56 protein-coding genes and 2 tRNA genes (1 of these 58 running past the window's edge) are annotated in these 56429 nt (G+C 66.3%); 26 read left to right on the top strand and 32 right to left on the bottom strand.

The genetic code is table 11. The annotated features are described in order from the left end of the window. Positions 1 to 165: 165 nt before the first annotated feature. Both ASF98_RS07115 and ASF98_RS07120 read right to left on the bottom strand, forming a co-directional pair. Positions 166 to 852: a response regulator transcription factor gene (locus tag ASF98_RS07115; RefSeq protein ID WP_326949470.1), complete on the bottom strand. Its 687-nt coding sequence runs from the start codon at positions 850 to 852 to the stop codon at positions 166 to 168. Beyond that, positions 849 to 2339 (bottom strand): ATP-binding protein, encoded by a 1491-nt coding sequence (locus ASF98_RS07120; protein WP_055799515.1) that lies wholly within the window; start codon positions 2337 to 2339, stop codon positions 849 to 851. The genes ASF98_RS07115 and ASF98_RS07120 overlap by 4 nt, the downstream gene beginning before the upstream one ends. Positions 2340 to 2463: 124 nt before the next feature. Here ASF98_RS07120 and ASF98_RS07125 point away from each other — a divergent pair, with 124 nt between their 5' ends. From ASF98_RS07125 to ASF98_RS07145, 5 genes are all read left to right on the top strand, one after another. Beyond that, positions 2464 to 4137: a PspC domain-containing protein gene (locus ASF98_RS07125; RefSeq protein WP_055799518.1), complete on the top strand. Its 1674-nt coding sequence runs from the start codon at positions 2464 to 2466 to the stop codon at positions 4135 to 4137. A gap of 1 nt (position 4138) precedes the next feature. Beyond that, positions 4139 to 4426: a hypothetical protein gene (locus tag ASF98_RS07130; protein WP_055799521.1), complete on the top strand. Its 288-nt coding sequence runs from the start codon at positions 4139 to 4141 to the stop codon at positions 4424 to 4426. Positions 4427 to 4429: 3 nt separating this feature from the next. Next, on the top strand, positions 4430 to 4681 hold the full coding sequence (locus ASF98_RS07135) for a PspC domain-containing protein (protein ID WP_028269603.1): 252 nt from the start codon (positions 4430 to 4432) through the stop codon (positions 4679 to 4681). A gap of 177 nt (positions 4682 to 4858) precedes the next feature. After that, complete coding sequence (locus ASF98_RS07140; RefSeq protein WP_055799524.1) at positions 4859 to 5884, top strand: 6-phosphofructokinase; 1026 nt, start codon at positions 4859 to 4861, stop codon at positions 5882 to 5884. Positions 5885 to 5997: 113 nt separating this feature from the next. After that, positions 5998 to 6756: a GNAT family N-acetyltransferase gene (locus ASF98_RS07145; RefSeq protein ID WP_055799527.1), complete on the top strand. Its 759-nt coding sequence runs from the start codon at positions 5998 to 6000 to the stop codon at positions 6754 to 6756. A 6-nt stretch (positions 6757 to 6762) separates the two neighbouring features. On the opposite strand, the gene ASF98_RS07150 is transcribed toward ASF98_RS07145, so the two are convergent. From ASF98_RS07150 to ASF98_RS07180, 7 genes are all read right to left on the bottom strand, one after another. Continuing rightward, complete coding sequence (locus tag ASF98_RS07150; protein WP_055799528.1) at positions 6763 to 8313, bottom strand: DHA2 family efflux MFS transporter permease subunit; 1551 nt, start codon at positions 8311 to 8313, stop codon at positions 6763 to 6765. 34 nt (positions 8314 to 8347) lie between these two features. After that, on the bottom strand, positions 8348 to 8911 hold the full coding sequence (locus ASF98_RS07155) for a PadR family transcriptional regulator (protein WP_055799531.1): 564 nt from the start codon (positions 8909 to 8911) through the stop codon (positions 8348 to 8350). 154 nt (positions 8912 to 9065) lie between these two features. Continuing rightward, positions 9066 to 9491 (bottom strand): ankyrin repeat domain-containing protein, encoded by a 426-nt coding sequence (locus tag ASF98_RS07160; RefSeq protein ID WP_082506750.1) that lies wholly within the window; start codon positions 9489 to 9491, stop codon positions 9066 to 9068. Next, complete coding sequence (gene ygfZ, locus ASF98_RS07165) at positions 9488 to 10573, bottom strand: CAF17-like 4Fe-4S cluster assembly/insertion protein YgfZ (protein WP_055799534.1); 1086 nt, start codon at positions 10571 to 10573, stop codon at positions 9488 to 9490. The genes ASF98_RS07160 and ygfZ overlap by 4 nt, the downstream gene beginning before the upstream one ends. Positions 10574 to 10595: 22 nt before the next feature. After that, entirely contained in the window at positions 10596 to 11345 is a 750-nt protein-coding gene (locus tag ASF98_RS07170) for a flavodoxin family protein (protein ID WP_235505671.1), read from the bottom strand. A gap of 78 nt (positions 11346 to 11423) precedes the next feature. After that, a complete protein-coding gene (locus ASF98_RS07175; protein ID WP_055799537.1) occupies positions 11424 to 12038 on the bottom strand; it encodes an FABP family protein in 615 nt (204 codons plus the stop codon). 169 nt (positions 12039 to 12207) lie between these two features. Next, positions 12208 to 12942, bottom strand: coding sequence for a hypothetical protein (locus ASF98_RS07180; RefSeq protein WP_055799540.1), 735 nt, complete (start codon positions 12940 to 12942; stop codon positions 12208 to 12210). 274 nt (positions 12943 to 13216) lie between these two features. Here ASF98_RS07180 and ASF98_RS07185 point away from each other — a divergent pair, with 274 nt between their 5' ends. The 13 genes from ASF98_RS07185 to asd all read left to right on the top strand — a co-directional run bounded on the left by ASF98_RS07185 (position 13217) and on the right by asd (position 26082). Continuing rightward, positions 13217 to 13915, top strand: a complete 699-nt coding sequence (locus ASF98_RS07185) for a winged helix-turn-helix transcriptional regulator (protein WP_028269612.1) — start codon at positions 13217 to 13219, stop codon at positions 13913 to 13915. Positions 13916 to 14144: 229 nt separating this feature from the next. Next, a complete protein-coding gene (gene mshD / locus ASF98_RS07190; protein WP_055799543.1) occupies positions 14145 to 15116 on the top strand; it encodes a mycothiol synthase in 972 nt (323 codons plus the stop codon). A gap of 104 nt (positions 15117 to 15220) precedes the next feature. After that, complete coding sequence (locus ASF98_RS07195; protein ID WP_055799546.1) at positions 15221 to 17470, top strand: RNA degradosome polyphosphate kinase; 2250 nt, start codon at positions 15221 to 15223, stop codon at positions 17468 to 17470. Between the two features lie 97 nt (positions 17471 to 17567). Then, a complete protein-coding gene (locus tag ASF98_RS07200) occupies positions 17568 to 18485 on the top strand; it encodes an NUDIX hydrolase (protein ID WP_235505697.1) in 918 nt (305 codons plus the stop codon). Between the two features lie 118 nt (positions 18486 to 18603). Further along, positions 18604 to 20259, top strand: a complete 1656-nt coding sequence (locus tag ASF98_RS07205) for a hypothetical protein (RefSeq protein ID WP_082506751.1) — start codon at positions 18604 to 18606, stop codon at positions 20257 to 20259. Next, positions 20256 to 20654, top strand: a complete 399-nt coding sequence (locus tag ASF98_RS07210) for a GntR family transcriptional regulator (protein WP_055799551.1) — start codon at positions 20256 to 20258, stop codon at positions 20652 to 20654. The genes ASF98_RS07205 and ASF98_RS07210 overlap by 4 nt, the downstream gene beginning before the upstream one ends. After that, the gene (locus ASF98_RS07215) at positions 20651 to 21454 is read left to right on the top strand and encodes a thymidylate synthase (protein WP_028269617.1); all 804 of its coding nucleotides are present in this window, start codon (positions 20651 to 20653) and stop codon (positions 21452 to 21454) included. Before ASF98_RS07210 ends, ASF98_RS07215 begins: the two co-directional genes overlap by 4 nt. After that, positions 21451 to 22035, top strand: a complete 585-nt coding sequence (locus tag ASF98_RS07220; RefSeq protein ID WP_055799554.1) for a dihydrofolate reductase — start codon at positions 21451 to 21453, stop codon at positions 22033 to 22035. Before ASF98_RS07215 ends, ASF98_RS07220 begins: the two co-directional genes overlap by 4 nt. A 4-nt stretch (positions 22036 to 22039) precedes the next feature. Further along, positions 22040 to 22258 carry an NF038396 family protein gene (locus ASF98_RS07225; RefSeq protein ID WP_028269619.1) on the top strand — a complete coding sequence of 73 codons (219 nt, stop codon included), beginning with the start codon at positions 22040 to 22042 and terminating at the stop codon, positions 22256 to 22258. Between the two features lie 128 nt (positions 22259 to 22386). Then, positions 22387 to 23364: a hypothetical protein gene (locus ASF98_RS07230; protein ID WP_082506752.1), complete on the top strand. Its 978-nt coding sequence runs from the start codon at positions 22387 to 22389 to the stop codon at positions 23362 to 23364. 27 nt (positions 23365 to 23391) lie between these two features. Next, entirely contained in the window at positions 23392 to 24048 is a 657-nt protein-coding gene (locus tag ASF98_RS07235; protein ID WP_055799559.1) for a hypothetical protein, read from the top strand. Beyond that, a complete protein-coding gene (locus tag ASF98_RS07240) occupies positions 24038 to 24526 on the top strand; it encodes a hypothetical protein (RefSeq protein ID WP_055799562.1) in 489 nt (162 codons plus the stop codon). The genes ASF98_RS07235 and ASF98_RS07240 overlap by 11 nt, the downstream gene beginning before the upstream one ends. A 413-nt stretch (positions 24527 to 24939) precedes the next feature. Continuing rightward, positions 24940 to 26082: an aspartate-semialdehyde dehydrogenase gene (gene asd, locus ASF98_RS07245; protein WP_055799565.1), complete on the top strand. Its 1143-nt coding sequence runs from the start codon at positions 24940 to 24942 to the stop codon at positions 26080 to 26082. Here asd and ASF98_RS07250 read toward each other — a convergent pair. Then, positions 26079 to 27194: a winged helix DNA-binding domain-containing protein gene (locus ASF98_RS07250; protein WP_055799567.1), complete on the bottom strand. Its 1116-nt coding sequence runs from the start codon at positions 27192 to 27194 to the stop codon at positions 26079 to 26081. The genes asd and ASF98_RS07250 overlap by 4 nt on opposite strands. A 103-nt stretch (positions 27195 to 27297) precedes the next feature. Between ASF98_RS07250 and ASF98_RS07255 the strand changes: the two genes are divergently transcribed. After that, positions 27298 to 27789, top strand: a complete 492-nt coding sequence (locus tag ASF98_RS07255) for a hypothetical protein (protein ID WP_055799570.1) — start codon at positions 27298 to 27300, stop codon at positions 27787 to 27789. Positions 27790 to 27800: 11 nt separating this feature from the next. On the opposite strand, the gene ASF98_RS07260 is transcribed toward ASF98_RS07255, so the two are convergent. From ASF98_RS07260 to ASF98_RS07275, 4 genes are read right to left on the bottom strand one after another with little or no spacing between them, the layout of a single operon-like run. Further along, positions 27801 to 28868 (bottom strand): UDP-N-acetylmuramate dehydrogenase, encoded by a 1068-nt coding sequence (locus ASF98_RS07260; RefSeq protein WP_055799573.1) that lies wholly within the window; start codon positions 28866 to 28868, stop codon positions 27801 to 27803. Positions 28869 to 28905: 37 nt separating this feature from the next. Beyond that, on the bottom strand, positions 28906 to 30186 hold the full coding sequence (locus ASF98_RS07265; RefSeq protein ID WP_200939322.1) for an MFS transporter: 1281 nt from the start codon (positions 30184 to 30186) through the stop codon (positions 28906 to 28908). 27 nt (positions 30187 to 30213) lie between these two features. Further along, positions 30214 to 30666: a MaoC family dehydratase gene (locus tag ASF98_RS07270; protein WP_082506753.1), complete on the bottom strand. Its 453-nt coding sequence runs from the start codon at positions 30664 to 30666 to the stop codon at positions 30214 to 30216. Between the two features lie 2 nt (positions 30667 to 30668). Continuing rightward, entirely contained in the window at positions 30669 to 31148 is a 480-nt protein-coding gene (locus tag ASF98_RS07275) for an FAS1-like dehydratase domain-containing protein (RefSeq protein WP_055799579.1), read from the bottom strand. Between the two features lie 163 nt (positions 31149 to 31311). Between ASF98_RS07275 and ASF98_RS07280 the strand changes: the two genes are divergently transcribed. Together ASF98_RS07280 and ASF98_RS07285 are read left to right on the top strand one after the other, a co-directional pair. Further along, complete coding sequence (locus tag ASF98_RS07280) at positions 31312 to 31710, top strand: ArsR/SmtB family transcription factor (protein ID WP_055799582.1); 399 nt, start codon at positions 31312 to 31314, stop codon at positions 31708 to 31710. After that, positions 31707 to 33371, top strand: coding sequence for a SulP family inorganic anion transporter (locus ASF98_RS07285; RefSeq protein WP_442854031.1), 1665 nt, complete (start codon positions 31707 to 31709; stop codon positions 33369 to 33371). Before ASF98_RS07280 ends, ASF98_RS07285 begins: the two co-directional genes overlap by 4 nt. Here ASF98_RS07285 and ASF98_RS07290 read toward each other — a convergent pair. The 3 genes from ASF98_RS07290 to ASF98_RS07300 form a co-directional block, all read right to left on the bottom strand. Continuing rightward, positions 33361 to 33585: a DUF3188 domain-containing protein gene (locus ASF98_RS07290; RefSeq protein ID WP_055799585.1), complete on the bottom strand. Its 225-nt coding sequence runs from the start codon at positions 33583 to 33585 to the stop codon at positions 33361 to 33363. The genes ASF98_RS07285 and ASF98_RS07290 overlap by 11 nt on opposite strands. A 35-nt stretch (positions 33586 to 33620) precedes the next feature. Next, positions 33621 to 34514, bottom strand: a complete 894-nt coding sequence (locus tag ASF98_RS07295) for a DUF2797 domain-containing protein (RefSeq protein ID WP_235505673.1) — start codon at positions 34512 to 34514, stop codon at positions 33621 to 33623. Between the two features lie 74 nt (positions 34515 to 34588). Continuing rightward, positions 34589 to 35458, bottom strand: a complete 870-nt coding sequence (locus ASF98_RS07300) for an HpcH/HpaI aldolase/citrate lyase family protein (protein ID WP_055799588.1) — start codon at positions 35456 to 35458, stop codon at positions 34589 to 34591. 312 nt (positions 35459 to 35770) lie between these two features. Between ASF98_RS07300 and ASF98_RS07305 the strand changes: the two genes are divergently transcribed. From ASF98_RS07305 to ASF98_RS07320, 4 genes are read left to right on the top strand one after another with little or no spacing between them, the layout of a single operon-like run. Next, positions 35771 to 36796 carry an ABC transporter substrate-binding protein gene (locus ASF98_RS07305; protein ID WP_055799591.1) on the top strand — a complete coding sequence of 342 codons (1026 nt, stop codon included), beginning with the start codon at positions 35771 to 35773 and terminating at the stop codon, positions 36794 to 36796. A 47-nt stretch (positions 36797 to 36843) separates the two neighbouring features. Beyond that, entirely contained in the window at positions 36844 to 37722 is an 879-nt protein-coding gene (locus ASF98_RS07310) for an ABC transporter ATP-binding protein (RefSeq protein WP_055799594.1), read from the top strand. Further along, positions 37722 to 38618, top strand: a complete 897-nt coding sequence (locus tag ASF98_RS07315; protein ID WP_055799597.1) for an ABC transporter permease — start codon at positions 37722 to 37724, stop codon at positions 38616 to 38618. The genes ASF98_RS07310 and ASF98_RS07315 overlap by 1 nt, the downstream gene beginning before the upstream one ends. 51 nt (positions 38619 to 38669) lie before the next feature. Next, positions 38670 to 39590 (top strand): TauD/TfdA dioxygenase family protein, encoded by a 921-nt coding sequence (locus ASF98_RS07320; protein WP_055799600.1) that lies wholly within the window; start codon positions 38670 to 38672, stop codon positions 39588 to 39590. 88 nt (positions 39591 to 39678) lie between these two features. Here ASF98_RS07320 and ASF98_RS07325 read toward each other — a convergent pair whose 3' ends face one another. The 5 genes from ASF98_RS07325 to ASF98_RS07345 form a co-directional block, all read right to left on the bottom strand. Next, positions 39679 to 40665, bottom strand: a complete 987-nt coding sequence (locus ASF98_RS07325; protein ID WP_055799603.1) for an aldo/keto reductase — start codon at positions 40663 to 40665, stop codon at positions 39679 to 39681. A gap of 126 nt (positions 40666 to 40791) precedes the next feature. Further along, complete coding sequence (locus tag ASF98_RS07330; protein ID WP_055799606.1) at positions 40792 to 42498, bottom strand: glycoside hydrolase family 13 protein; 1707 nt, start codon at positions 42496 to 42498, stop codon at positions 40792 to 40794. 105 nt (positions 42499 to 42603) lie between these two features. Further along, positions 42604 to 43503, bottom strand: coding sequence for a carbohydrate ABC transporter permease (locus tag ASF98_RS07335; protein WP_055799609.1), 900 nt, complete (start codon positions 43501 to 43503; stop codon positions 42604 to 42606). Next, the gene (locus ASF98_RS07340) at positions 43503 to 44447 is read right to left on the bottom strand and encodes a carbohydrate ABC transporter permease (protein ID WP_055799612.1); all 945 of its coding nucleotides are present in this window, start codon (positions 44445 to 44447) and stop codon (positions 43503 to 43505) included. Before ASF98_RS07340 ends, ASF98_RS07335 begins: the two co-directional genes overlap by 1 nt. Positions 44448 to 44472: 25 nt before the next feature. Continuing rightward, positions 44473 to 45774, bottom strand: coding sequence for an ABC transporter substrate-binding protein (locus ASF98_RS07345; RefSeq protein ID WP_055799614.1), 1302 nt, complete (start codon positions 45772 to 45774; stop codon positions 44473 to 44475). Between the two features lie 225 nt (positions 45775 to 45999). Between ASF98_RS07345 and ASF98_RS07350 the strand changes: the two genes are divergently transcribed. Then, positions 46000 to 47202, top strand: coding sequence for an ROK family protein (locus tag ASF98_RS07350; RefSeq protein ID WP_055799617.1), 1203 nt, complete (start codon positions 46000 to 46002; stop codon positions 47200 to 47202). Positions 47203 to 47308: 106 nt separating this feature from the next. On the opposite strand, the gene ASF98_RS07355 is transcribed toward ASF98_RS07350, so the two are convergent. The 10 genes from ASF98_RS07355 to ASF98_RS07400 form a co-directional block, all read right to left on the bottom strand. Further along, complete coding sequence (locus ASF98_RS07355; RefSeq protein ID WP_055799619.1) at positions 47309 to 48880, bottom strand: Na+/H+ antiporter; 1572 nt, start codon at positions 48878 to 48880, stop codon at positions 47309 to 47311. Positions 48881 to 48984: 104 nt separating this feature from the next. Continuing rightward, positions 48985 to 49644, bottom strand: a complete 660-nt coding sequence (locus tag ASF98_RS07360; RefSeq protein ID WP_055799621.1) for an SDR family oxidoreductase — start codon at positions 49642 to 49644, stop codon at positions 48985 to 48987. 9 nt (positions 49645 to 49653) lie between these two features. Further along, on the bottom strand, positions 49654 to 50595 hold the full coding sequence (locus ASF98_RS07365) for a hypothetical protein (RefSeq protein ID WP_055799624.1): 942 nt from the start codon (positions 50593 to 50595) through the stop codon (positions 49654 to 49656). 1 nt (position 50596) lies between these two features. Further along, the gene (locus ASF98_RS07370; protein ID WP_055799627.1) at positions 50597 to 51106 is read right to left on the bottom strand and encodes an RNA polymerase sigma factor; all 510 of its coding nucleotides are present in this window, start codon (positions 51104 to 51106) and stop codon (positions 50597 to 50599) included. A 120-nt stretch (positions 51107 to 51226) separates the two neighbouring features. Continuing rightward, positions 51227 to 52057, bottom strand: a complete 831-nt coding sequence (gene yidC / locus ASF98_RS07375) for a membrane protein insertase YidC (protein ID WP_082506754.1) — start codon at positions 52055 to 52057, stop codon at positions 51227 to 51229. Between the two features lie 145 nt (positions 52058 to 52202). Further along, a tRNA-Met gene (locus ASF98_RS07380) sits at positions 52203 to 52276 on the bottom strand. Between the two features lie 62 nt (positions 52277 to 52338). Further along, positions 52339 to 52410 (bottom strand) — tRNA-Thr (locus ASF98_RS07385). A gap of 256 nt (positions 52411 to 52666) precedes the next feature. Further along, on the bottom strand, positions 52667 to 54787 hold the full coding sequence (locus ASF98_RS07390) for a DEAD/DEAH box helicase (protein ID WP_055799629.1): 2121 nt from the start codon (positions 54785 to 54787) through the stop codon (positions 52667 to 52669). Positions 54788 to 55188: 401 nt separating this feature from the next. After that, positions 55189 to 55842 carry an MOSC domain-containing protein gene (locus tag ASF98_RS07395; protein WP_055799631.1) on the bottom strand — a complete coding sequence of 218 codons (654 nt, stop codon included), beginning with the start codon at positions 55840 to 55842 and terminating at the stop codon, positions 55189 to 55191. 68 nt (positions 55843 to 55910) lie between these two features. Continuing rightward, positions 55911 to 56429, bottom strand: the 3' portion of a protein-coding gene (locus tag ASF98_RS07400; protein WP_055799635.1) for a response regulator. 156 nt of this gene lie beyond the right edge of the window; 519 of the gene's 675 nt are visible here — the last part of the coding sequence; its start codon lies off the right edge, out of view — the gene reads right to left on this strand; its stop codon occupies positions 55911 to 55913.

Consider the following 56429-nt stretch of genomic DNA (forward strand, 5'->3'; position numbering starts at 1 on the left):
TCTACAAAGCTCAAGGGTCTGAGTCCGGTGCAATACCGTGCCCAGACCCGTGCGGCCTAGAATCCCATTTAGCCAGTCCAACTATCGGGGACCACTTCATTCTTCAGGAAAGTGAGAGAGCGTTTGTAGTTAAGCGGCAGGAAGTGAGAGAGCGTCCGGGGTGGGTTAGAGGAGGCGGCGTTCAGCCGCCCACTTGGTCAGTTCGTGGCGGCTGGACAACTGCAGTTTCCGCAGCACGGCGGAGACGTGGGTCTCCACTGTCTTGATGGAGATGAAGAGCTCCTTGGCCACTTCCTTGTAGCTGTAGCCCCGCGCGATGAGCCGCATGACCTCCAGTTCGCGGGCGGAGAGGCGGTCGAGTTCGTCGTCTGCGATATCCGCCGGGGCCGTGCCGAACGCGTCGAGCACGAACCCCGCCAGCCGTGGCGAAAAGACGGCGTCCCCGCCGGCGACACGGAGGACGGCGTCGGTGATTTCCGTGCCGGAGATGCTTTTGGTCACATAGCCCCGGGCTCCGGCCCGGATGACCGAAACGACATCTTCCGCGGCGTCCGAGACACTCAGGGCCAGGAACCGGGTGCTGCCGAGCAGTGCGGCCGATCCGGCAATCACTTCGCGCCCGCCGCCGCCCAGCCCACCCGGCAGGTGGACATCCAGCAACACCACTTCGGGCCTGGCCTGCGCGATCACGGCGATGGCCTGCTCGACTGTTCCGGCCTCCCCCACCACGGTGACCCGGGTGTCCAGGTCCGCTTTGAGCCCGGACCGAAAAATGGCGTGGTCGTCCACGATGACCACGCGGATAGCTGGAACACCTCCTGCATGCGCGCCTGCTGTGTCGATGTTGCTCACGACTTTCCCTCTCCGTTGTCCGCGGCGTCGGAAGGAAGCCTGAGCCGCACTTCCGTGCCGTCCGCGCTGCTGCTGATGACGGCGGTCCCGCCGTGGCGGTTCATCCGTCCGACAATCGATTCCCTGACCCCCATGCGGTCGGCCGGAACCGACTGCGGGTCAAAACCGGGTCCGCGGTCCTTCACATAAACTTCCGCGCCGCCGTCGGCCACCTCGAGATAGACCGATACGGTGCCGCCGCCGTGGCGGGACGCGTTCACCATGGCCTCCCGGCTGGCCTGCACGAGGGCTTCGTGCCGGGCGGTCATGGCGGTGTCTCCCACACTGACCACGTCCACGGCATGACCCAGGGAGTCCTCAACTTCCGCCGCAGCTGCCTTGATACGCTCGGAGAGCTGCCCTGCATCCTTGTCGGGGTCGCGGTAGAGCCAGCCCCGCAGCTCCCGCTCCTGGGCGCGTGCCAGACGAACGACGTCGTTCTCGTTGCCTGCCCGGCGCTGGATCAGCGCGAGCGTCTGCAGCACGGAATCGTGCAGGTGGGCGGCAATCTCCGCACGCTCCGTGGCCCGGACGCGGCCGGAGCGCTCCGCTTCCAGGTCCCGCCAGAATTTCAGTCCCCACGGGAGCAGCACCAGGGCCACGCCGCCAAGTACGGCCACAGAAGCAAGGAGCGCCAGCCAGGTCTGCTCCCAGGAGCCGGAGCCGGACACCATCACCAGCACACCGGCCACCACCAGGGCGAGACCGGCGGCGAGCCTGGCCCAGCCGCCGGCCTGGTCCGCCTTGGTCTTGTCGAGGAGGCCGGCCCGGCGGGTTTCATCCAGCTGCATCCAGGCGATCGCCGCCCCGCCAAGGATCGCTGCGGCCGGGATCAGCGTCCCCAGCGGAACGTCGACGCCCAGCATGCGTGCGGTCAAGATTCCGCCTGCCAGCAGGAGCCCGGCACCCAGCAATATTTCCTTGCCGTACGGCATGCTCCGGACGCGGAACCACGGGGCGCCCGCACCCGGTCCGCCGGAGGTCCCGCCGTCGGGGCCGCTGTCGGTACCGCCGGAAACCGAGGCACCCGGGCCACCCGTGGTGGCGCCGGTGGCCGCTGAAATGAAACCGCCCGCAACGCCGGGCGGCACGCCCGGAAACGGAGCGTCGGTGTAGGCGGCTGCGCCAGGGAAGGTGGCCGCGGCGGGTACTGTCCCGGACATGAAGTCCGGCGGCACCGGCAGCGGCCCCGGGGCGCTGACGGCCGGGGCAATGGGCGAGGCCGGACGGCGTGCGTTCCGCTTGGCGTTCTCGTCCGCAGTAGGAACCATGATCCAGAGCCACGCGTAGAAGGCCAGCCCTGCTCCGCCTGCGAGCGCGGCCACCACCATGCCGATCCGGACCATCCGCACCGGCCAGCCCAGGTGGGCGGCCAGGCCCGCGCAGACTCCTGCGATCACGCGGTCGCTGCTGCGGACCAGCGGGGGGCGGGTCATGGCGGTTGTCATGTGTCAATCCAAACATGGATCAGGGTTCCGCACGCCCGATTCCGCAAGGAACCGGGGGTCACTCAGGGGCGGCTCAGGGTGTTCCCCAATAGAGCGCGGCGGCCGCGGACGGCAGGATCGAAGTATGAACTCGCACAATGCATACCCCGATGAAGATCCGCTGCCGTCCGGCCGTCCCGAGTCCGGGTCCGGTTCCGGTTCCGGCTCCACCGCCTCAACGGAAGGCACTTCCGACGACGGCGCCGGCTCAGTCCCTGCCTCAGCCGGGCACGCATCCGGCACAGGCTCCGGCTCTGATTCCGGCTCAACGCCCGGCACAGGCTCCGGCTCTGATTCCGGCTCCATGCCCGGAGCTGAATTCCCCGGCGGCCCACCGCCGCTCTATCCGAACGCACAGCTCCCCGGCGCTGAATTCCCCGGCGGCCCGACCCCCGGCACACACTCGGCGGATACCCGGTACGCCTACCCGCAGTCCCAGCCCCAGAACTTCTTCAACTGGGTCCGGAGCCACGGCATTCAGCGCGGACAGGACCGCTGGATCGGCGGCGTCGCCAGCGGCATCGCGCACCGGCTGGGCGTCGACCCGCTGATCGTGCGCGGCGTCTTCATCGTCCTGTCGATTTTCGCCGGCATCGGCGTGCTGCTTTACGGCATCGCTTGGGCACTGCTGCCGGAGCCCGACGGCCGCATCCATGTGCAGGAAGCCGGCGCCGGACGCTGGACCACCGGCATGACCGGAGCCCTCATCACCACGGTGATCGGTTTTCCCAGCCTGGGAAGCGGCTTCTGGGGCTGGGAGCGGAACGGGTTCGGCGGCTTCTTCTGGACGGTCTTCTGGATAGCAGGCGCCGTCTACCTCATCTACTACCTCTCGCAGCGCGACAAAGCCTCGAACGGAGCACCCCCCATGAACACCAGCACAGATGCGGGCTCCGCTGCCGGCGGAACCTTCGCAGCGACGTCGCCGGCTGGAACCTCGTCCCCGGCCTCCGGCGCCTCCTATGAGCCCGGCTCCTACACCGGCGCGCCATACTCCGGCGGCTCCTACTCCGGCGCTCCGTACACCAGCGGCCCGTACGACGGCGGCGCTCCCGGCTCGGGCGGCTACGGCCCCACCCCGCCTTACGGCGGAGGCTACGGCGGACCGTCCACGCCCGCTCCCAAGGCTCCCAACGTTGGCCCCGGCGCCCCCGCCGTCGCGGTGACGGCAGGCATGGCCCTGCTGGTGGGCGGCGGAATCAAGGCACTTGAAGCCCTCAACGTCATAAATCTGGGTGACGCCACGAACGCAGTGGTGTGGGCCAGCGGCGCCGCCGTCCTGGGCCTTGGCATCCTGATCGCCGGCCTCAGGGGCAGGACCTCCGGAATCCTCGGGTTCTTTGCGGTGGTGGCGCTCATCATCGGCGGCATCTTCAATGTGGTGCCCAACGGCGACCGTTTCCGCTTCCAGGACGCCAACTGGAACCCGGCCAGCATCGAACAGGCACGGGAAGGGTTCAACATCACGGGAGGCAGCGGAACCGCTGACCTGACGCGGCTGAACCTCACGCCGCCGCTGGGCACCGACGTCGTGATTCCCATGGACGTCACGGCCAGCAACCTGACCGTCGTCATTCCGGACACGGTTCCCGTGGAGATCCGGGCGGACATGACCCTGGGCAACCTCAACGAGGGTTCACAGAACCACGGCGGCATGACGTCGCAGCAAAGCAACTACAACACCGACAAGCCCGGGGCCGCGCTCATCCTCAAGATCGACGGCACCATGAGCAACATCACCATCCAGGAAGGAAACTGACATGAGCAGTTACGAACCTGCCCCGGACACAGCCTCCCCTGCGGAAGCGTCACGAGGCACCGGAGCGCGGCACGGCGGACCATCGCCGGCACGGGTGGGCACCATGGTCTGGGGCCTCATCGTCCTCGCGCTGGCTGCCTTGATCATCATCGGCCAGCTCGGGATCGTGGCCCTGAACGGAACCTACGTACTCATCGGCCTGATGATCGGTGCCGGCGCCGCCCTGGTGGTGGGCGGGCTCCTCTCAGCCCGCGGACGTGACAAAGAAACCACAACAGGGAAGTCTTGAAGCATGGATAAGTTCTTCAGCATCGTCAGGGGCTTCGGCCTGAAGCGCGGACCGCAGCGGTGGCTGGGCGGAGTGTGCGGAGGGATCGCCGCGAAGCTCAACGTGGACGTTGCCTTCGTCCGGATCGCGTTCCTGCTCCTCAGCCTCCTGCCCGGTCCGGCGTTCGTGTTCTACCTCGCAGCGTGGCTCATCCTCCCGGACCAGCGAAACGCCATCATCCTCCAGTCCTTCCTGGACAAGCGATCGATCAACTGATCTGACCCAGCGGTCAAAGGACCCCCGTTCCCTCCGGATCGGGGGTCCTTTTGTTCGCCATGCAGCAAGGGCCTTTGTAACCAGTTTGTGTCGTAACCCACACTCACCACTAGAATCTAGGTGAGCTCAGCGTGGCGCTCTGCCTGTACACCCTCTCACCAGGATTTGAGCCGAGACATGAAAATTGGAATTCTCACCAGCGGTGGCGACTGCCCCGGACTGAACGCCGTGATCCGTGGCGCCGTCCTCAAGGGAATCGCCATCCACGGCCACGAATTCGTGGGATTCCTCGACGGCTGGCGCGGCGTCGTCGAAGGCGACATCATCCCCATCCCCCGCACCATGGTCCGCGGCATCGCCAAGCAGGGCGGCACCATCCTCGGCACGTCACGGACCAACCCGTTCGAAAACGGCGGCGGACCCGAGGTCATCAAGGGCCACATGGACCGGCTCGGCATCGACGCCATCATCGCCATCGGCGGCGAAGGGACACTGGCCGCAGCCAAGCGGCTGACCGATGCCGGCCTGAAGATCGTGGGTGTTCCCAAGACCGTGGACAACGACCTCGACGCCACGGACTACACGTTCGGCTTCGACACCGCCGTCCAGATTGCCACCGAGGCCATCGACCGCCTCCGCACCACGGGTGAATCGCACCACCGCTGCATGATCGCCGAGGTCATGGGCCGCCACGTGGGCTGGATCGCCCTGCACGCCGGCATGGCCTCTGGCGCCCACGCGATCCTCATTCCGGAGCAGAAAGCCTCCATGGACCAGATCACCGAGTGGGTGCAGGAGGCCCACGCCCGCGGCCGCGCGCCGCTGGTGGTGGTGGCCGAAGGCTTCGTCCCGGAAGGCCAGGAAGCTCCGCACTCCGAGCGCGGACTGGATACCTTCGGCCGCCCCCGCCTGGGCGGCATCGCCGAGATGCTGGCACCCGAGCTCGAAGCCCGGACCGGCATCGAAACCCGCGCCACCGTCCTGGGCCACATCCAGCGCGGCGGCGTCCCCTCCGCGTTCGACCGGGTCCTGGCCACGCGCCTGGGCATGGCCGCCATCGACTCCGTGGTGGACCACCGCTGGGGCACCATGGTGTCGCTGAACGGCACAGACATTGTCCATGTCGGCTTCGACGCAGCCCTGGGCAACCTCAAGCGCGTCCCGCAGGACCGATACGACGAAGCCGCCGTCCTCTTCGGATAGGCCGGGTTTAGGCCGGCTTCGCAAAGGCAGAGCAGGCGCGCCACGTTGGGGCCCCTCCGGCACGGGGCCCCAACTGTCCGTCCGCGCTTCCCTTCGCTGGGTAGGGTTGAGGCATGAATCTCGACCCCGGCTCCGCAGACATCATCCAGCTGGCCTGGGCCCGCCACTTGGGCCTTGACGACGGAGCCTTTGCCGCGGTGCGGAAGCTCGACGCCGATGCGGTCGTTTCCGGGGCCGTCCAGCTTGCCGCGGACACACGGATCACCCGGGCGGACGAGTCACGGAAATCAGTGGATTTTGTGCGTTTGTTCGGCGCCTCGGCCCTCGTGGGACCCCAGTGGGCGCTCGACGCCGCGGCGGGCATTCCCGATGAGGAACTCGCCCAGCACGTGACGCTCCTGACCATCACCCGGCAGCACGGCGGCCACGGCAAGGGCGCGGCCGCCCTCTTTTTCGCCGATGACCTCCCCCTGCGCCAGCCGGCCGAAGAGCTGACCGTCTCGCACGGGAATCCCGAGGCCATTGAGCTGGAAGGCCTCTGCCCGCCCGACGACGTCAACGAGGTGGGGCTATCCGATCTCGAACACCGGTTTACCATCCTGCGTGATGACAACGGCCGCAAGGTTCCTGTGGCCTGCGGCGCCTACTCCGAGTGGGAAGGGATCCTGGCCCAAATGGGCGTTCTCGTGGACCCTGACTGGCGGCGCCGTGGACTGGGTTCGCTGGCGGCGTCCATCGCTGCCCACGAGGCACTCGCGGCGGGACTCACCCTGCAGTGGCGTTCGGACGTCAGCAACAAGGGCGCCCTGGCGATCGCCCGCAGCCTCGGATTCTCGACCGGCGGCATCCACACCAGCGTCCTGCTGGGCTGACCAGGGTCAGCGCGACGTGGTGTCCGCGGCTCCGGCCCCGTTCGCGGCTCCAGCCCCTGCTCCGGCGTCGCTGGAGGCAGGCACGCTGACGGCGCCCCAGCCCTGAACCGGCTTGGGCTTGGCGAAAAACAGCGCGACGGCTGCGCCCAGCAGGATCACGGCCGCCGGCAGCATGATGGACTGGCCCATCGCCGTCGAGAACCCCTCGTGCAGCGCCTCCGGCAGTGAGCCGCCGAAGGCCATGGGGCTGGCCGCGCCGGAAGCGCCCTGCGCCGCCGGAAGCTCCGCCGCGAGCCTCGACTGGATGAGGACGGCAATGGCGGCGCTACCCAGGACCGCGCCGATCTGGCGCGTGGTGTTGTAGACGCCCGAGCCGGCGCCGGCCTGGCGCGGCGGCAGGTTGCGGGTGGCCGTGGAACTCAGCGGCGCCCAGATGCCAGCGTTCGCGAACCCCAGCACGGCACTGGGCAGGAGGAACAGCCAGATCGGCGTATCCGGGTGCATCAGGGCAGAGTTCCAGAACAGCGCCACCGACATCAGGACCAGTCCGGCCGCGGTGATGTACTTCGGGTTGACCCGGTCAATGATCTTGCCCACAACCGGCGCAAGGCCGCCCGAAATGAGCGCCATCGGGACCATCATCAGGGCAGACTGCGTGGGCGTCAGTCCGCGGACGATCTGGTAGTAAAAGATTAGCGGCAGGGTGAACGAGGTGACGGCGAAGCCCACCGTGGTGATCCCAATGTTCGCGAGGGAAAAGTTGCGGTCCTTGAACAGCGAGAGCGGAAGGAGCGGCTCGCCTTTGTTGAACCGCTGCCACAACACGAACCCTGCCAGGACGACAATTCCGGCGATGATCAGGCTCCACACCGTGATGGGGCCGGTGATCGTTCCCCAGTTGTACGTCTCGCCTTCCTGGATGCCGAAGACGAGCAGGAAGAGCCCGACGGCGCTGAGCAGCACGCCGGGGATGTCGAACCTATGCGGGTGCGTGGTCAGCGAAGGGACGAAGCGCAGCGCCAGGATGAAGCCGGCGATACCGACGGGCACATTGATGAAGAAGATCCATTCCCAGCCGAGCCCGTCCACCAGGACACCACCGAGGATCGGGCCCACCAGGGTGGCCACACCGGCGGTGGCACCCCAGATGCCCATGGCCGCGCCACGCCTGTCCGGCGGGAAGATCCGGGTGATCACCGCCATGGTCTGGGGCGTCATGATGGCGGCGCCGAAGCCCTGGAGCACGCGGGCCAGGATGAGGGTCTGGACATCTCCGGACAGCCCGCACCAGAGGGACGCGAGGGTGAACACCACCAGGCCGGTGAGGTACAGCTTTTTCGGTCCGAACCGGTCACCCAGCCGGCCGGTGATCAGCAGGGGAACAGCGTAGGCCAGCAGGTAGGCACTGGTCACCCAGATGACGGAATTGATGTCCGCGTTGAGGCCTTCCATGATCCGCGGGTTGGCCACCGAGACGATGGTGGTGTCGATCAGGATCATAAAGAAGCCGATCACCAGGGACCATAGGGCCGGCCACGGCCTAGCTACGTTTTCCATGTAAATCCTTCAGGTGTGGTTGTGGTGTGTTCCGCTACCACGGGAGTTCCCCGGAGCGGAGCTGGTCCTGCAGGCTGCGTATCCAGCCCATTTCGGACCTCAGCATGGTCTGTTGGTACTGCAGGTCGATCCAGTACTTGCGTGCGACGTCCTTTTTCAGGACGGCCGCCTCGCCGTTCTGCAGGAACTCCAGCTGGTCCTGCAGCAGCGCCAGCCGGCGGTCCAGAAGCTCCAGTACGACGGCGGCAGGCAGGTTGTAGGCCTCGGCGACGGCCAGCGGGAACGACGGGTATTCGTTGACAGGTTCGGCGAGCATGTCCTGCAGGCGCTCCGTCAGGGCCTCCCGGCCTGCGGGCGTGATCCGGTACGTGGTCCGTTCCGGCCGGTTGCCCTCGCGGTCCGTTCCGGCTGTTTCCACGAGCCCGCGCTCCTCCAGCCGGCCGACGGCGTGATAGAGCGTTCCGGGGCGCACCTTGACCAGCCGGTCTTCGTGCCTGGCCATCAGGAGCTGGTACATCTCGTACGGATGCATCGGCTCTTCGACCAGCAGCGAGAGTGCAGAGATTCCGAGCGGCGTCAGCGGGGCGGATCGGGGCATGGTTCCGTTCCCTCCCCTGTCGTCGACGGCGCGTGTTGTCCACGGCAAAGCGAATATTCCGCTCCAACTATTCCACATGGAATATCCGGGCGCAAGAAAGCCCGCGGGTGCAAGGACCCGCGGGCTTTCAGTTGCTGCGTCGCCTTAGTGCGGCTCAGCCCAGCAGGGCCTGGATATCGGACCGGGCAAACATCTCGGCTGCTGCACGCGCTGAAGGAGTCCCTGCGTCCGGATCAGCGCCCGCCCCAAGGAGCGCCTCGGCCACGTCCGCGTAGCCCTTGAAGGCAGCGCCGGCGAGCGGCGTCTGGCCGCGGTCATTGACGGCATTGGCATCCGCCCCGTGCTGCAGGAGCAGCTGCACCGCCGGGGCGTGCCCGTGGTACGCCGCAAGCATCAGCAGGGAGTCGCCGGCCGAATTGGTCAAGTTGGCCGGGGCCCCGGCGTCGAGATAGCTGCCCAGCAGTGCCGCGTCGCCCTGCCGTGCCGCGTCAAAAAGCGCGTGGGCAAGGGCCAGGGTTTCGTCGTCGGGCCCGGCGGCGCCGTTGTTTCCCGGGTTGTCAGACATCGGTGTGTCAGTCATCGGTGTGTTCCTTTCAGGAATCCGGTCTGGCGGCCCACCACCTGGCCGGCGTCGGGAGCCACGATGACTTCCTGCGCAGCCGTGTAGGGTTCGTCGCCGTCTACGACCGTCAGTATTTCATCCGGAGAGACGGAACGCTTTATGACTGCAAGTGCGATCGGACCCATTTCGTAGTGCTGCACCACGGAGGTCACCGTTCCCACCTTCCGCTCACCCAGGCGCACTTCGCTGCCCACCGCGGGGAGGGTGTGCTGCGAGCCGTCCAGTTGGAGGAAGACGAGGCGCCGCGGCGGGTGGCCGAGGTTGTGCACGCGGGCGACCGTCTCCTGGCCCTTGTAGCACCCTTTCGCCAGGTGCACCGCGGTGCGCAGGAGGTCCAGCTCATGCGGGATGGTCTTGTCGTCGGTTTCCGCGCCAAGACGGGGGCGCCAGGCGGCGATGCGCAGCGCTTCCGAGGCCCAGACGCCGGCCAGCGGCCGGTCACCCACGGTGGCCTCGAGATCCGCGGCGGGTACCAGGTATTCGAACCATGGCCGTTCCATGCCCGGATGGGATTCTTCTCCGACAACCGAATAGGCGTAGCCGCCCGCGCCCACGTGCGGCCAGGGGTCCGCCCACACCAACAGATCCGGCCATTCCTCAACACGCCGGGTGGTTCCAATGACCGCCCAGTCGTCGGAAACATCGGCAATCTCGACCCGCAGCATGAACTTCATCCGGTTCAGCCAATCGGCCAGCGGCGCCGCTTCGGCGGCCTCCACAATGAGCCAGGTGGTCCCGCCGTCGTCAATCACCCGCGCGTCGAACTCAATACGCCCCTGGACGCTGAGCAGCAGCAGTTCGCTTGACTCCCCCGGCGCAAGGTTGGTGACCTGCTGGGAAGACAGGGTGTTGAGCCAGCTCAGGCGGTCCGGACCGGAGACGGTGACCACGCCACGGTGGGAAAGGTCGACGACGGCGGTGCCGGCAGCCAGCGCACGCTGCTCCCGCAGCGGCTCACCGTAGTGGGATGCGACGCCGGTGTCCGCTCCGCCGGCTTCAACGGCGCCAGGGCGCGACAACAGGGGGCTCTTGGTAGTCATATGTAGTAGAAGTCCTTAGGGGCTAGCGGTATTCCGGATTCTCGAAGTCGAAACGTGTCCCGGCCTTCCATTCTTCCGGCAGGTTGCCGTAGGGCGGGATCCCGCCGGCGTCCTTAAGCGTCCTCGCCAGGTGCAGCAGGTTCCACGTCATGAACGTGGTGTTGCGGTTGGTGAAGTCGCTCTGGGGACCACCCGACCCCTCATCCAGGTAACTGGGACCGGGCCCCACGGGGCCGATCCAGCCGGCGTCGGCCTGCGGCGGGATGGTGAACCCGATGTGCTGCAGGCTGTAGAGGACGTTCATGGCACAGTGCTTGATGCCGTCCTCGTTGCCGGTGATGAGGCAGCCTCCGACCTTGGGGTAGAAGGCCCATTGGCCTCTTTCGTTCAGTTGTCCGGAGTGCGCGTACAGGCGTTCGATCAGCTTTTTCGTCTGGGACGAGTTGTCACCCAGCCAGATGGGGCCGGCAACCACCACGATGTCCGCTTCCCTGACCGCCGGGTACAGCTCCGGCCATTCGTCGGTTGCCCAGCCGTGCTCGCGCATGTCCGGATACACCCCGCTGGCAATGTCGTGGTCGACGGTCCGGATCACTCGGGTGGCAACGCCCTGCTTCTCCATGATGAGGCGGCTGACCTCGATCAGGCCGCCCGTGTTGCTGGTCTCCGGAGATTTCTTGAGGGTGCCGTTGAAGAAGACGGCTTTCAGATCGCCGTAGTTTGTTTTGTTGCGCTGATCGGGCTTAGCCGGGTCCGGCTGCTGGCTGTTCACGGTCTTGCTCCCTGCACTCGTTGCGGACAACAAAAATCAGTGAGACCTGCCGGCCGGGCGGCCAGGGGCCGGCCAGTCTTAAGACGCCTTGCTGAGGATGGCCGAAGCGTGGGCTTCCAGTCCGCCGCCCGCTGTGGAGCTCTTCCCGCTGGCTACGTCCCAGCGCCAGAGGAGCTTCCCTTCCACGAGGCCGAAAATCCTCGTGGCGGCCGTGTACTCCTTAGAGTGGCTTCCGCGCATCACCATGTCGGTGCTGAGGTGTATCTGGGGGCCCTTGATCTGGCCGTAGTACAGCTCGGAGATTCCGCCGGGGTGCGAAATGGAAACGGAAATGTCGAATCCGCCGTCGCTGTTGCGCAGCGCCTCGACTTCGTCGGCGCTCTTGAGCACGGGAACAATGTCGGCCGGGATCAGCCCCGGTCCGCCGTCTTCCTCGCGCTGCTTCCGCTCCAGCGCCCAGAACCCGGTCTCCACCGTCAGCGGCCGGAGCCTGGTGCCTTCATCGTCGGTCAGCCAGCTCTCGGCGCGGTACTGGAGGTACGGCAGTCCGTTGTGCGTAAACGATACGCGCTGGAAGAAGTGCTCGGAATCCTCCTCGCCGGCCCCCAGGCGTCCACTGCCTTCCCACTCACCAATGAGCCAGGACAACGGGACGAGCTCGGGCGTGAGGTCTGTAGGAATTTCAATCGGCACAGTAATTACCTCCGCAGACAACTAGCTCTGAACTGGTATTACTTCTGGCCCTTGAAGAGGCGGTAGACCACGAAACCAGCGAACCATGCCATGGAAAGGCTGGCAATACCGAGCAGGACAAGGAAGAAGATCTCAAATGCAAGTACGGACATGATGCCATCCTAACGCGTTAGTAGATGAGTAGTTTGTCTATGAAGTAGGCCAGCGAACCCACCGCCGCGACGGGCGCGAGGCCCATGCCAAGGGCGGCTGGAAAGTTAATCCGGTCCCCGCGGAGTATAACCAGTCTGCGCAGGCTGACGAGAACCGCACCCACCGCAACGCCCGCCACGGCGGCCGGTATTACGGCAATGTTGGAGAAGACCAGGCCTGCCAGCGGAGCCGAGAGACCTGCCAGCACAATGCCCAGCGGCGCCACGATCCGGTCCGGCCAGCGGATGAGGCCGGCAAGGAGAGCAAAGGCGGCACTGACGCCGGCCACCAGCAACATTTCCTTGACGCCGTTGAACCTTGACGCCGCAATCCAGCCCGCGCCAAGACAGGACAGGAGCACGCCGGCGCTCGAACCCAGCGTCGACTCCAGCCGCTGCGCCTGCCCCGTGCCCCGCAGGAGCTGCATGAGGAAAACGGCCATCACGCCGGCGGCGATAAAGGCCGGCGTCCAGTCGAGGAATCCCGGAGCCGGGACATAGGTGGCAGCTACGGCCGAACCGACTCCGGGGAGCCCGATGATTGCCGCGAGGGTCTTCTTGGCGGGAATGTCCAGGAAGTGGGGCCAGCCGATGCCGACAGCCAGGGCAACGAGGATTGCCACACCGAGCAGCACTTCAGGTGAGGCGTAGGCACCGCCGATGAAGACAGCAAGCCCGGCCAGCCCTATGGTTCCGATGGTCCACGGCTTCACTATTTACCCGCGCTCACTCTCTGCTGACGTCGTCGCTGCCTCCAATCCTGCCTTATGTGACCTGCTTATGTCGCAAAACGCTGACTGAAACCAGCCGGATCAGTGTCTGTTTAGGGGCGATTGGGTATACTCAAAGCTCAGCTACGCTTCCTTCGGAGGATGCGGGCCCGGCGGGAATTTCCGGCTGGCCAGTACCGACGCGGGCAGCCAGTACCGGCCGGTGAAAGCCCGGTTCAGACGCCCAATGATGCGCGGACAGCCCCTTGGAGGAACAATGTCGCACATCCTGCTACTGACGAACAGCACCGGGTCATCGGTGGACATTCTGCCTGCCTTGGAACTCCTGAACCACCGTGTTCATATCCTTCCGGCCGAGCCCACCGCCCTGCTGGAAACCGACCCCTGCGATGTTGTCCTGCTGGACGCACGCAAGGACCTGGTCGGAGCTCGCTCCCTTACCCAGTTGCTCAAGGCCACCGGCCTCAGCGCACCCCTGATGCTGATCCTCACCGAAGGCGGCATGGCGGCCGTCTCCTCGGCCTGGGCCGTGGATGACATCATTCTGGACTCCGCGGGCCCGGCCGAAGTCGAAGCCCGGATCCGCCTCTCGGTGGCCCGCGCCGTGCCCGAGCAGGAAGACACCCCCACCGAAATCCGGGCCGCCGGCGTCGTCATCGACGAAGCAAGCTACACGGCCAGGGTCAACGGTGCACCCTTGAACCTGACCTTCAAGGAGTTCGAACTCCTGAAGTACCTGGCGCAGCACCCCGGCCGGGTGTTCACGCGCCAGCAGCTGCTCACCGAAGTTTGGGGCTATGACTACTACGGCGGCACCCGCACCGTGGACGTCCACGTCAGGCGGCTGCGCGCCAAGCTGGGCGCCGACCACGAGAACCTGATCAGCACCGTCCGCAACGTGGGTTACCGCCTGACCCTGGTGCGGCAGCCCGAAGAGGAACTGACAGAGGCCTAGCCAACACAAAGAAGCCCCGGACCACTGGTCCGGGGCTTCTTTGTTTGGCTTCTCAGCCTTCAGTGGAGGACATACGGGTCGAACGTATCGAGGCCACCCCAGTGGTGGATCCCCCTCAAATCCCGCTTCAGGAAGCCGGATCAGGTAATGACTATACGTGCCTGATCCTGCCTCATCAAATCGGCGCCAATGCCTCCGCCTTCCGGGCGGGCCGTATAGCCTGTACACCATGAGTCCTGCGCATCCCGAGAACTGGCCCGTGCTCGTCGTCAAAGGCGGAGTGGACAACGATCTGCTCAGGGATTTTGCCGCCCTCGCCGCAGCAGCCGAAGAGTCGGACGGGAACCCTCCCCTGTCCGAACAGACCTTCGTGACGCTGCGCTCCGGTGAGTCCGGCAGCCACTCGCTCCTGAGCCTGGCGCTCTATGCACCGGATGAGGACTCGGATCCTGCCACTGCCCAGGACCTGGCGGGATTCGCCGTGGTGGTGGAGGAACCGGACGGCACCGGCGTGCTGGAGGTGGCAGTCCACCCCAGCTACCGGAACCAGGGGGTTGCGGACCGGCTGGTGGCCACCCTGAAGGCATCGCGCGGCTTTGACGGCCTCACGGCTTGGTCCCACGGGAACCATGAAGCCGCCGCAGACCTTGCGGCCAAATACGGTTACGCCCCCATCCGCGAACTGTGGAAGATGCGGCTCACCACCGCTGCCGCGGAACTGCCCGACGCCGCACTCCCGGACAACGTGACCCTGCGGGCCTTCGTTCCCGGCCAGGACGAAGAGGCCTGGCTGGCAGCCAACAAGGCCGCCTTTGCGCACCACCCGGAGCAGGGCAACATGACGCGGCAGGACCTGGAGGCCAGGATGGCCGAGGACTGGTTCGATCCCGCGGGTTTCCTCCTGGCCGTCGACCCGTCGGACCGGATCCTCGGCTTCCACTGGACCAAGGTGCACCCTCGCCACGGCGCCCATCCGGCGATCGGTGAAGTCTATGTAGTGGGGGTGGCCCCCGAAGCCCAGGGCATGGGACTGGGCAAGGCCCTCACTCTGGCCGGCATCAAATACCTGCACGAGAAGGGCCTCCACGCGGTCATGCTGTACACCGATGCGGACAATGCACCTGCTGTTTCGCTGTACCGCCGGCTCGGCTTCACCCGCTGGGATGCCGACGTGATGTATGGACCCAAAAACGCCGGTTAATCCGATTGGCTGACGCATGCATCACGGTCCAGGAAATCTACGTATCCCCCGAATCGAATGCTTGTAAGGTTGAAGGTAAACCGCGCCAGCTAAAAGGAGTGACCATGCAACCGGAACCTGCCGGAATCGCCACGTCTGAGGCCAAGGTGCTGCCGGTGCGCGCCCGCTTCGGATCCTCGGAGGTGCCGGCTTCCCGCGCCACGCAGGACCGGATCGACATTCCCGAGTTCGCGCCCAACCCCGAGCCCGCGGGCGACATCAGCCCCGACCGGTTCCTGGACCGGGAACTCAGCTGGCTGGCCTTCAACGCCCGGGTGCTCGAACTTGCCGAGGATCCCGATCTCCACCTGCTGGAACGGGTCAGCTTCCTCTCCATCTTCGCCTCCAACCTGGACGAGTTCTTCATGGTCCGTGTGGCCGGACTGAAGCGCCGGATCGCCACCGGCCTGGCCGTCCCGTCGCCGGCGGGCCTGAGCCCCATGCAGGTGCTGGACCAGATCGGTGACGCCGCCCACCGCCTCGCGCAGCGCCATGCACGGGTCTATGCGGAACAGATCCGGCCGGCACTGGCTTATGAGCACATCCACCTCATGCACTGGGATGAGCTCGACGACCAGGCCAAGGACCAGCTCAGCGCGATGTTCGCGGAGAAGGTCTTCCCGATCCTGACCCCGCTGGCCGTGGACCCGGCCCACCCCTTCCCCTACATCTCGGGGCTGTCCCTGAACCTGGCCGTGGTGGTCCGCAATCCGGTCAGCGACAAGGAGCTCTTCGCCCGCGTCAAGGTTCCGGACCAGCTGCCGCGCCTCATTTCCATCGACGGCCCGCGCGCCGGTTCGGTGCCCGGTCGGGTGGCCCGGTTCATCGCCCTCGAAGAAGTCATCGCCGTCCACCTCGACCAGCTGTTCGCCGGCATGGAGGTCCTGGAACACCACACCTTCCGCGTCACCCGCAACGAGGACGTTGAGGTCGAAGAGGACGACGCCGAGAACCTGCTGCAGGCGCTCGAAAAGGAACTGCTGCGGCGCCGGTTCGGTCCGCCCGTGCGCCTCGAAGTCACCAACGACATCAACCCGAACATCCGGGCCCTCCTGATCCGCGAACTGGGCGTGGAGGAGTCCGAGGTCTACTCCGTGCCCGCACCGTTGGACCTGCGGGGCCTGTCCGTCATCGCCGGGATCGACCGCGCAGACCTGCACTACCCGAAGCACGTGCCCCACACCTCGCGGTACCTGAACGAATCCGAAACATCCAAAGCGGCAAACGTGTTCGCCGCCATGCGCCGCCGGGACATCCTCCTGCACCACCCGTACGATTCCTTCTCCACGTCCGTCCAGGCCTTCCTGGAACAGGCCGCGGCGGACCCGAAGGTACAGGCCATCAAGCAGACCCTGTACCGCACGTCAGGTGACTCCCCCATCGTCGATGCCCTCATCGACGCGGCAGAGGCAGGCAAGCAGGTCCTGGCCCTGGTGGAAATCAAGGCCAGGTTCGATGAACAGGCCAACATCTCCTGGGCGCGGAAACTGGAACAGGCCGGCGTGCACGTGGTGTACGGCATTGTGGGCCTGAAGACCCACTGCAAGCTTTCCCTCGTGGTTCGCCAGGAAGTGGACGGCCTGCGGCGCTACTGCCACATCGGCACCGGCAACTACCATCCGCGCACTGCCCGTTACTACGAGGACCTCGGTCTGCTGACGGCCAACGAGCAGGTGGGCGAGGACCTCTCCAAGCTCTTCAACCAGCTCTCCGGCTACGCTCCGAAGTCCACGTTCAAGCGGCTCCTGGTGGCGCCCCGTTCTGTGCGTTCCGGCCTCATCGACCGCATCGAGAAGGAAATCCGCAACGCCAAGGCAGGCATTTCAGCCAGGGTGCAGATCAAGGTCAACTCCATGGTGGACGAGGCCATCATCGATTCGCTCTACCGTGCATCGCAGGCGGGCGTGAACGTTGACGTGATCGTCCGCGGCATCTGTTCGCTGCGCCCCGGCATCCCCGGGCTCAGCGAAAACATCACGGTGCGCTCGGTGCTGGGACGGTTCCTGGAGCACTCCCGGGTCTTCGCCTTTGCCAACGGCGGCGAACCTGTGGTGTACATCGGGTCGGCAGACATGATGCACCGTAACCTTGACCGGCGTGTGGAGGCACTCGTCCAGCTGACCAGCGGCGACGACACGTCCTATGTGCTGGACATGCTCCGCCGCTACATGGACCCGGGAACGTCCAGCTGGCATCTGGATAGTGAGGGCGAATGGACCAGGCACCACCTCGGCGAGGACGGCAAGCTCCTGGAAGACGTGCAGTCCTGGCTCCTCGCTTCACGTTCCCGCCAGCGCCAGACGATAAGGCGGTAGGACCCTGGCCTCGAAGAGTGACGCCAAAAGCGAAGTCAGCAATGACACGGCCAACGACACGCTTACTCCGGACCAGACGGACCATCCCGGGGAACCGATTGCCGTCACCGCGGCGGGCGCGCTTCCATGGCGCGTCAACAAAGACGTGCTCGAGGTCCTGCTGATTCACCGGCCCCGCTATGACGATTGGTCGTGGCCGAAAGGCAAGATCGACCCCGGTGAGACCATACCGGAGTGCGCGGTCCGCGAGATCGAAGAGGAGATCGGGATTACGGCCACTCTGGGCATACCCCTTCCTCCCATCCACTACCACGTGTCCGCCGGCCTGAAGGTAGTCCATTACTGGGCCGTGGACGTGGACGGTGCCACCCTTCGTCCGGATGGCAAGGAAGTGGACAGCGTGATGTGGTGTTCACCGGAAAAGGCTGCGACCCTGCTGAGCAATCCCGGTGACATTGCGCCGCTCGAGCACCTGGTGGCGGCCCACGCCCGCAAGGAACTGGACACGTGGCCGCTGCTTGTGGTCCGCCATGCCAAGGCCAAACCCCGTTCGTCCTGGACCAAGGCGGAAGGGGACCGTCCGCTCGCGGCCACCGGACTGCGGCAGGCACAGGCTGTCCGGCGGCTGCTCCACGTGTGGAAGCCCCTTCGGGTGCACTCGAGCCCGTGGCAGCGCTGCGTCGCCACCATTGCCCCCTACGCCAAGTCCGCGGATGCCAAAGTGAAACTGCACGACGCCTTGACGGAACACCGCCATGCCAGGAGCCCGAAGAAGACCGCGGCCGTGGTAGAAGCACTCTTCGACAAGCAGCGCGCCATCGCCCTGTGCACCCACCGGCCCGCACTGCCCACCGTCATGTCGCAGTTGGGTGAGCACATGAACGGCCGGCTGCGCGCGATGCTGCCGACCGCCGACCCCTACCTGGCGCCCGGCGAGATCATCGTGTGCCATGTGGCCCGCGGCAACAGCAACAAGATTGTGGCAGTGGAACAGTTCAGGCCCTTCGACGACTGACTCGACGACGGACAGGACGGACGGCGCTGCGGCCGCCGGTCACCCCGGCCAGGACCAGTCTTGACCCGGACATTTTTGTATCAAATACTTAGTACATTGATGCAAATCTGGGGGGATTATGCCGGTCCAATTCGAACTGCCGCCGATGCTGCTGCTGGGACCGCTGGTCGCCGCCGTCGTTCTTTACATCATCCTCAGGTGGGTGGTGTGGGAGCCCCGAATGGGCGCCTCCCCTGAGACTGTCTCCCAGCACGCGCTCTGGGTGGGCGTCATTGGCTGGATGACGAGTTCGCTGCAGGGCGCCATGAACATCGGCATCATTCCGGCGAACTCCGTCACCAGTCCGCTTATCAGCCCGCCCCTGACTGCCCCGGAGACGATCCTCCCCGCCCTTGCCTGGCCGGTCCTGGGCACCCTCGGGGTCCATGCGCTGGGCCAGCTCAGCTACCCGCGCCCCAGGGGTCCCCGCCGGAAGGCAAGCCTCCAGGTCCGGCACCTGCGGGACTTCCTTCCGCTGCCGCTCGCCTGGACCACCCTGGCCATCTTCACGGCTGCGGCCGCCTACATCGCCTGGGCTGCCACGCTGCCGGCGTTCGATGCGATGCCCTACGGGACTGTGGCTGAGGACCCGCAGGGCTACCGGACAGTGGGCGGCGACGGCCGTATCCCGGGCATCACACTGGCGGCCTGGCTAGGCGGAGCCCTGGCCGTGCTGGCCGCAGGAACGTGGCTCGTGCTGCTGCTGATCGCCCGCCGCCGGCAGCTTGAGCAGCTGACAGAGCACGACAATTCACTGCTGCGGACCATCGCCATGAACAGGCTCCTGCGGACCGTCGCCACGGTGGCGTCCGGGCTCGCCGTCATCGCCGGAAACTACGTTGCCCGGCCGAACCCTGCCGCCGGCAGCACGTCCTGGACGAATTTCGCAGGCCTGGCGGGCGTCGCCGTGTTGCTGGCCATGCTGGTGTGGGCGCCACCGAAACTGGTGGGAACTGAAGCGGCCGCCGCGGCCTTGCGGAACGCGAAGCACGAGCATTTCCGGTCCGCTCCGCACCCGGCAAGCAAGCTGGTTGTCTCCATCGGCGCCGCCCTGGGCGTTGCCGCCGCGTTGCCCCTGCTCGTAGGGGTTTTCCTGGTCCCGGCCATCGTCGCTGCCGGCCCGTGGGGTCCCGCGGCCTTCGTGGCAGTGGTGGCGGGGCTGGTGCTGGTGGTTCTTGCCACCGGAGAGCTGTTGCTTGAGCGGAATTACGCGAGCCCGGCTGAACCGCGGACCTGGCCGCGGCAGCCGGTGGGTCCGGTGCTGCTCACTACGCTCATCCTCGCGGTGCTCGCCTTCGTGGCATCGCTGGTGGTCGCGGCGGCCGGGAGCTCCCTCCTCGGCAGGGACACCGGTTGGTCCGTGCCGGCATTATTCGGCCTTGCGGGGGTCCTTCTCACGGTCCCGGCATTCCTCGTGACCCGCCGGCGGCACGGCATCCCGGATGCTCCCGCCGGACTCGACGCCGCCTTGAGGGCCATCACCGTGAACCGGATCGTGCGCACGGTGTCGGCCATGTTCATGGCGCAGGCGGCCATGGCGCTGCTGGTGAACAGCCACGCGTGGGCGGCTGTTTTCGGAGTTGCCCCGATGCCGTCCGTTCCGTGGTTTCCAGCCACGCTCGCGGGCACCGTCCTTGCATTCGCGGCGATCGCCACGGCCCTCGTGCCGGTCAGGCCCCGGAGCGGGTCCGGTTCCGGTCCGGTTCCCCGGCCGCGGAAGGACCGCGTCACATGACGGCCGGCATTGCTGTTGATCTCCGTTCGGCGGTGCCGCCGTATGAGCAGATCCGCCTGCAGGTCACCTCCTTGATTGCCGTGGGCTCCCTGGCCGCCGGCACACGTTTGCCCACCGTCCGCAGCCTGGCGGCGGACCTCGGCATCGCGGCGGGAACGGTGGCGCGGGCCTACAAGGAACTCGAGCAGGCCGGCCTGATCGAAACGCGGCGGCGGAACGGCACCGTCGTCGTCGGGATGCCGGACGCCGGTCTTCCCCCGGACGGTGCCGTTACCGCGGACCTGATTGCCGCCGTCGACCGCTACATCGCTGAAGGCCGCACCGCGGGCCTCGATGACGGCGCGCTCGAAGGCATTCTTCGTGTGAGACTCGGCCTCAGTAGACTGGAACAGTGAGCATCCCAACGCCCTATGAAGACCTCCTGCGTGACGTCCTTGCCAACGGCACGCACAAATCTGACCGCACCGGCACCGGCACCCTCAGCGTGTTCGGCCGGCAGATGCGCTTTGACCTGAGCCAAAGCTTCCCGCTGGTCACCACCAAGCGCGTGCATTTCAAGTCCGTGGCCGTGGAACTGCTGTGGTTCCTCCGTGGTGAAACCAACGTGAAGTGGATGCAGGACCAGGGCGTCACCATCTGGAACGAATGGGCAGATGCCGACGGCGAACTGGGCCCCGTCTACGGTGTCCAGTGGCGCAGCTGGCCGACCCCCGACGGCGGCCACATCGACCAGATCGCCGAGCTGGTGGAGAACCTCAAGTCCAACCCGGACTCGCGCCGGCACATTGTTTCCGCCTGGAATGTGGCCGAACTCCAGGACATGGCGCTACCGCCGTGCCACGCCTTCTTCCAGTTCTACGTTGCGGACGGCAAGCTGTCCTGCCAGCTGTACCAGCGCTCCGCGGACACGTTCCTGGGCGTCCCGTTCAACATCGCCTCCTATGCGCTGCTGACCTGCATGCTGGCCCAGCAGGTGGGGCTGGAACCGGGTGAGTTCGTCTGGACCGGCGGCGACGTTCACATCTACGACAACCACATGGACCAGGTGCTCAAGCAGCTGAAGCGGGAACCGTACGAATATCCGCAGCTGAAGATCCTCCGCAAGCCGGACTCTATTTTCGACTACACGCTGGACGACTTCGAAGTGGTCGGATACCAGCACCACCCTACGATTAAGGCGCCGATTGCAGTATGAGCACCGACAACGCCATGGATCCCCTGGCCTTCACTGAAAAAATCGCCGACGCCGCCACCGGAGTGGGGCTCGTCTGGGCCCAGACCACGGCCGGCGTCATCGGCAAGGACGGCGACATGCCGTGGCACCTGCCCGAGGACATGAAGCACTTTACCCGGCTCACCAACGGGCACCCGGTGATCATGGGCCGCAAGACCTGGCTCTCATTCCCGGACAAGTACCGTCCGCTGCCCGGGCGCACGAACATTGTGGTGACGCGGCAGGAAGGCTGGGGTGACACGCCTGAGGCACAAGGCGCCCTCGCGGTGAAGTCGCTGGACGACGCGCTGCTGGAATCCCAGTTCGCCCCCGGCCACGAAACCGTGTGGGTCCTCGGCGGCGGGGAAATCTTTGCGCAGACCCTGGACATCGCCGATGTCGCGGTAGTGACGTTCATCGATTCCGAGACCGACGGCGACACCTATGCGCCGGAGCTCGGTTACGAATGGAAGCTGACCGCGAGTGAGCCCGCCACCGGCTGGCTCACGTCCGCTACCGGTACCCGGTACCGGTTCACCATGTGGCGTCGGACCGAGGCCTAGGAAGATGCTGAAGAAACCGGAAACACTCTTTGTCCTGGGCTACATGCTGCTTCCGCTGCTGGCCCTTCTCTCCGCGATCGTGGGGCTCACCATGATCCTGGGCGGCAACAAGATCGCCGGGGCCATTGTGCTGGTGGTGGTCACGCAGGCGTTCGCTTTCGGCGCCTTCTACGCCCTGCGCCTCCGCAAGGCCGCTGTGCTGGAACAGCACGACGCCGAGTAGCGGCCCTGGCGGCGGGTTGCCTTCAGCATGGGGAGAGCAGCCCATCGCGGGCGCTGCCGTTTAGCTACTAGAGTCATGCGAGCAGCTTGACGATTATCCGCTGCTCAGAACCTTTGGGGGGGTGCCTTGTGGCAGGAAACTTGTGGGGCGCGGACGTTGCCCAGCTGCGGACTCTGGCGCAGCAGTTCGGCAAAACATCCGACAGCCTGCTTCAGCAGTCAACACAGCTGAGCAACCAGATCAACAACAACCCCGCGTGGAAGGGTCAGGACGCGGTCACGTTCCGCGCCGACTGGAACAGCAGCCACCGTGCCCTCATTCAGAGAACAGCGTTGGCCCTCAAGCAGGAGTCGAAGAAGCTGCTGACCCAGGCCGAGCAGCAGGAGAAGGCCAGCTCTGGCGGCGGCGACTCCGCTGGTACTTCGGGCCCCACCGGCGGAAGCACTCCATGGGGCCCGGATTGGCTGGCGGACTCCAACTCGCCGTTCAGGGAGGGCTGGGACAACTACAACGGCGTGCTGGGCCTTAAGACTGTCCCGTTCGGGATCCGCGATATGACGCAGTTCGCGGGCCGCTACGGCGACGAAGTCGCTGAAGCCTGGCGCGCCGGAGACCGCGCTGGCGCCCTGGCCACGATAAAAACCAAAGAACTGTGGGAGACTGCCGCACGGCAGGACACACTGCGTGGTTTCTTCTCCGGCACCCCTGACCTCCTTAGCGGAAAGTTCGGAGACCTCGCGCAGACGGCCCGCGGGGCGGATGCTGCAGAACTTTCAAAACTCGGAAAGTTCGGGCTTAACTCCGCCGGTCATCTGCTGGGTGTCGCGGGGGTAGGTCTCGACGGACTCGACACGGCAAATGCCATCCGCGAGGGCGAAACCGGCGATGCGCTTCGATCCGGCGTGAAGACCGCACTCGGTATAGCTTCATTCGCGCCTCCGCCCGTTGGTGTGACCTGCATGGTAATCAGCGGAGCCTGGGCTGCTGTGGAGTTGATTCCGGGAGCCAGCGACGCCATCGACGCCACATTCGACGGGATCGGCAACTGGGCCGAAGACACGACCAAGAACATCGGCGATGGCGTCAAAGACTTTTTCGGCTGGTGAACGGCCGCGATGAGAGGGAATGCAACTATGACCGAAGTACAGGCAGTTGAGGACATGTCACTGGGATTCGGCATTGCAGACATGGCCTACCTTCTGCAACTCCAGAACACCCAGGCATCGATCACCAGCGCGGCAATGCTTCGCCTCAGTGATGAAGCCAAAGAGGCAGGACTCGCACGTGCCGGCCTGTCATCCCTCATTGCGCGCGGACTCGCCAAGGTGGCGCCTGACTCTGCCGTGAGCTTCGATCCGCGCATCGATGTTGTTGCCTACACCGTCGCGAATGCCGTGCGGTGGACTCAACTGGATCTCCTGCAGTCAGCCGAAGTGGGAGATACTGTCCTTCAGATCGAGTCCGACAAAACAAGGCTCCTGCTTCAACCGAGGACCATGTTGACATGGTTCGCCGTGCCTCAGGATCCCGTTGTGTCACCGGAAGCGGCTGGATCGTATGTGATCGCCCAGCACCTCCTGGAACACCCGGACGGCGGTGTGCGCATCCGTACCACCGGGCCTGCAGGGTCGGCAGAACTTCTCGTGCGCCGGGACGAGGACCACTGGGTTTACGCCCCGTTGGACGGTGACGTAGTCGGCACGCAGGCAATTGCCGCCGATGAGGCTGGCTTGACCGGCGCCCTCCGCGAACTGCGGGCCACCACCGGAAATGCTGCCCATGGAGAATAAAACAGCCACCAGGCGAAGAATCGATCGCGCGTACTACTTTGCCCAAGACACAGAACGCAGAATATTCGCTTACACACGTGCGGAATGGGGCCTTGGTGGTGCCCAGCCTTTCGGCAACTACACAGCACGCAACGTCGTCACTATGGGCCTGGTGGTTGCTGGCCTGACCATCCCAGCACTCGCAGCTCCCCTGTTCCTGATCATGGGGATCATCGGGCTGAACATTGGCGCAATACTGCTTTCCCTGGTGTGCACGCTATTGTTCACGGGCGGTTGGTTACTCAGCGTCCAGTCCCTGCGAGGAGAGCTCCTTGCGCGCAGGCTTCGTCGTGAACGGGGGCTGCCTAAGCCCTATGTGATTGTCACCGATGATCAGGCCAGGCAGTGGTTCACGGCCTATCCGGGCAATGTCTCCGTCACGAGGGACAATTTCCCGGAGAGTACATACCCCTTTCCGGGCGAAGAACACGAAGGCTGAATACACGGCACCCTTGGCTAGGAATTCTCTGTGAAACCTGATCGACCTGTTTTCCGGCGACCTGCCGGCACCCCATAGGACCAAACCGATTCAATGTGCGCCAGTACGAGGAGCAGCATGGTCCCGGAGGTGTTCCGGAAGGCTACGCGATGGCTGCCATAACACCGTTGCAGAGCCCGCGACTGATCATCGCGGTTGGCGTCTTTCTTGTGTTTATGTCGGGAACCATGACGTATGGGGGCGCCTCCCCAGGCAGAACGGGAAACAATCGAATTGCCCACCAGGCGCAACTCTGCGAGGGACTGAGTCCGCCTGACCGCTTCGGGGAGGGCCTGCGTGGTTCCGCATTGCCGTCCGCCGGACCGTGACGTAACCGACTGCGCCGTGCCGGTTCCGAAGTCTAAACTGGTCGAATGACTACAGCAGCTACCCCCTCCGTCGGCCTGGTCGGATGGCGCGGCATGGTCGGCTCCGTCCTGATGCAGCGCATGCAGGACGAAGGCGACTTCGCCAACATCAACCCGGTGTTCTTCTCCACCTCCAACGCCGGAGGTGCCGCCCCGACTCTCGCCGGCTCTGCCGCGGGCGCGGCCGGCAAGCTCGAGGACGCGTTCGACGTCGACACGCTGGCTAAGCTGCCGATTATCGTCACCGCCCAAGGCGGCGACTACACCAAGCAGGTCCACGGCGAGCTGCGCAGCCGCGGCTGGGACGGCCTCTGGATCGACGCCGCCTCCACCCTTCGCATGAACGACGACTCGATCATCGTGCTGGACCCCATCAACCGCGACGTCATCGACAAGGGCCTCGCCAACGGCACCAAGGACTTCATCGGCGGCAACTGCACCGTGTCCTGCATGCTGATGGGGCTCGGCGGCCTGTTCAAGAACGGCCTCGTCGAGTGGGGCACCTCCATGACCTACCAGGCTGCCTCCGGCGGCGGCGCCCGCCACATGCGCGAACTGCTCAGCCAGTTCGGCACGCTCAACGCCGAGGTCAGCTCGGAACTGGATGACCCGGCGTCGGCCATCCTGGAAATCGACCGCAAGGTCCTGGCGCACCAGCGCACCGACATCGACGCGACACAGTTCGGCGTCCCGCTGGCCGGCTCCCTGATCCCCTGGATCGACGCGGACCTGGGCAACGGCCAGTCCAAGGAAGAGTGGAAGGCGGGCGTCGAGACCAACAAGATCCTCGGTACCGCCGGCGAGAACCACATCATGATGGACGGCCTGTGCATCCGGATCGGCGCCATGCGTTCGCACTCCCAGGCCCTCACCCTCAAACTCCGCGAAGACCTCTCCGTGGCCGAGATCGAGAAGCTCCTGGCCGAGGACAACGAGTGGGCCAAGGTCATTCCGAACACCAAGGAAGACTCTATGGCGGGCCTCACCCCCGTGGCCGCTTCCGGCACCCTGGACATTCCCGTGGGCCGCATCCGCAAGCTCGAAATGGGCCCGGAATACATCAGCGCCTTCACCGTGGGCGACCAGCTCCTGTGGGGCGCCGCCGAGCCGCTGCGCCGCATGCTCAACATCGCCACCGGTACGCTCTAGCCGAGGAACTTCACGTACCTTGCGGCCTGCAGCTCAAATGACTTTTGGGCCGCGGGCCGCAGTCCGTTAACCGTGTCGAACGGTTCAGGCACGACGGCGGCCGTCCGGCCGGATCCTTTCCGCGCCCACGTACCGATCACTTCCCCGCCGGCCACAATGGTCTTCTTGAACATCCCGTTGCCGCCGGGGACCACCTTTTGGGCGTGTTCGGGCGGCAGGACCAGTGACCGGTCCGTGTAGCCCAGCAGGAACTCGTCGAACCCGGGCAGCGCCAGCACGGAGCGCTGGCCTGGAACGCCGTCGTCGAGCAGCGCCGCGGTGGCGGGCGCCATCCAGTAGCTGGCTCCCTCGAACTCCAGCTCGACGAGCTGGTCCTTCACGGCCGCCAGCGCGCTGCGGACCTCCGTCACCGGGGTGCTGGACCACCAGGCGAAGTCGCGCTCCGTGGCCGGGCCGTGGCTGAGCATGTACCGCAACGCCAGCTCAGCGATACCCTCGGCGCGGTCCAGTTCCCGGGATTTCGCAATCCACTCGTCGAACGCCTTGATGAGCTGTTGGTTCCCCGCGAGCGGTCCCTGGACGAGCCAGGCCCGCTGGCACAGGACCCCCAGCAGGTGGATGCCGCGCTGGCCAACCGTGGACTGTCCCGCTGCTTCAAAAGCCGCGAAGAGCTCCTGGCGGGTGGCCGCTCCGCCGCCCGAGACGAGTTCCAGCGCCGCCTCCCGGGCAACGTCCACGTCGCGGGCAGCAATCTCCAGCTCGCGGTGTCGCCCGCCCATTCCGCGCAGCAGGCGGTCGGCCGTGATGTCCAGGATCCACCGCAGGTCCTCGGGGGCCAGCAGGTGGAGTGTCCCGCGCATGGGCCACGAGCGGACAACCAGCCCTTCGTCCAGCGCAGACCGTACAGCGTCAACGCCGGCGTTGGGGACCCTCAGCCCCACGGCCCACAGGGCCGCCTGCAGGTCCTGGGCCTGCATGGCCGTCATCCACCGCACGGCCTCCGGCGGCGAGTCGAACCCCGGCGGCAGCAGTCCCTGCGCGGCCAGGCGCAGCCGTCCGATGACGTGCCGGGTGACCCTTGTCCTGACCTTGGTCCGTTCGCCAACTCCCATAGCCCCATCGTAGGTCGCGTGCGGGGCGATGCGGGTCTGGGGTCACTGGCAGTACACCGCAGGCTCCCAGCCGTTTTACAGCCGGGGTCCCTACGCTGGGTGGATGACCATCGGAGAGCTCTGGCCGCACCTGCGGCCCCTGTGCCGGGCCCTTGCCCTGCTGGGCTGGGTCACCAGTGCCGCCGGAATGGGCGCAGGGCTCTCCATCGCCGTTGCCGGCGGAACAAGCCTCTCCCCCACCGTGCAGGCCCTGCAGTTCTTTTCGGCCGTGAGCATGGGAGTTGCCGTCCTTAGCTTTATCGCGGCCGCCCTGCTCCAGCCCCGGCACCGCGGCTGGCGCGCCGTTGACCACGAGGGCGGCGGTGGCGCCCCTGAGCCGGGCAGCGAGATGCCGCCGACTGTCAGGAGTTTCCTGCTGGCTGCCTTCGCCCTGCTGGCGGGCGCTGTGGTGTTCGCCTGCGCCGGGCTGGTCCTCCGCAACGGCCCCAGTGCGCAGTCCGTGGCGTTTTGCCAGGTGTTCCTGCTGGGTGCAGCGGCATCGGGGTTCACGTTCATGCTGTTCAGCAAGGTAGTTCCGCGCCATAGCGGGAACTGAGCGGGTGGTCCCTAAAGGTCGATCCCGATCAGCAGCGGTTCCGGGTGCAGTTCGATGCCAAAACGTTCGACGACGCCGGCCCTCACCTCACGTGCCACGGCCACCATGTCGGCCGCGCTCGCACCACCCCGGTTGGTGATGGCCAGGGTGTGCTTGGTGGACAGCGAGGCCCGCCCGCCGGAGACGCTCCCGGCTTCCAGCCCGTATCCCTTCCCGAACCCGGCATGGTCAATCAGCCACGCGGCTGACAGCTTCACCAGCCCGTCAGCTCCGGCCGGATACCGGGGAGCGTCCGCGGGGAGCGAATCGGCCGCTTCCGCGGGGACGATCGGATTGGTGAAGAACGATCCCGTGGAAAAGGTGTCGCGGTCCGCCGTATCCAGGACCATGCCCTTGGACGCCCTGAGCCGCAGGACCTCCCGGCGCACGTCATTGGAGTACGCCCTCTTTCCAGGCTCAACGCCAAGGGACCTCGCAAGCTCCGCATACCTGATGGGGGCGCTCATCCGTCCCAGCGGCAGCTGGAACTCGACCGTGAGCACCACGTAGCGCGGGGAACCCTGGACCGTGGTCTGCTTCAGGACCGAATCCCGGTACCCGAACTTCAGCTCCGAATTCGTGAACGTACGGACGGCGTTCCGTTCCCGGTCCCAGGTCCGGACGGCGGCAATGGTCTGGGATACGTCCGAGCCGTAGGCGCCCACGTTCTGCACGGGTGTGGCACCGGTGGACCCGGGGATGCCGGAAAGTGCTTCGATTCCGGACCATGCGTGGCGCACGGCATGCTCCACGAGGGCGTCCCAGTTATGTCCGGCCTGGACCACGACGGCGACGCCGCCGCAGGAATCCTCGGCGGTGACGGTGAAGCCCCCAGAGGCGATCCGGAGCACCGTGCCGGGGTACCCGTCGTCGGAAATGAGCAGGTTGGACCCGCCCGCGATGATCAGCAACTGCCCACCGGCGGCGTCTGCGGTGCGGACGGCGTCGATAATTTCCGGCTCCGTGCGCGCTTCGATGTAGTTGCCGGCGGGACCGCCGACGGCGGCAGTGGTCAGGTCGGAAAGCAAAGTCTGGGTCACCTGTCCAGCCTATCGGTCATTCGGAAGGGACCGGGATTCAGGAAAGTTTCTTGGCCACCGGCGAAAGCAGGAAACTGACCACAAGCATCACCATCACGGCAAGCAGGGAGTGGAGGATGCCCACGTGTTCGGCCAGCAGCCCCAGGAGGGGAGGCCCGCACAGGAACGCGCCGTAGCCGATGGTGGACACTACGGAGACGCGGGCAGCGGCTTTGACCGGATCATCGGCGGCCGCGGACATGCCGACGGGGAAACCGAGGGAAGCTCCGAGGCCCCAGACAGCCAGCGCCACGAAGGCCAGCCACGGCACGGGGGCGAACACGAACAGCCCCAGTCCGGCGACTGCCAGTGCTGCGCACCAGCGCATCACGGGAACCCTGCCAAAACGGTCCAGGACCAGGGTGCCGGCAAAACGGCCGATGGTCATGAAGGTGACGAACAGCCCGTAGCCTGCTGCTCCGGCAGCGTCCGTCTGCCCGTGGCCGTCCGCCAGGGCCAGCGCCACCCAGTCGCCGGCCGCCCCTTCGGCAAGTGCGAGCCCGAGGACCAGCACGCCCAGCAGCAGCGTGCGCTTGTCGCGCCAGGCCTGGGCGATCAGGCGTTTGTTGTCCAGCGGCTGCTCCGGGACGGCGTCCGTCTGCCGGACGATCGGAATGGGCCCGGTGGACGGGTCCTCGAACGTGTCTGTCCCGGAGGCCTTGAACGGGCGTTCGCCTTGGACCGGAGTGATGTCCGCGCGGAACCAGGAAGCGGCGGTTGCCACCGAGCCGGCAACCAGGAGGCCGCCGGCGGCCAGGTGCCAGAACACGGGAATGCCAGCGCCCGCGGCCCAGGCGCCGAGCCCGGCCCCGGCCACCGTTCCGAGGCTGAAGGACCCGTGCAGCCGGGGCATGATGTGCCGGCGGACGGCGCGTTCCACCGCGGCGCCTTCGACATTGGACGCTGTATTCCAGCTGGCGGTGCCCAGCCCGATGACCGCCAGGCCCGCGGCAACCGCCACCGGGCTGGCGAGCACGGACGTGCCGAATCCGGCCAGCAGCAGCCCGACGCCCACCATGATGCTGCCGATCCGGATGGTCCGCTTGGAGCCCAGCCGAAGGACGATGAGCCCCGAAGCCGAGACGGAGAGAAAAGAGCCGGCGGTCATGCAGAGCAGGAGCAGTCCGACGGTCCCCGGTGTCAGGTCCAGTCCGTCCCTGATGGCCGGGAGCCGGGACACCCAGGTGGAAAACGCGATTCCGCTGGCCCCGTAGGCCACCACCACGGCGTTCCGCCAGTGGGTGATCTCGGCAGACGGGACGAAGACGTCCTTGCTCACGGCAGCATCCTCGTCAGGCACACCGTGTCACGCAAGCCTGACGACAGCCTGGGCCTTCACAAGGACCTTCTGTCCGGCGTAGACCACGGTGAGGTCCACGCGGACGGTGCCCGCATCGGCGTCAAGCGCGCCAATGGCGCCACTGACCTCGATGACGGCCCCCGGTTCGTCTGTGCCGGTGGTGTCCGAGACCAGGACCGGCTTGGTGAAGCGGGTCTGGTAATCAACGACGGCGGCGGGGTCGCCCGCCCAGTCGGTCACCAGCTGGACTGCGGCCCCCATGGTGAACATGCCGTGGGCAATAACGCCGGGCAGCCCCACACCGGTAGCGAAGGCTTCGTTCCAGTGGATCGGGTTGAAGTCGCCGGATGCGCCGGCATACTTCACCAGGTCCTGGCGGGTGACGGTGATGCTGCGGCCGCCGATCTCCTGGCCGACGGCGAGATCCGAGAGAACGGGGGCGATGGATGTTGTGCTCATGGTTACTGTCCCTCTCCGCGGACCAGGATGGACGAGGTGGTGGTGGAGACGGCCTCCCGGGAAACGCCCGAGCCTACTGTGCCGTCGCCGGTGAGAACGAAGATTTCTGAACGAGTGGTGATCATCGCACCGCCGCCCATGGCGCGGACACCGTCCACGTGCAGCTCTGCAACGAGCCTGTCGCCGGCAACAATCGGGCGGTGGTGGACAAAGCGCTGGTCTGCGTGGACCACTCGGGAGAAGTCAATGCCGGACTCCGGATCCTCGATCAGCTGGGCGTCCGCGCGCTGGGCAATGATGATGGCGAAGGTGGGCGGCGCCACGAGGTCGCTGTGGCCAAGGGCTTTGGCTGCTTCCAGGTCGAAGTGCGCGGGATGGGTGGCCTTGACCGCCCTGGCGAACTCGCGGATCTTCTCGCGGCCGACGTCGTACACCTCTGCGGCAGGGTAGCTACGGCCCTGCAGATCCGGATTGATAGTCATGGCCTCAAGCCTATCGCTCCCCCGCCGCAGGACGGCGGCCGGTTACGAGGAGAGGGCAGGCTGCCGCCCGCCCCAGGTCGCGGTATGATGAATTCATCATTTCATCAATTCGCGCGAAGGCCTCCCCACCGGCTGCCGCAAAACCAGTCGACAGCGGGTCCCCATGATTTCCCCGGCACAGGCACCTTTGTATGAAATCAAGGCCAACCTCTTCAAGGCCCTGGCCCATCCGGCGCGCATCAGGATCCTTGAGCTGCTTTCAGCCGCCCCGGACACCGCAGCCCCGGTCAGCTTCCTCCTGGCCGAAACGGGGCTGGAGGCCTCACACCTTTCCCAGCATCTGGCAACGCTGCGCCGGCACAGGGTGGTGACCTCGGTCCGCTCCGCGAATGCAGTGACTTACCGCCTGGCCCACCCCAAGATCGCAGAACTCCTGGCCATTGCCCGCACGTTCCTGCTGGACACCCTCGCGGACACCAATGAGCAGCTCCGCCTGGCGCAGGAGCTGCCTGGCGGGCATCTGGCCGGCCCTGGCGCTCAACTGTCCGGTCCGTCCTCGTGAGTGGGCTGCGCACACTGCGGGCGTTCCTGCCGTCCCGCCGCGACTACGACGGGCTGCGGTCCTCGTGGAAGTCGGACCTCACCGCCGGCATCACGGTCGGGATTGTGGCACTCCCCCTCGCGCTGGCCTTCGGCGTCAGCTCGGGCGTGGGTGCAGAAGCCGGGCTGATCACGGCAGTGGTGGCCGGACTGGTGGCCGCCGTCATGGGCGGGTCCAATGTCCAGGTGTCCGGCCCCACTGGCGCCATGGTGGTGGTCCTCGCCCCCGTGGTAGCCAGCCACGGTGCCGGCAGCATTCCGATTGTGTCGCTGCTGGCGGGGCTGATGGTTTGCGCGCTGGGCATCAGCGGACTGGGCCGCGCCGTCGCCTTCATCCCCTGGCCGGTGGTGGAAGGCTTCACTCTCGGCATTGCCGCCATCATCTTCCTCCAGCAGGTGCCCCTGGCCACCGGAACAGCGGGCATCCCGGGCCACAACACCCTCGTTGCGGCAGTCGAAGCCGCCTCGGGGGCGGCGTTCCCCACCGTCATCCAGACCCTCGCCGTGGTGGCGGGTGTGGGCGCCGTGATGTTCCTGCTCCCTAAGCTGAACAAAGCCCTGCCCGCGAGCCTGATCGCGGTTCTGCTGGCCACCGTGGCCGCGGAAATGCTTGGGCTGGACATCCCCCGAATCGGCGAGCTGCCGCATTCCCTGTCCGCGCCGTCCATGCCTTCCCTGGACGCGTCGACGCTGGGCGGGCTGCTGATGCCCGCGGTCTCCATCGCGGCGCTCGCCGCCATCGAGTCCCTGCTCTCCGCGCGGGTGGCGGCCGGAATGGTTGGGCCTGACGGGAGGCCCTCGGGGGTTTACCGCCCCGACCGTGAGCTCACGGGACAGGGACTGGCGTCCGTCGCGGCGGGGTTCTTTGGTGGAATGCCGGCCACGGGTGCCATCGCCCGGACCGCAGTCAACGTCCGGTCCGGCGCGAAGACCCGGCTCGCCGCGATTGTTCACGCGCTCGTTCTGCTGGCCATTATCTACCTGGCGGCCGGTCTGGTGGGGAAGATCCCGCTCGCGGTACTCGCCGGCATCCTGATGGTCACCGCCACGAGGATGGTCTCGACGCATACGGTGACAGCGATCATGCGTTCCACCCGGGCGGACGCCTTCGTGTTTGTCCTGACGGCCCTGATCACTGTTGCGTTCGACCTGATCGTGGCCATCGAGATCGGGCTCATCGCTGCGGCCGTCTTTACGCTGCGGAAATTCGCCTCGCTCAGCAGGGTGAAGCGCGAGGAGGTTCCGGGACCGCATGTGGAGGGCGACAAGCACATCGCAATCTTCAGGCTGGACGGCGCCATGTTTTTCGGGGCGGCGGAACGGATCCTGCAGGAAATAAGCGAGGTCAAGGACATCCAGGTGGCCATCATCCGTCTGTCGCAGGTTCGGATGCTGGATGCCACGGGAGCGCACGCGCTGGTGGAGGTCATCTCAGCCCTGGAACTGCGCGGGATCACCGTTCTGCTGAAGGGCGTCCAGCCGGAGCACCTGGAACTGGTGACGAACGTGGGCGTGATCCGGTCCCTCCGGCACCACAAGCACCTGTTCACTTCGCTGCCGGCCGCCGTGGAGCACGCCCGGAGCCATGTCCTGCGGAACGCGGCCGCTACCGCTACCGCTTGAGGTTCTTCCGGATCTGCTGGCCGCGCACCACGATCCCCACAACGTGCAGGACCAGGCCGACGCCGATCACCGGCAAGGAGGCCACGGCGAGGCCCTGGTTGCCGGACGTGTTGCCCACCAGGTTGAGGACAATGCCAACGGCGATCAGGCCCATGGCACTGAAGACGAGCACTTTGTAGGCGGTGGACGCGGTGGCCCAGAATTCAGTCAGCACCGTCCCATTCTAGGTGCCGGGCCTACGTGCCAGCTTCAGAACAAAGACTCCTGCACCGCCGGCACCTCCGAGGAATGGTGGTCGCCGAGCTCCACGGTCCGCGCCTTCAACCGGCCGAGGTTCACCACGAACTCCAGGTCGGCGCCATCCAAGGCCGCCACCGCGATGCTGCCGCTCACTGCGGCAATGCGGAATCCATGTGCTCCGGCGTCCAGGTCATGCGGGTAGGCGTGCCGTGGCGCCGGCGTGCACGCGGCGTCGGCCAGTCCCGGCCGGGCCCACCGCTCGTCCACAGTTTCGAAACCTTCGACGCCGGCACGCAGCAGCAGTGCGCGGGCCTCGCCGGCCAGCCGCCGGTTCAGTGCATCCAGTTCGACGGCGCGTGCCGGGGCCACCAGCGCAGCGGCCTTGGCCGCCGAACGGACCTGCTGCGGCAGGCCGGCGTCGCGGGTCAGCATGTCTTCAAGAATCCGGACCACCCTGCCGTCGTCCGCGCGGGCCACATACCGGGCCACTACCGCCCCCTGCTCGGCTAGCCGGTTCCACTTCCGCAGGTTCGAGGCAGTGCCCACCTTGCTGGCGCCGTTGGCGAACGTTGCCACATACAACCAGTGCTGCTGCATTAGGTAGGCGCGAAGCCCCTGGGGTACACCGCCGCCGCGGTGGAAGTCGTGGATGAGCCGGAAATCGTCCACCACGAAGCAGCGCTCGCACTGACTGCCTTTGACGGCCGGCGCCTTGGCCGGGCAGAGAACGTGGTCCCGGCGGGCCGGGCCGTGCACCTTATGGTGCCCAAGGCAGGACTTGCCACCGGCGGCGACGCGGAATCCCAGCCGGCTGCCGGCGTCGAGCTCCAGCTCCCGGAAACCGCCGGAAGGATCCTGCAGCCGCAGGACCGGGCGTCTGTGAAAAACCCGGCGGGGCACCATCCCAAAAGACCCCGTGCACCAGATAGCAGGTATCGGTCACGGGGTCTCCTTTGGCTGGCTGGCTGCCGGGGGCGCTAGAGCGCCGGCTGCACCCCAAAGGCTACCGCGAGCTTCATGATCTTCTCGGCGCGGCCCAGGCGGGGCAGGTCGGAACCGTCGCGGATGACGCGGCCGTTGGCCTCGAAGTCGGCCATGAAGTCCGTGGCCCAGGCGACATCCGACGGCGTCGGGCTGATGACTTCGTTGATGACGTGGGTCTGGTCAATGGCCAGGCAGAGCTTGCCGGTCATGCCCATCATCACCGTGATGCCCGTCTGCTCGCGCAGGATCGGGTGGTTGGTACCGACGGTGGGGCCGTCGATGGGGCCCGGGAGGTTGCCCACCCGGCTGGCAACAACCAGTTTGGCCCGCGGGTAGGCCATGGCCTCGGGGGTGGCCGCCATGCCGGTGTCGCGGCGGAAATCGCCGGAACCGAAGGCCAGCCGGAAGGCGCCCTGGGCCTTGGCGATGTTGTTGGCTTCCTCGATGCCGACGGCGGACTCCACCAGCGGAATCACGGGGGTTTTGCCGTCCATGCGGTGGAAGCTCTCGGTGACCTGGTCCGCGGACTCGGTCTTGGCCAGCATGATGCCGAGCAGGCCCGGGGTGCCGCGCAGCCCGGCGAGGTCCGCAGCCCAGAACGGGCTGGTGGCGTCGTTGATGCGCACCCAGGCCCGGCCGCCGGCGGTGAGCCAGTTGATGACGTGCTCGCGGGCGGTGTCCTTCTGCGAGGGGTCCACCGCGTCTTCGATGTCCAGGATGATCGAGTCCGCGCGCGACATGGCCGACACGTCAAAAAGCTCGGGCTTCATTGCGTTCACCAAAAGCCACGAACGGGCAATTTCGGCGGGGATGTTTCGTTCGGGCCGTGCGGTGTCGACGGCAGCGGAGGTAGAGGTGGTCATACTCCTACCGTATCCGCCCGGCATGCCCTAACGCGAAGTAACAGCTGTCCGCCCTGGAACAATACCGCGAACAATACGACCAAAATCCGGCACGTCCGGCGCGTCAAAGTCCTTCACGGGCCGTTACGGGGCGAAACCGGGCGTCTTGTGACCCGGCGTTGCGTCCTGTTTCCGCTCGTTTCCGCGGGTTTCCCGGCGTGACAGCAACGCTTTTTTTGGCCGGAAAGGTGCGCTTACATCGTTCCAGCGGCAGGCAAACAAGCACCGCTGATTCACTCCAAACCTCCCCCAATGCTGACAAAGGATCCCCGAATGAAACGACACCTGACCATCATGAGTGCCGCGGCCGCCGTCGTCATCGCGATGACGGTGTCGGGCTGCGGGGGCAGCGCAGAAGCCGGTGCCGGCGGCGCCGCCGCCGGTGCCACCGAGGTGAAGGAGCTCCGCTACCAGGGCTGGGCCAACACGGTGACGCTCCCCGAGCTGGCCCAGGACCTCGGCTACTTCGGCGACGTCAAGCTCAACTGGGTGGGCAACACCATCAGCGGCCCGCAGGATATCCAGTCGGCAGCCACCGGGCAGACGGATTTCGGCGGTGCTTTCGCCGGGGCCGTGGTCAAGCTCGTGGAAGCGGGCGCCCCGGTGAAAGCGGTCATCAACTATTACGGCGAAGACGAGAAGACGTTCAACGGCTTTTACGTCAAGGAAGACAGCCCCATCCGCACCGCCCGGGACTTCATCGGCAAGAAGATCGCGGTGAACACGCTGGGCGCACACGCGGACGCCGTCATCAACACGTACCTGCAGAAGAACGGCCTGAGCGCCGAGGAAATCAAGCAGGTCCAGCTGGTGGTGGTCCCGCCGAACGACACCGAGGAAGCCATCCGCCGCGGCCAGGTGGACGCCGGGTCCCTGGGCAGCATCCTGCAGGACAAGGCAATCGCCAACGGCGGCCTGCGCTCGGTGTTCAGCGACGCCGAGCTCTTCGGCACCTTCGCCGGCGGCCCGTACGTGCTGCGCACCGACTTCATCGCCAAGAACCCGAACACCACACGGACGTTCACCACCGGCGTGGCGAAGGCCATCGAGTGGGAGCGGACCACACCGCGCGAGGAAGTCATCGCCCGCTTCACCAAAATCCTGCAGGAGCGCGGACGCAACGAGAACCCGGCTGCCCTGCAGTACTGGAAGAGCGTGGGCGTGCCCGCGAAGGGCGAGATCAAGGACGAGGACTTCACCCGCTGGGGCAAATGGCTCAAGGACACCGGAATCGTCAAGGGCGAGCTCGACCCGAAAAAGATCTACACCAACGAGTTCAACGGACTGGTGAACCCATGAGCCACCGCACTCCTCATGCAGCCGAGCGGGACAGCGAAAGGACAGTCATGACGCCGAAAATCAGCCTGCGCAACGTCACCAAGGAATTCGCGGTGCGCCAGGGCAAAACGACGAAGAAACAGGCCGGCCCGTCGGTGCTGACCGCCCTGGATGACCTCAGCCTGGACGTCGCCGCCGGAGAGTTCCTCACCCTCGTGGGGCCCAGCGGCTCCGGCAAGACCACCCTGCTGGACCTGCTCGCCGGCCTCTCCCGGCCCACGTCGGGCAGCGTGCTGGTGGACGGCAAGGAAGTGACAGGACCGGGCCCGGACCGCGCCGTCGTCTTCCAGCAGTACGCACTGTTCCCGTGGCGGACTGCCTCCGCCAACGTCTCCATCGGCCTGGAAAACTCCGGCCTGTCCCGGAAGGAACGGGCCGCGAAGGCCAGCGAATTCCTGGACCTCGTGGGGCTGGCGGGGTTCGAGGACCGCTTTCCGCACGAACTGTCCGGCGGCATGAAGCAGCGCGTGGCCATCGCCAGGAGCCTCGCCTATGAGCCGGACATCCTGCTGATGGACGAGCCGTTTGCCGCCCTCGACGCGCAGACCCGCGAGCAGCTCCAGGACGAGCTGCTGCGGATCTGGAAGGCAACGGGCAAGACCATCGTCTTCATCACGCACGGAATCGACGAGGCCGTCTACCTCGGCCAGCGCGTGGCAGTCCTCAGCGCACGCCCGGGCCGGCTGAAGGAGTTTGTGGACATCAATATCCCGGACCGCGACGGCGGGGACGACGTCCGCTCGCACCCGGCCTTCGTGGAACACCGGCATCAGGTCTGGTCCCTCCTGCACGACGAGGTCAAGCTCGCCCAGGACTCCGGACACCGCAAGATCCTCCCCGATGGATCGGCCCCCGATGAACAACCCCAGGAAAGGAGCGCTGCCTGATGAGCGCTGTGTTGACCCGACCGCCTGAGGCGGCTGCCGCCGTCGAACGTTCATTGCAGGCGGGACCCGGTCCGGAAAGCGGACCACGCCCGACGCCGGCCGGCCGGCTCGCTGCCCTGGCCGGGATCGCCGGACGGGCCGGCTGGAAATCGCTCGCCGTGCTGCTGTTCCTCGCGCTGTGGGAGCTGGGCCCGACGTACCTTGCCAGCCCCTCCACCCGGGTGTTCCTGCCCCCGCTGCACGAGGTGCTTGCTGCCGGCGCGACGCTGCTGGAGAACGGGCAGCTGCAGAGCCACCTGCAGGCGAGCCTCACCCGCTCGGTGTCCGGCTTCAGCGTCGCGGTGGTGTCCGCCGTCGTGCTGGGGCTGCTGATCGCCTGGTATGGCTGGCTCAGCTCGTTCCTGAACCCGCTGCTGGAACTGTTCCGCAACACGGCCACGCTGGCACTGCTCCCCGTGTTCACGCTGCTGCTGGGCATCGGCGAGGAATCGAAGATCACCATCGTGGCCTACGCGGCGTTCTTCCCGGTGCTGCTGAACACCATCGCCGGCGTCCGGACCGTGGATCCGCTGCTCATCCGGGCGGCGAAGTCACTGGGGCTGAACAGCTTCCGGCTCTTCCAGAAGGTCATCCTGCCCTCCGCAGTCCCGACGATCTTCACGGGCATCCGGATGGCCGGCACATCCTCCATCCTGGTGCTGATCGCCGCCGAAATGGTGGGGGCCAAGGCCGGGCTGGGCTACCTGATCGTCAATGCCCAGATGAGCTTCCTGATCCCGGACATGTACGCCGGGATCCTCACCGTCTCCGTTCTGGGCCTGACGGTGAACGTCCTCCTCGTCGCCCTTGAGCGGCATTTCTCCCGCTGGCGCACCGCCGTCGGGTCCGGGAACTGACGCTTCTAACCGCATCATCCACACGCACCATTAACCAGTAAGGAAAAAGCAATGACTACCATCACCGAAACCAAGCTCGAATTCGCCAAGCTGGGCTCCCGCATCGGAGCTGAAATCCGCGGCCTGGACCTGAGCGGGGACCTGTCCGCGGATACCGTGGCCCGGATCCGCGCGGCTCTGAACGAGCACAAGGCCCTGGTGTTCCGCGAGGCGAATATCCGCACGGACGAGGAGCAGGTGAAGTTTGCCAGCCACTTTGGGCCTTTGACCAAGGCGCACCCCACCGTGGCCTCCGTGGAGGGGGAAGAGAACGTCCTGCCGGTGGACAGCGAGAACGGCTCTGCCAACAACTGGCACACGGACGTCACCTTTGTGGTGAACCCGCCGCAGGCATCAACGCTGCGCAGCATCGACCTGCCGGCGTACGGCGGGGAAACGCTGATCGCGTCCTCGGCCGGGGCGTACGCCGACCTGCCGGAGGAGCTGCGGAACTTCGCGGACACCCTGTGGGCCATCCACACCAACGACTACGACTACTCGGTGCCCAAGAACCTGGAGCACCAGAACGCCGAGGAACGCCGCAAGGAGTTCACCCGGCTGCAGTTCGAGACCGCCCACCCGGTGGTCCGGGTCCACCCGCTGACCGGCGAGCGCGGATTGTTCATTGGGGGCTTCGCGCAGCGGCTGCGGATCGTGGGGCTGTCCAACACCGAGTCGAAGGACATCATCCGGCTGCTGCAGGCCTACGTCACGCGTCCGGAGAACGTGGTGCGGGTGAACTGGGAGCCGAACCAGCTGGTGCTGTTCGACAACCGCATCACCCAGCACTACGCCCCGGACAACTACGACGGCCAGCCCCGCAAGCTCAACCGCGTCACCATCGCCGGCGACATTCCGGTGGGCGTGGACGGCAAGCAGAGCCAGGCTCTGAAGGGCGACTCGTCCACGTACTCGGTGGTGGCGCCGCTGTAGGTGCTCCAAGCCCAACTAGGTCGCAGTTAATGTCGTTTTGGGGGCTCATAACGACATCTACTGCGACCTAGTTGGGTTAAGCGGCGGGTTAGGGGATGTTGCTCCCCCGGGCCGTGACCCACAGCCGGTACCACTCGGCGCGGGTCATGGCCGCGGCAATCCGGGCCGCTCCGGCGCAGGCACGGATGCGGTCCGGGTTGGCCGACCCGATCACGGGCGCGATCCCGGCCGGATGCCGCATGAGCCACCCGAGGAGGATCGCCTCCCTGGTGGTTCCTTTGGCCTTCGCCATCTCCGCGACGAGCGCCGCCGTGGCCGCCTCCGCCGGTGTCGGGCTTTCCGGCGGAGCTCCGCTGTAGTGGCCCTGGGCCAGCGCTCCGTAGGCCTGCAGGGTGATCCCCTGCCGGCTGCAGAACTCCACAGTGCCGTGCGGGAAGCTGTAATCCAGCCCCTCCGCGTGGTTCACCAGCACGGCGCTTTCCAGCCACGCCCGCCTCAGCAGGCTCATTTCCAGCTGGTTGGCCACCACCGCCGTTTCCAGATGATCCTGCAGCGCCTCGATCTGCGGGGCGGACATGTTGGACACTCCCACCTCCCGCACTTTGCCTTCCCCCATCAACTGCCCGACGGCGGACGCCACCTCGGCGGGGTCAGCCAGCGGGTCGGGGCGGTGCAGCAGGAGGACATCCACGTAGTCGGTCTTCAGCCGCTTCAGGCTGCCGTTGACCCGCTCGAGGATTCCCTCGCGGCTCAGGTCGTAGTGTGTTTCGAGTCCCTGCTCGTTGAGCCGGATCCCGCACTTGGTCTGGAGCCGGATCCGTTCCCGCAGCCCCGGTGTGATCGCCAGGACCTCGCCGAAGACTGCTTCGGCCTTGCCGCCGCGGTAAATGTCGGCGTGGTCGAACAGCGTGATGCCTGCGTCGAGGGCAGCGTCGATCGCGGCGGCCGCCTCGTCCACATGCTCAGGGGCGTAGGGCTCGGCGGACCAGCTGCCGCCAAGGCCCATGCAGCCGTAAATCAGTTCCTGGTTACGGTTCAGTTCCTGGCCGGACAGGCTTGCAGTTTGTTCAGTCATGTCGTCACTCTTTCACTTGTTCCTGCGAAGGCCCAGCAGCAAAAAGCCCCGGTGGCGGCACCCTGTCCGGGCACCGCCACCGGGACGGGATTCATGGTGTGGCCAACGAGGCTGCCTGGCCCGGCCTTAGCGCAGCCAGACCGTGGTGTTGCCGGGCAGCAGCTTCCCGTCCAGCGGTGCGCTGCTGAGCAGCACTTCGCCGGCCGGGAGCTCCACCGGCTCAGCACCGAAGTTGGTCACTGACTGCCAGCCGCCGTGGCGGGTGAACTGCAGCACCTTGGGGTTGCCGGTCTCCACCCACTCCAGTTCCTCGGCCGTCTGCAGTTCGCGGCGCAGCTTCAGGGCCTTGCGGTATAGCTCCAGCGTGGAGCCCTCCACGCCGTCCTGGGCGTCCACGGCGTACCGGCCGAACCAGGCCGGCTGGGGCAGATGGGCCCGGCCCGCACCGAAACCGAAGGACGTGCCCTCCGTAGCCCAGGGCAGCGGAACGCGGCAGCCGTCACGACCGATTTCCACACCCTTGTTGCGGAAGAAGGACGGGTCCTGGCGCTCCGAGTCGGGGATGTCGGCGACTTCCTGCAGGCCGAGCTCCTCGCCCTGGTACAGGTAGGCCGAGCCCGGGAGGGCCAGCATCAGCAGGCTGGCCGCACGGGCGCGGCGCAGGCCCAGCTCAACGTCCAGTTCCTCGGCCGGTGCCCCGGCCAGCAGCCAGCCCTTGCCGTCCTGGCCCTTGGCGTGCACTCCGCCGCCCATCGGCAGGCCATAGCGGGTGGCGTGCCGGACGACGTCGTGGTTGGAGAAGACCCAAGTGGAGGAGGCGCCGGTGGCCGTGGCCTCGGCGAGGTTCCGGGTGATGATTTCGTGGAACTCATCGGCGTCGAAATCGGCCTGCAGCAGGTCGAAGTTGAAAGCCTGGCCCAAACCCTGGGGGCTGGCGTAGCGGGCGCGGCGGGTAGCGTGCACCCAGGCTTCGGCGACGGCGGTGCGCGGCGGGTTGTACTCGTTGAACACCTCGCGCCATTCGGCGTAGATCTCGTGGACCTCGTCGCGGTCCCAGAACGGGTGCGATCCGTCGGCGAAACCGTCAGTGCCGGTGTTTGCCTCGCTCAGTTCGACCTTGGAGAGCAGCGGCTCCGTGAGGTCCTTGGTGAGGGCGTGCGCCACGTCCACGCGGAAGCCGTCCACGCCGCGGTCGGACCAGAAGCGCAGTGTCTTCAGGAAGTCGTCGCGGATCTCGCGGTTGGACCAGTTCAGGTCCGGCTGTTCCTTGGCGAAGATGTGCATGTACCACTGGCCGGGGGTGCCGTCCGGTTCGGTGATGCGCTCCCAGGCGGGACCGCCGAAGACGGAGTCCCAGTCCGACGGCGGCAGCTCGCCGTTCTTGCCAAGGCCGTCACGGAAGATGTAGCGCTCGCGGGCAGCTGAGCCCCGCGGGGAGGCCAGGGCTTCCTTGAACCATTCGTGCCGGTCCGAGGAGTGGTTGGGGACGATGTCCGCGATGAGCTTGATGCCGGCTTCGTGCAGCGCGGCGGACATTTCGGCGAAGTCCTCCAAGGTGCCCAGCTTGGGGTCCACGTTGCGGTAATCGTCGACGTCGTAGCCGCCGTCGGCGAGCGCCGACGGGTAGAACGGGCTGAGCCAGACGGCGTCGATCCCCAGTTCCTTCAGGTACGGCACTTTGGCTGTGATGCCCTTGATGTCGCCCAGGCCGTCACCGTTCGAATCCGAGAAGCTGCGCGGATAGATCTGGTATACGGAGGCCTGGCGCCACCAGTTGGGATCGGCTGCGAGGTTTGAATCGGACAGGGTTGCCAGAGTGGCGGTGGTGGACAAAGGAGATTCCTTTTCTGGTGTTGGTTGTTCTTTGGTAAAGGGAAAAATGGATGGGTACCCGGATGCTGCGCCCTGCTTGCTTGCGCCCTGCTTCAGTGCGCTGTCCTACTTCACTGCGCCCCGCATGACTCCGGAGAGTACCCAACGTTGGGCCAGGATGTAAACCACCAGGGTGGGCGCCATGGCCATCAGGTAAGACGCGAAGGCGAGGCTGTAGTTGGTGTTGAATTCGCCCTGGAACAGCATCTGCACTACCGGCAGTGTCTGCAGCGCCGGATCCGCAATCAACATCTGCGGCAGCAGGAAATCGTTCCAGGAGCCGAGGAAGGCGAAGATCCCGACTGTGGCGTTCATGGGGGCCAGCAGCGGGAAGATGATCTTGCGGAACACCTGCCACGTGGTGGCGCCGTCCATGCGGGCCGACTCCTCGAGTTCCACCGGGATGGAGCGCACGAAGGCGATGTAGAGCAGGGTGTTGAACGAGATGCCGCCGAGGACGTGCAGGAACACGACGCCGGCGGGGTTGTCCAGGCCGAGGAGTGCCGTCTGCTTGATCAGGGGCAGGATGATCACCGGGAACGGGATGAACATTGCCGAGAGCAGGTAGACGAAGGAGCCCCGGAAGAACCGGTGGTTCCAGTTCCGCGCAATAGCGTAGGCCACCAGGGAGCTGCTGGCCAGCGAGCCAAGGACGCTCAACACGGTCACGAACGCCGTGGACATAAAGGCCCGCGGGAAGTTGGTGGCCACGTAGGCGGCGGCGAAGTTGTCCCAGTTCATCGGGTTCGGCCAGGCGAGGCCCGTGCCGGTGCCGATCTGGTCCGGGGACTTGAGCGCCATGGCAACGGTGAAGTAGAGCGGCAGCAGGACGGTCAACGAAGCGGCCAGCATCAGCGCGGTGAGCCACCAGTTGATCCTGAAGCCCTCGCGGTTGGACCGGCGGTTGCTGCGGGCGGGGGCGTCCGGTGTCAGATGTTTGGAAGCGGCAAGTGTGGATGCGGTCATTAGAGTGAAACCCCCCGGCGCTGGATGAGGCGCAGCTGGATGACGGAGATCAGCAAGGTGATCAGGAAGTAGATGACGGCGTTCGCCATCTGGTAGGAGTAGTCGCCGCCGGTGAAGCCGGAGAAGATGCGCATGGCCACGGACTGCGTTGCCATGCCGGGGCCGCCGCCGGTGAGGCCCACGATGATCTCATAGGTTCCGAGGAACCCTTTGAAGCCAAGGATCACATTGATCACGAGGTATCCCAGGATCAGCGGGAGCGTCAGGCTGAGGAACTGCCGGAAGCTGCCGGCACCGTCGAGGTCCGCGGCTTCGTAGACCTCGGAAGGCACGCTTTGGAGCCCTGCCAGGTAGATGATGGTGGCGCCGGGCGCCGCCTGCCACACCGTGACGAGGACGATGGCGAGCCAGGCGAGGTTCTCGTTGGCGAGGATGCTCGTGGCCAGCGGGGTCACGCCGAACCGTTCAGCCAGCACCGGAAGCGTGTTGGAGAACAGGTAGTTGAACACGAAGGAGACGATCAGGGCGGAAAGCACCATGGGGATGAAGAACACGGTGCGGATGCCGGTGCGCCATTTGATCTTCGCGTTGAGGCCCAGGGCGATGGCGAGGGCCACGACGTTCACCACCACGGTGGTGGTCAGGGCGAACACAAACGTGAAGATGTACGACTGCAGGACGGCGGGGTCCTTGAAGATGTTCACGTAGTTCATCAGCCCGATGAACTTCCAGTCGCCGTAGCCGGCGTAGTTGGTGAGGCTGAAGAAGACGCCCACGAGTGCCGGCAGGGTGATGAAGAAGGCAAACAGTGCCAGGACGGGCACCACCATCCAGTAATACGTGGGATCGATCCGGCTCTTAGACCGGACGGTGCCGGCGGCGGACGTGGGGTTGTTGGGTCCTGCGGGAGGGGCTGTCTGGGCCACCCGGGATGTTGTAGTCATTGAGGCTCCTGGAATCGGGTGGGGGTCAGACCGCGGTACGCTCGGCGACGCGGCGCCATTCGTCGTCGAGGGCGGCGAGGAACTGCTCGCCGTTCTTGCTGTACACAAAGGACTGGATGTAGTTGTTCACGGGCACCGACGGCGGGAAGTAGGTGACAGCGCCCTGGAAGTAGCGCGCCTCCTGCACCGCTGCATTCAGTCCGCTGATCTGTGGATTGCTGACGGCAGGAGCGTCCGTGAGCGGTGAGAACGCCGCGTTCTTCTCGTTGTACGTGTTCACCACGGACGGTTCCAGCAGGTAGTTGACGAACCGCTGCGCCGCGGCCATGTTGGGCGTGTTCCGGGTGATGGAGAGCGCCATGTCCACGTTCACTCGGGCCTTGGTGTCCTCCGGGTTGTTGGTCACCGGCAGCGGGAAGCTTCCCAGCCTGATGTTCTTGTTGGCCGCCACAAGCTGTGAAAGCGCCCACGGCCCCTGCAGGTACATGGCCGCCTGCCCCTTGGCGAACGCGGCGTTGCCGTCCGCGTAGTTCTTGCTGGCCGCACCGTTCTGCGAGAACGAGGCGAGCTGGAGCATCTTGGGGAGGGCGGGGCCGAAGCTGTTGGCAAACGACTCGGGGGCATCCTTCGTGATCTTGGCACCCTTGGCGTTGAGCTTCGTGAAGAATTCCCCGACATCCAGCGCACCGCCGGCCGCGTAGTCGAACATGCCCTGGGCGAGGGTCCACGGATCCTTGTACGTCCCATAGATCGGCGCGATGCCGGCGGCTTTGAACTTCTCGCAGGCCGCAACGAAGCCGTCCCAGGTGGTGGGGACTGACACGCCCTGCGCCTCGAAGATGTCGCGGTTGTAGATGACGCCGGCCGCCGCAAGCGAGAACGGCAGGGCACTGGTCTCGGTCCCGTTGTACTGGCCCCAGGAGTTGACGAGCTCCTGCATCTTCGGGTCGATGGTCTTAGCCACGGGCATGTCAGAGAGGTCGGCGAAGATGCCCTTTTTGACGAAGTCGGCAGTGGCCTGGGCGAAGCCGCGGGTCACCACATCCGGCGGATCGTTGCGGACGAGGCCCGGAACGAAGTTTCCCTCGTTGAAGTCCTGGACCACGCGGATGTCCGGGTTCAGTGCCTCGAAGTCTTTGATGACCTCGTTGAAGTGGTCCACCACCTCGGGTTTGTTCTGCATGAACCGGAGCGTGGTGACTCCGTTCTGTGCAGCGGGCGGGGCGCCGCAGCCGGAGAGGGGAACCATCAAGGCGGCCCCGGCGAGGCCGGCGGTCCGGAGCAGGGAACGCCTGCTGAGCAGTGATGCGGGTAGGGCCGCGTTCACAGGGCGGGGGCTGACGTGCGGTGGTGAGTGGGCTGTGCCTGCGGTGCGGGCTGGCAGTGCTTCAGGATGCGGTTCACAGTTGCTCCTTTGCAAAAGGCTGAGTGAAGGGCTGGGAGTAGAGCCTGCAGTCGGCGGCCGTCCGGTCCACGATGCTCTAAGTTTATATGGAATCTAAATTTAGTTCCTCAAGTATTATGTGGTGCAAAGCACAGAGAGGTCAACACCATGTCGGAAATGACGGCGGCAACGCCCCAGCTGCTGCGCCGTGTGAGCGCCGGGGCAGTGCTTGAGTTCATGCGCGCTTCCCAGGCGGTGACGGTCACGGAGGTCATGGAAGCCACGGGACTCACGCGGGCCACCGCCATTGCCGTCTGTGAGGACCTCATGCAGCGCGGCTGGATCAGAGAGCTGGAAAACCAGCGGGCCTTCGGCGGCTACCAGAAGGGAAGGCCGGCGCGCCGGTTCGAGCTCAACGAGCGCGCAGGGTGCGTCCTGGGCATGGACGTGGGCATTTCCAAAGCCACGGTGGTGGTGTCCGATCTCCGCGGCAGGGCCCTGGGCCGGTCCAGCCAGCCGTTCGCAGGTGCCGAGATCTCGGCGGAAGAACGGGTCGCCGTCGTCGACCGGACCGCCTTGATGGCCCTCCACAGCGTCGGTGCCTCCCCCGACTCCGTGCTCGCCGTTGGTGCCGGAATCGCCGCACCCGTGGACCGCAACGGGGATGTGCTGGTGACCCAGCACTTCTGGGGACTGTTCGACGTCGGCCTGAAGGCTGCGCTCAAGGACCTGCACGGCTGGACAGTCCTCCTGGAAAACGACGCCAACCTCGCCGCCCTGGGTGAGCGCTGGCGCGGTGCGGCGGCCGGCGTGGACGACGTCGTCGTGATTCTCGCCAGTGAACGCCTCGGTTCGGGAGTGATCGACGGCGGGCGGCTGCTGCACGGCCGTGCCGGCGGTGCCGGCGAGCTTGCGTTCCTTGACATGGTGGAGGGTGTCGGCGACACCTTCGGCATCGCTGCCCTGGCCCGCGTCTGGGCTGCCGAAGCCCTTGCAGGGAAGGCCAGGACCCTGCTCCGGGAGCACGCAGGCGACGGCGTCGAGGCGGAGCATGTTTTTGCCGCGGCCGCCGCGGGGGATGGCGTTGCCCTGGCAATCCTCGACCGGCTGGCGGACAGGATGGCCAGGGTTATCGGGGCCGTGGCCACTATCATCAACCCCGAGCTGGTGGTGATTGGCGGCGCCGTGGCAAATTCGGCAGGCGTGCTGCTGGGACCTATCGCTGAACGCCTGCCCGGGTACACCGCCACTCCCCCGGCTGTGGCGGCGTCCCCGCTGGGCGACTCAATCGTTACCGTGGGTGCCGTCCGCTGCGCCCTGGACTTCGTGGAGAAGAACACGCTTGACCTGGAGCTCGCGGCGCCCGCCTAGGCATCGTCGCCCCAAGCAGGCCCGTCCCAGGCTGCCAGTCCAGAAAGCGCGAACGGACAGTTGAGGCCCCGGATTCCGGGGCCTCAACTGTCCGTTCGCGCTGATCCTACTCCGGCATGATCATGGTGCGCAGGTCCAGCTGGCGCAGCACACGGTCCGCGACTTCCGGATCCATGTCCGGTTCGTTCCGGGCGGCCACCACTTCCTGGCGGGCGGCATCAAGCGCAACAGTCTGCACGGCGATGGCCAGTTCCCGCCCGCGCTGGCGTTTCTCGTCCAGGGTTTCGTGCCGGAGGCTTCCATCCAGCAGTTCGGCGTGCAGCCTCGTCATCTTTTCCTTGACGAGCGCCACTTTCTCCGGCGGGAGCTCCTTGACGAGGTCGTTGTCCTTCAGGGCTGCGATGGCGGCCTGCTGGGCGCGTTTGGCCAGGACCCGGGCCGCGTCCCGTTCTTCCGAACCGTCTCCGCTGGCCTTCAGGACTTTCATCAGCCAGGGCAGCGTCAGGCCGGGCAGCACCAGTGTGGCCAGCAGTACCGCGCAGGCGATGACCAGCAGCTGGTCCCGGGCAGGGAACGGCGTGCCGTCGGCCAGCGTCAGGGGCAGGGCAAGGGCCAGCGCCAGGGTGGCGAGGCCCCGCATGCCGCACCAGGTCAGGATGAGGACCTCCTTGGCGGACGTGGGCTGCAGGAGGTTCTCCCGCTTCCGCGCCGAGGCCGCCAGCAGGGCCAGCCACAGGAAACGGACCGCAAACACGATGACGCACACCACCACCGCGGTGCCGATCATGCCGTAGATCTCCGTGCCCTCGTCATGGATGACCTGGCGGATCTCCAGCCCCACCAGCCCGAAGGCCAGCCCGGTTACCAGCAGCTCCACCACGTCCCAGAAGGCCGTGCGGGTGACCCGTTCGGCGGCGTCCTGCGGCCGCGAGTGCCGCTTCATCTCCAGGGCGGTAACCACGACGGCGATCACGCCTGAGGCGTGCACCTCTTCCGCCAGGATGTAGGCGGCAAAAGGCACCACCAGGGTGACCGCGCTGCGCGCCACCATGGAGGTCACCAGCCGCGTGATCAGCGCCGTGACCCAGCCCATGGCGATGCCGACCAGCACCGCAACCGCAGCCCCCACCACGAACTTGAGGACGACGTCGGGCCCTATCCTGCTGCCCGAAACGGTGGCGGCCACGGCAGCCTGGAAAATGACGATGGCGGCGGCGTCGTTGAAGAGGCCCTCGCTTTGCAGGACCGTGATGAGCCGCCGTGGCATGTGCACGCGGCCGGCGACGGATTCGACGGCCACCGGGTCCGGCGGAGCCACCATGGCGCCCAGGGCGATCGCGGCGGGAATTCCGATGCCCGGGATCATCAGCCAGGCAGCCCCTGCCACGGCAGCGGTGGACACGACCACCAGGGCCACCGCGAGCATGATCAGCGTGCGCCAGCGGACCCGGAACACGGCCCAGGAGCTGCGCTGGGCCGTCGCGAACAGCAGCGGGGGCAGGAAGATGGGCAGGATCAGCTCCGGCGAGATGTCCATTTCAGGAAAGCCGGGGATGAAGGTCAGCGATGCCGCCAGGATCAGCATGAGCACGGGATAGGGCAGCCGGAGCTTATCCCCCAGACCCACCGCCACCACCGTGGCAAGCAGCAGTCCGATAATCAGTGCCAACTGGTCCATAGGCTCACTTTCCCCGAAGTGGAGGCGCCGCAGTGCTCTGCAGGCGCCTCCTCCCACGATATCGGGTGCGGGCCGGTGGGTACTCCGTGTTCAGGCGGCGGGGCCTACTGCGCCGGCTGCAGCGCCGCTGCGACGGGCAGGGTGCCGTCCCGGAACTCGATGGTGCGTCCGGCGGTTTCCGGCAAGCCCAGGACGGCAGCGGTAACGAGTGCCACATTTGCCCGTGATGTGGCGGTGCCGGCGGAGGTGTCCGCCGGATCGACGTCGATGAGGCCGTTGCCGGGGCCGTCCGTCAGGGTTCCGGGGCCAAGGATGGTCCAGGCCAGGTCCGTGCTGCGCAGGTGCTGGTCCGCGGCGGCCTTCGCCTCGGCGTAAGCGTGGAAGCTGTTGTCCGCCGGGACTCCGTGGTCCGGTCCGGCGCCGAAGTAGGACACCATGACGTAACGCCCGACGCCGGCTTCCGCCGCCGCCTCCATCGAACGGATGGCCGCGTCCCGGTCCACCGCATAGGTGCGGTCGGGGCTGCCGCCGCCGGCGCCGGCGGACCACACCACGGCGTCCTGGCCGCTGAGGGCGGCGGCGAGTTCCGCCGTCGTCGAGTGTTCAACATCCAGGACCGAGGGCGAGGCGCCCGTTGCCGCGACGTCCTCCGTATGGTCCGGGTTGCGGAAGAAGGACGTGACGTCCTCTCCCTCCGTGGCGAGAATCCTGGCCAGTTCCAAAGCCACTTTGCCGTGGCCGCCGATGATTGCGATGCGCGTCATTGACCCAGCTTACGAGTACCTGAGGCTGAGGAGCATGGTCTTCAGCTGCGCATATCGTTCGCTCCCCATCCATTCCCGCGCCGCATCTGGCGTGGCGAAGGCGGGCTGTTTTTCGAAGTCGAACACGACATAGGCCGACATGACGCCGCTGGGCAGGCGGATCTGGTTGGTGCCGGAGCTGTCCTGGGCGGGCAGGAATTCCTGCGCCAGCCTGACGTCCATGAAGTAGTAGGCGGGGGTGCTGTCCGCGGGCTCCGCGGGGTCCGGCATCCCGGGATAGGTAACGGGGAGGATCTGGTCAGCGGCGAAACCGAACTCGGCAGGGTTCCCAGACGTGTCCGTGATGCCTGGTACGGGCGCATGGTCAAGAACAGTGCGCTTGACGCTGCCTGCCGCCCCGTCGCCGTACATCCCGCTGAGGACCCGGGCCACCTCCGCGCCGGCGTCGTCAGTCACCACCGCGACGACGGCCCCGGCCTTCGCCTCCTCAGTCAGGTACGGTCCCTGTTCCGTCCGGACACTCCACTCCCGCGGATGCGAGAACGACAGGTGCCCGTCAGGGAAGACAAAGGTTCCGAGGGCTGCGGGCCGGGCCGGCGCCGTTGACGGTGTTGCCGGGGGCGTCGCCGGCGGCGTCGCTGCTGTCGGCGTCGCCGTCGGGTTTTCCGATGCGGTGACGGTCGTGGCCGGTCCTGGCGCGGACGTCACCGGACCGAGGTTGGTGGCCGCCAGCACACCGGCGGTGACCGCGGCAGCTGCCAAGGTGATCACGCCGGCCAGGCGTGCGCGCCGCAGCCTGCGTTCCTCGAGCGAGGTTGCTCCCGCCGGGAGTCGGTCGCTGAACGCGGCCGGTGCGGACAGCATCCGACGGAGCGCCGCTTCACCGTCGGGAGTGGACGGATCGTTGCGCACGGGATCGGTCGCGGAAATCCTGTTCTTGATCGGATCCATTTCAGGCACCCATCCTCTGTGTGATCGATTCTGCGCCCGCAGGCATGTTTTTCCGGAACGCCGCCCGCGCCCGGTGCAGGCGGACCTTGGCGGCGGACTCGCTGCACTGCAGCACACCGGCGATCTCCGCCGTGCCCAAGCCGTCCCAGTAGGCCAGCTGGAGAATGTCCCGGTCTTTCTCCCGCAGACCGGCCAGGGCATCATGCACGGCCAGGTTCTCGGATCCGTCTCCGAAACTCAGGACCGCCGTGGCACGCAGCCTCTCCTGCAGCGCCCGCTGGCGGTCACGGCTCCGGTACGCATTACCGATCAGGTTCCGGGCAATCGACAACAGCCAGGCGATCTCGGGGCCCTGCTCGTCAGTTTCTTTCTGCCACACCACACGAAAGACATCGGCAGCGATTTCCTCCGCCACCTCCGGGGATTCCACCCTCCGGCGCACGAACCTGAAAACGGCTGGATAGCTGTCTTTGTGTAACGCGATAAACGCCAGTTCACGCTCGGAAAGCACGATATCCCCCTGGTGAGTAGTCCTGAGCCGCCCTCTATCCGTATTGTTTCCGGACCGCCGCCACCCGTTACGCAAGTCCCAGGAAATTTTCGGCCTTCCCCGGGCCGGCGTCGTCCAGGATCACCGCTGCGAGGGAACGTGGCCGGTGCCGGGCGCAGGCCGCTGCGTGACGACGAACTGCTGTGCCAGGGTCCAGAGGTTGGAAACGGTCCAGTAGATCAGGACACCGATGGGGAAGACGATTCCACCGGCCCCGAAGACGACGGGAAGGATGTAAAGGATCATCTTCTGCTGCATCAGGACCGGACCTGACGGCACTTCCTCGGACGGGGTCCTGGCCATGATCAGCTTCTGCGTGAAGAACTGTGCCGCCGTCATGGCCAGGATCATCACGATCGAGAGGGTCCAAACAGCCACCACATTGCCGCCAGCAGGCGTGCCGTGAAGCAGGGTGGCGGACAGCGGGGCACCGAAGATGCTGGACTGATCGAACTGGACAACTTGTTCGTGGCTCATGGCGCCAATGCCGGCACCCCTATCGCGGGCCGCCGTGATGCCGGAGAGCACCTGGAAGAGGGCCAGGAAGAAGGGCGTCTGGATCAGCAGGGGCAGGCACGCCGAGAACGGGTTGGTTCCGTGCTTCTTGTAGAGCTCCATCTGCTCCCGCGCCATGGCCTGGCGGGACAGCTGGTCCGTCTTGCCCTTGTACTTGTCCTGCAGCTTCTTCAGGTCCGGCTGCAGGAGGCGCATGCGGCGCTGGGCGTTGACCTGTTTCAGGAACACGGGGATCAGCGCGGCGCGGATGACCAGTACCAGCCCGATGATGGCGAGCGTCCAGGTCCAGCCGCTGGCGGCGGGCATGCCGAGGGTTCCCAGCCCTTCGTGGAAGCCCACGATGATGACGGAAACCAGCCACTTGAACGGAAGCATGATTGCTTCAATGAAGTCCACTGAGATCCCCGTCCGCCAGTTGCTGCAAAGCTACTGCGAATCGTGGCGCTTGTCACGGTGCAGGACTGCGGCACGTCCGCCCGCTGGACCGGAAGGGAGAACAGGAAAGCCCCCGGAATCTCAAGGATTCCGGGGGCTTGTCCTGTAGCGGTGGGGAGGCTCGATCTCCCGACCTCACGATTATGAGTCGTGCGCTCTAACCAACTGAGCTACACCGCCACGAATGAGAAAAACCTGCATCAAGCCGGTCAAAAACCGCCTTGACACAGGCCCTCATTCAGAGCCCCCCACCGGAATCGATCCGGTGACCTCGTTCTTACCAAGAACGCGCTCTACCACTGAGCTAGGGGGGCAACGAGTAAATACTCTACCGGAAGATTCCGCTCCCAACAAATCGGCGGCGACACAGCTCTGCGGCGCGGATAAATCAGCGGAAAACCGCGGAAATCCGGGCCAAAAACTGCCGCAGCGGCCTTGGCAGGGGCTCCTGGTGGCCAGCCCGCCGCTCCGATGTGATGAAGCGAACACTGGCGGAAACGGGCGGCCGGTTAAAGAAAAACGGGCCGGCTCGAAAGCCGGCCCGTTTTCAGCGCCTGGTGCTGCTAGGGCTTACCACTTGCCCTTGCGGTTGAAGTCGCGGTGTCCGCCTTCGTTGCCGTGGCGGGGCTTGCGTGCGCCGTCGCCGTGGCCGCCAAAGCGGGAGTCGCTGGCCTGGCCGCGGTTGGCACCGCTGTCGGCGCCAACGCTGCGCTCCGAGCGGTCGCTGTAAGAACGGCCGCCGCGGTCAGCGGAGGACCGCTCGCCGTCGGTCTTGCGGAATTCCTTCTTGAACCCGCCGCTGCCCTTGAAGTTGCCGCCGCGGTCGCCGCCGCCGGAGTAGCCGCCGCGGTCGCCGCCACGGTTGCCCTGGTAACCGCCACGCTCGCCGCCGCCGGACGGCTTGCGGCCGTTGTCCAGCTCGAGGTGGATCAGCTCGCCGCCGATCCGTGTGCGGGACAGGGCACGCAGCTGCTCGGGGCTCAGGTCTGCCGGGAGCTCCACGAGGGAGTGGTCCGAGCGGATGTCGATGCCGCCGATCTGGGCGGAGGAGATGCCGCCTTCGTTGGCAATGGCGCCAACGATGGAACCCGGCATAACGCGCTGACGGCGTCCGACGGCGATCCGGTAGGTGGCGTTGCCCTCGGTCAGGGTGCGGGTCGGGCCGCGTGAGCCGAAGCCGTCCTTGGAGCGCTCACGCTTCTGGAACTCGGGAGCCGCGGGCAGTTCCTTGACCAGGAGCGGCTGGCCGCCCTGGGCCATGACGGCCAGTGCAGCCGCGATCTCCGAGGCAGGCACGTTGTGCTCTTCCTCGTAGGAGGAGATGAGGTCGCGGAAAGCTGCAACGTCCTCGGACTCCAGGGTCTCGGTGATGCGCTCGGCGAACTTGCCCAGGCGCAGCGTGTTCACGGTCTCGGCCGTGGGAAGGTGCATCTGCTCCACCGGCTGGCGGGTTGCCTTCTCGATGGAACGCAGCAGGTACTTCTCCCGCGGCGTCATGAACAGGATGGCGTCGCCGGACCGGCCTGCACGGCCGGTGCGGCCGATGCGGTGGACGTAGGACTCGGTGTCGTGGGGGATGTCGTAGTTGACCACGTGGCTGATGCGCTCCACGTCAAGGCCGCGGGCCGCGACGTCGGTGGCTACCAGGATGTCGATGCGGCCTTCCTTCAGCGCGTCGACAGTGCGTTCGCGCTGCTGCTGCGGAATGTCGCCGTTGATGGCGGCAGCCTGGAAGCCCCGGGCCTTCAGCTTGTCGGCCAGGTCCTCGGTGGCCATCTTGGTGCGAACGAAGGCGATGACGCCGTCGAACTCTTCAACCTCGAGGATGCGGGTCAGGGCGTCGAGCTTGTGCGGGCCCATGACCTGCAGGTAGCGCTGGCGGGTGTTCGCTCCGGTGGTGGTCTTGGACTTCACCGAGATCTCGGCCGGGTTGTTCAGGTACTGCTTGGACATCCGGCGGATCTGGCTCGGCATGGTGGCCGAGAACAGTGCGACCTGACGGTCCGAAGGCGTCTGCTGGAAGATCTGCTCCACGTCTTCGGCGAAGCCCATGCGGAGCATTTCGTCGGCCTCGTCCAGCACCAGGTACTGGAGTTCGGACAGGTCCAGGGAACCCTTGGAGATGTGGTCGATCACACGGCCGGGCGTACCGACGACAACCTGGGCACCGCGGCGCAGGCCGGCGAGCTGGGGGCCGTAGGCGGAGCCGCCGTAGACGGGGAGGACGGTGAAGTCGTCGATGTGCTTGGCGTAGGAGGTGAAAGCCTCGGCGACCTGGAGCGCGAGCTCGCGGGTCGGAGCGAGGACCAGGGCCTGCGTCTTGCGGGACGGACCGTTGAGGTCGTGGAGCTCGGCCAGGCGGGACAGTGCCGGTACTGCGAATGCTGCAGTCTTACCGGTTCCGGTCTGGGCCAGGCCCACGACGTCGCGGCCTTCGAGCAGCAGCGGGATGGTTGCTGCCTGGATGGGGGACGGCTTCTCGTAGCCGACGTCCTGCAGGGCGGCGAGGACTCGGCCATCGATGCCGAGGTCGGCGAAGCGGACACCTTCAGCTTCGGTGTCATCGTCGCCGCTGGCCGGATCAGCCTTGGGGGCTTCGGCCTTCGGGGCTTCGGCGGCGGGGCGTTCTTCAGCGGCAGGCGCTTCAGCCTTCGGGGCTTCGGCGGTGGCGTCGTTGTGATTTTCGGGCATAGGGAAGTTTTCCTCATCCATAGGGGGCCAGGCGGCACAACCCGAGGTGAGCGGAGCCGCAGTGCATGTGCCGTTTGGATGCCGGGCAAACATTGACCGGCCGGTCACGTAGAAGTCCGGCGCTTTCGCAATCCCGTGGCAGGACTTCCCGCTGCATCTCTTGGCTGCTATCCCAGCAGTCTGTACAGCGTTTTCTTTAGCCGGCTCTCCCTATGAAAATGCCCGCATCGCTTGTGCGGGCCCCAACACTTGCCAGTCCTGCCTCAAAAATTGGGCAGGAATAAGGGATTTCCGGAGTGGGGGATATTTCAAGTGTAAGGCATGGTTCCGCGTTGCACTAACCCGCCAGCCGCCCAAGGGCGGTGACGTTGCGCACACAGGCTGCGCGGGGCCCGGCGGAGCTAGACGCCAAGGCGCCGCTGAAGCTTCTCGAATTCCTCGTGGTATTCCGGCTGCAGGCGGATCTCCCCGTCGGCATCTGCATCACGCAGCGCTTCCACATCCTCGATGGTGGGCTCGCTGAACCACTTGCCGATGGTCACGCCGTGCTTGGGAACGAACAGCCGGTGGATGTGGTCCCCGGCCCGGATGGTCCCCGGCTTAATGACCCGGAGGTAAGTGCCCACCCGGCCCGCCTCGGTAAAACGCTTCACCCACTGGGGTTCGTCCATGCGGCGCTGGAACGTGGCGCAGGGAACGCGGGGAGATGTAACTTCGACTTCGACGTCGAGGCCGATCTGCCACCGTTCGCCGATCACCGCGGTGGTGGTCCCGATGCCGGCAACGCGCAGGTTCTCGCCGAACACCCCCGGCAGGAGGTCTCGTTGCAGCTCCCCCACCCAGTAGTCGGCGTCATCCTGTGAATAGGCATACAGCGCCTGGTCCACGCCGCCGTGGTGGATGCGGCTCGCCTGGATGTCCCCGTGGAGTCCGAGCTTGTGCACCTTGACCGGGCCATAGACGGCACGTTTGTCGATGGCCGTGACGCCCACGCTCCCCTCATCACTCAGGAGCTGGTGTACCCGGCAGACGGCAAGCACAGATGCGGTGTCCATGGCTACAGTCTAGGTTCTTCCGTCCGGATTGCCGCGGACGCTTCCCGCCACCCTCCGGCGCTTTGGCGTCAGGGATCGAAGCGGTACCCCATCCCGGCCTCCGTGTGCAGGTGGCGCGGCCTCGCCGGGTCCTGCTCCAGTTTGCGCCGCAGCTGTGCCAGGTAGACGCGAAGGTACTGGGTTTCCTTCGCGTACGCCTGTCCCCACACCTGGGTGAGCAGCTGCTGCTGGCTGACCAGCTTGCCGGCATTGCGGACCAAGAGCTCGAGGATATTCCACTCCGTGGGCGTGAGCCGGACTTCCTGCCCGTCCCGGACCACTTTCCGGGCGGCGAGGTCCACCACGAAGTCCGCCGTCTCCACCGTGGGCGCTTCGCGCTGCGCCGGCGAGCGCCGGGAAGCGGCCCGCAGCCGCGCCAGGAGCTCGTCGAGGCCGAACGGCTTGGTCACGTAATCGTCCGCCCCGGCGTCGAGCGCTTCCACTTTGTCCTCCGAGGCGTGGCGGGCGGACAGCACAATGACGGGCACGGAGCTCCACCCCCGGATCCCCCGGATGACGTCCACACCGTCCATATCCGGCAGCCCGAG

This window comes from Arthrobacter sp. Leaf337 (genome assembly GCF_001423745.1).
In the GTDB taxonomy this organism is placed as follows: Bacteria; Actinomycetota; Actinomycetes; order Actinomycetales; family Micrococcaceae; genus Arthrobacter.

Bases quoted from the DNA above. Each gene is read 5' to 3' on its own strand.
- ASF98_RS07120 (WP_055799515.1), bottom strand. From the start codon at position 2,339: ATGACAACCGCCATGACCCGCCCCCCGCTGGTCCGCAGCAGCGACCGC.
- ASF98_RS07125 (WP_055799518.1), top strand. From the start codon at position 2,464: ATGAACTCGCACAATGCATACCCCGATGAAGATCCGCTGCCGTCCGGC.
- ASF98_RS07130 (WP_055799521.1), top strand. From the start codon at position 4,139: ATGAGCAGTTACGAACCTGCCCCGGACACAGCCTCCCCTGCGGAAGCG.
- ASF98_RS07135 (WP_028269603.1), top strand. From the start codon at position 4,430: ATGGATAAGTTCTTCAGCATCGTCAGGGGCTTCGGCCTGAAGCGCGGA.
- ASF98_RS07140 (WP_055799524.1), top strand. From the start codon at position 4,859: ATGAAAATTGGAATTCTCACCAGCGGTGGCGACTGCCCCGGACTGAAC.
- ASF98_RS07145 (WP_055799527.1), top strand. From the start codon at position 5,998: ATGAATCTCGACCCCGGCTCCGCAGACATCATCCAGCTGGCCTGGGCC.
- ASF98_RS07150 (WP_055799528.1), bottom strand. From the start codon at position 8,313: ATGGAAAACGTAGCTAGGCCGTGGCCGGCCCTATGGTCCCTGGTGATC.
- ASF98_RS07155 (WP_055799531.1), bottom strand. From the start codon at position 8,911: ATGCCCCGATCCGCCCCGCTGACGCCGCTCGGAATCTCTGCACTCTCG.
- ASF98_RS07160 (WP_082506750.1), bottom strand. From the start codon at position 9,491: ATGACTGACACACCGATGTCTGACAACCCGGGAAACAACGGCGCCGCC.
- ygfZ (WP_055799534.1), bottom strand. From the start codon at position 10,573: ATGACTACCAAGAGCCCCCTGTTGTCGCGCCCTGGCGCCGTTGAAGCC.
- ASF98_RS07185 (WP_028269612.1), top strand. From the start codon at position 13,217: ATGTCGCACATCCTGCTACTGACGAACAGCACCGGGTCATCGGTGGAC.
- mshD (WP_055799543.1), top strand. From the start codon at position 14,145: ATGAGTCCTGCGCATCCCGAGAACTGGCCCGTGCTCGTCGTCAAAGGC.
- ASF98_RS07195 (WP_055799546.1), top strand. From the start codon at position 15,221: ATGCAACCGGAACCTGCCGGAATCGCCACGTCTGAGGCCAAGGTGCTG.
- ASF98_RS07205 (WP_082506751.1), top strand. From the start codon at position 18,604: ATGCCGGTCCAATTCGAACTGCCGCCGATGCTGCTGCTGGGACCGCTG.
- ASF98_RS07210 (WP_055799551.1), top strand. From the start codon at position 20,256: ATGACGGCCGGCATTGCTGTTGATCTCCGTTCGGCGGTGCCGCCGTAT.
- ASF98_RS07220 (WP_055799554.1), top strand. From the start codon at position 21,451: ATGAGCACCGACAACGCCATGGATCCCCTGGCCTTCACTGAAAAAATC.
- ASF98_RS07225 (WP_028269619.1), top strand. From the start codon at position 22,040: ATGCTGAAGAAACCGGAAACACTCTTTGTCCTGGGCTACATGCTGCTT.
- ASF98_RS07235 (WP_055799559.1), top strand. From the start codon at position 23,392: ATGACCGAAGTACAGGCAGTTGAGGACATGTCACTGGGATTCGGCATT.
- ASF98_RS07240 (WP_055799562.1), top strand. From the start codon at position 24,038: ATGGAGAATAAAACAGCCACCAGGCGAAGAATCGATCGCGCGTACTAC.
- asd (WP_055799565.1), top strand. From the start codon at position 24,940: ATGACTACAGCAGCTACCCCCTCCGTCGGCCTGGTCGGATGGCGCGGC.
- ASF98_RS07250 (WP_055799567.1), bottom strand. From the start codon at position 27,194: ATGGGAGTTGGCGAACGGACCAAGGTCAGGACAAGGGTCACCCGGCAC.
- ASF98_RS07255 (WP_055799570.1), top strand. From the start codon at position 27,298: ATGACCATCGGAGAGCTCTGGCCGCACCTGCGGCCCCTGTGCCGGGCC.
- ASF98_RS07270 (WP_082506753.1), bottom strand. From the start codon at position 30,666: ATGAGCACAACATCCATCGCCCCCGTTCTCTCGGATCTCGCCGTCGGC.
- ASF98_RS07275 (WP_055799579.1), bottom strand. From the start codon at position 31,148: ATGACTATCAATCCGGATCTGCAGGGCCGTAGCTACCCTGCCGCAGAG.
- ASF98_RS07280 (WP_055799582.1), top strand. From the start codon at position 31,312: ATGATTTCCCCGGCACAGGCACCTTTGTATGAAATCAAGGCCAACCTC.
- ASF98_RS07295 (WP_235505673.1), bottom strand. From the start codon at position 34,514: ATGGTGCCCCGCCGGGTTTTTCACAGACGCCCGGTCCTGCGGCTGCAG.
- ASF98_RS07300 (WP_055799588.1), bottom strand. From the start codon at position 35,458: ATGACCACCTCTACCTCCGCTGCCGTCGACACCGCACGGCCCGAACGA.
- ASF98_RS07305 (WP_055799591.1), top strand. From the start codon at position 35,771: ATGAAACGACACCTGACCATCATGAGTGCCGCGGCCGCCGTCGTCATC.
- ASF98_RS07310 (WP_055799594.1), top strand. From the start codon at position 36,844: ATGACGCCGAAAATCAGCCTGCGCAACGTCACCAAGGAATTCGCGGTG.
- ASF98_RS07315 (WP_055799597.1), top strand. From the start codon at position 37,722: ATGAGCGCTGTGTTGACCCGACCGCCTGAGGCGGCTGCCGCCGTCGAA.
- ASF98_RS07320 (WP_055799600.1), top strand. From the start codon at position 38,670: ATGACTACCATCACCGAAACCAAGCTCGAATTCGCCAAGCTGGGCTCC.
- ASF98_RS07325 (WP_055799603.1), bottom strand. From the start codon at position 40,665: ATGACTGAACAAACTGCAAGCCTGTCCGGCCAGGAACTGAACCGTAAC.
- ASF98_RS07335 (WP_055799609.1), bottom strand. From the start codon at position 43,503: ATGACCGCATCCACACTTGCCGCTTCCAAACATCTGACACCGGACGCC.
- ASF98_RS07340 (WP_055799612.1), bottom strand. From the start codon at position 44,447: ATGACTACAACATCCCGGGTGGCCCAGACAGCCCCTCCCGCAGGACCC.
- ASF98_RS07350 (WP_055799617.1), top strand. From the start codon at position 46,000: ATGTCGGAAATGACGGCGGCAACGCCCCAGCTGCTGCGCCGTGTGAGC.
- ASF98_RS07355 (WP_055799619.1), bottom strand. From the start codon at position 48,880: ATGGACCAGTTGGCACTGATTATCGGACTGCTGCTTGCCACGGTGGTG.
- ASF98_RS07360 (WP_055799621.1), bottom strand. From the start codon at position 49,644: ATGACGCGCATCGCAATCATCGGCGGCCACGGCAAAGTGGCTTTGGAA.
- ASF98_RS07365 (WP_055799624.1), bottom strand. From the start codon at position 50,595: ATGGATCCGATCAAGAACAGGATTTCCGCGACCGATCCCGTGCGCAAC.
- ASF98_RS07390 (WP_055799629.1), bottom strand. From the start codon at position 54,787: ATGCCCGAAAATCACAACGACGCCACCGCCGAAGCCCCGAAGGCTGAA.
- ASF98_RS07395 (WP_055799631.1), bottom strand. From the start codon at position 55,842: ATGGACACCGCATCTGTGCTTGCCGTCTGCCGGGTACACCAGCTCCTG.